The 57671-nt window shown below is 62.6% G+C and carries 53 protein-coding genes (1 of these 53 running past the window's edge); 19 read left to right on the forward strand and 34 right to left on the reverse strand.

From position 1 onward, the window contains the following. Both ACTHNR_RS16210 and ACTHNR_RS16215 read right to left on the reverse strand, forming a co-directional pair. The coding region (locus tag ACTHNR_RS16210) for a Tar ligand binding domain-containing protein (protein WP_440548675.1) at nt 1–419 on the reverse strand (419 nt) is incomplete at its 3' end. Between the two features lie 192 nt (nt 420–611). After that, nucleotides 612–1211: a cytochrome b gene (locus tag ACTHNR_RS16215; protein ID WP_440548676.1), complete on the reverse strand. Its 600-nt coding sequence runs from the start codon at nt 1209–1211 to the stop codon at nt 612–614. Nucleotides 1212–1324: 113 nt separating this feature from the next. Here ACTHNR_RS16215 and ACTHNR_RS16220 point away from each other — a divergent pair, with 113 nt between their 5' ends. After that, nucleotides 1325–1882: a MarR family winged helix-turn-helix transcriptional regulator gene (locus ACTHNR_RS16220; RefSeq protein ID WP_440548677.1), complete on the forward strand. Its 558-nt coding sequence runs from the start codon at nt 1325–1327 to the stop codon at nt 1880–1882. 26 nt (nt 1883–1908) lie between these two features. On the opposite strand, the gene ACTHNR_RS16225 is transcribed toward ACTHNR_RS16220, so the two are convergent. The 4 genes from ACTHNR_RS16225 to ACTHNR_RS16240 form a co-directional block, all read right to left on the reverse strand. Beyond that, complete coding sequence (locus tag ACTHNR_RS16225) at nt 1909–3390, reverse strand: aldehyde dehydrogenase family protein (RefSeq protein WP_440548678.1); 1482 nt, start codon at nt 3388–3390, stop codon at nt 1909–1911. Nucleotides 3391–3530: 140 nt separating this feature from the next. After that, nucleotides 3531–4424 carry an intradiol ring-cleavage dioxygenase gene (locus tag ACTHNR_RS16230; RefSeq protein ID WP_440548679.1) on the reverse strand — a complete coding sequence of 298 codons (894 nt, stop codon included), beginning with the start codon at nt 4422–4424 and terminating at the stop codon, nt 3531–3533. After that, a complete protein-coding gene (locus ACTHNR_RS16235; protein WP_440548680.1) occupies nt 4421–5551 on the reverse strand; it encodes a maleylacetate reductase in 1131 nt (376 codons plus the stop codon). The genes ACTHNR_RS16230 and ACTHNR_RS16235 overlap by 4 nt, the downstream gene beginning before the upstream one ends. Nucleotides 5552–5590: 39 nt before the next feature. Further along, nucleotides 5591–6580 carry an amidohydrolase family protein gene (locus tag ACTHNR_RS16240; RefSeq protein WP_440548681.1) on the reverse strand — a complete coding sequence of 330 codons (990 nt, stop codon included), beginning with the start codon at nt 6578–6580 and terminating at the stop codon, nt 5591–5593. A 604-nt stretch (nt 6581–7184) separates the two neighbouring features. On the opposite strand from ACTHNR_RS16240, the gene ACTHNR_RS16245 reads away from it, so the two are divergent. Beyond that, nucleotides 7185–7490, forward strand: coding sequence for a YciI family protein (locus tag ACTHNR_RS16245; protein ID WP_440548682.1), 306 nt, complete (start codon nt 7185–7187; stop codon nt 7488–7490). Nucleotides 7491–7546: 56 nt separating this feature from the next. On the opposite strand, the gene ACTHNR_RS16250 is transcribed toward ACTHNR_RS16245, so the two are convergent. Continuing rightward, nucleotides 7547–8539 carry an AraC family transcriptional regulator gene (locus tag ACTHNR_RS16250; RefSeq protein WP_440548683.1) on the reverse strand — a complete coding sequence of 331 codons (993 nt, stop codon included), beginning with the start codon at nt 8537–8539 and terminating at the stop codon, nt 7547–7549. 107 nt (nt 8540–8646) lie between these two features. Here ACTHNR_RS16250 and ACTHNR_RS16255 point away from each other — a divergent pair, with 107 nt between their 5' ends. Together ACTHNR_RS16255 and ACTHNR_RS16260 are read left to right on the forward strand one after the other, a co-directional pair. Then, nucleotides 8647–9696 carry an SDR family oxidoreductase gene (locus ACTHNR_RS16255; RefSeq protein WP_440548684.1) on the forward strand — a complete coding sequence of 350 codons (1050 nt, stop codon included), beginning with the start codon at nt 8647–8649 and terminating at the stop codon, nt 9694–9696. Between the two features lie 63 nt (nt 9697–9759). Next, on the forward strand, nt 9760–10233 hold the full coding sequence (locus tag ACTHNR_RS16260) for a RidA family protein (protein WP_440548685.1): 474 nt from the start codon (nt 9760–9762) through the stop codon (nt 10231–10233). Here the strand turns inward: ACTHNR_RS16260 and ACTHNR_RS16265 are convergent. From ACTHNR_RS16265 to ACTHNR_RS16320, 12 genes are all read right to left on the reverse strand, one after another. After that, nucleotides 10228–11046 (reverse strand): HpcH/HpaI aldolase/citrate lyase family protein, encoded by an 819-nt coding sequence (locus tag ACTHNR_RS16265; protein WP_440548686.1) that lies wholly within the window; start codon nt 11044–11046, stop codon nt 10228–10230. The genes ACTHNR_RS16260 and ACTHNR_RS16265 overlap by 6 nt on opposite strands. Beyond that, complete coding sequence (locus tag ACTHNR_RS16270; RefSeq protein ID WP_440548687.1) at nt 11039–12028, reverse strand: 2-dehydropantoate 2-reductase; 990 nt, start codon at nt 12026–12028, stop codon at nt 11039–11041. Before ACTHNR_RS16270 ends, ACTHNR_RS16265 begins: the two co-directional genes overlap by 8 nt. Then, nucleotides 12025–13410 (reverse strand): MFS transporter, encoded by a 1386-nt coding sequence (locus ACTHNR_RS16275; protein ID WP_440548688.1) that lies wholly within the window; start codon nt 13408–13410, stop codon nt 12025–12027. The genes ACTHNR_RS16270 and ACTHNR_RS16275 overlap by 4 nt, the downstream gene beginning before the upstream one ends. A 59-nt stretch (nt 13411–13469) precedes the next feature. Further along, nucleotides 13470–14321 (reverse strand): FAS1-like dehydratase domain-containing protein, encoded by an 852-nt coding sequence (locus ACTHNR_RS16280; protein ID WP_440548689.1) that lies wholly within the window; start codon nt 14319–14321, stop codon nt 13470–13472. Continuing rightward, nucleotides 14318–15487 (reverse strand): CaiB/BaiF CoA transferase family protein, encoded by a 1170-nt coding sequence (locus ACTHNR_RS16285; protein ID WP_440548690.1) that lies wholly within the window; start codon nt 15485–15487, stop codon nt 14318–14320. Before ACTHNR_RS16285 ends, ACTHNR_RS16280 begins: the two co-directional genes overlap by 4 nt. Nucleotides 15488–15515: 28 nt before the next feature. Then, a complete protein-coding gene (locus ACTHNR_RS16290) occupies nt 15516–16955 on the reverse strand; it encodes an MmgE/PrpD family protein (protein WP_440548691.1) in 1440 nt (479 codons plus the stop codon). 36 nt (nt 16956–16991) lie between these two features. Beyond that, the gene (locus ACTHNR_RS16295; RefSeq protein ID WP_440548692.1) at nt 16992–18203 is read right to left on the reverse strand and encodes a porin; all 1212 of its coding nucleotides are present in this window, start codon (nt 18201–18203) and stop codon (nt 16992–16994) included. Between the two features lie 88 nt (nt 18204–18291). Next, a complete protein-coding gene (locus tag ACTHNR_RS16300; RefSeq protein ID WP_440548693.1) occupies nt 18292–19617 on the reverse strand; it encodes an MFS transporter in 1326 nt (441 codons plus the stop codon). 61 nt (nt 19618–19678) lie between these two features. Further along, a complete protein-coding gene (locus ACTHNR_RS16305; protein WP_440548694.1) occupies nt 19679–20557 on the reverse strand; it encodes an alpha/beta fold hydrolase in 879 nt (292 codons plus the stop codon). Between the two features lie 4 nt (nt 20558–20561). Beyond that, nucleotides 20562–21680 (reverse strand): flavin reductase, encoded by a 1119-nt coding sequence (locus ACTHNR_RS16310; protein ID WP_440548695.1) that lies wholly within the window; start codon nt 21678–21680, stop codon nt 20562–20564. A 2-nt stretch (nt 21681–21682) separates the two neighbouring features. Next, on the reverse strand, nt 21683–22741 hold the full coding sequence (locus ACTHNR_RS16315; RefSeq protein ID WP_440548696.1) for an LLM class flavin-dependent oxidoreductase: 1059 nt from the start codon (nt 22739–22741) through the stop codon (nt 21683–21685). 29 nt (nt 22742–22770) lie between these two features. After that, entirely contained in the window at nt 22771–23130 is a 360-nt protein-coding gene (locus ACTHNR_RS16320) for a VOC family protein (RefSeq protein ID WP_440548697.1), read from the reverse strand. A 306-nt stretch (nt 23131–23436) separates the two neighbouring features. Between ACTHNR_RS16320 and ACTHNR_RS16325 the strand changes: the two genes are divergently transcribed. From ACTHNR_RS16325 to ACTHNR_RS16345, 5 genes are all read left to right on the forward strand, one after another. After that, complete coding sequence (locus ACTHNR_RS16325) at nt 23437–24255, forward strand: IclR family transcriptional regulator (RefSeq protein ID WP_440548698.1); 819 nt, start codon at nt 23437–23439, stop codon at nt 24253–24255. Nucleotides 24256–24617: 362 nt separating this feature from the next. Beyond that, a complete protein-coding gene (locus ACTHNR_RS16330; RefSeq protein WP_440548699.1) occupies nt 24618–25805 on the forward strand; it encodes an NAD(P)/FAD-dependent oxidoreductase in 1188 nt (395 codons plus the stop codon). Nucleotides 25806–25812: 7 nt separating this feature from the next. Next, nucleotides 25813–26409 carry a HutD/Ves family protein gene (locus ACTHNR_RS16335; protein WP_440548700.1) on the forward strand — a complete coding sequence of 199 codons (597 nt, stop codon included), beginning with the start codon at nt 25813–25815 and terminating at the stop codon, nt 26407–26409. A gap of 10 nt (nt 26410–26419) precedes the next feature. Next, entirely contained in the window at nt 26420–27169 is a 750-nt protein-coding gene (locus tag ACTHNR_RS16340; RefSeq protein WP_440548701.1) for an electron transfer flavoprotein subunit beta/FixA family protein, read from the forward strand. Then, complete coding sequence (locus ACTHNR_RS16345; protein ID WP_440548702.1) at nt 27169–28098, forward strand: electron transfer flavoprotein subunit alpha/FixB family protein; 930 nt, start codon at nt 27169–27171, stop codon at nt 28096–28098. Before ACTHNR_RS16340 ends, ACTHNR_RS16345 begins: the two co-directional genes overlap by 1 nt. Before the next feature lie 89 nt (nt 28099–28187). Here ACTHNR_RS16345 and hutG read toward each other — a convergent pair whose 3' ends face one another. Together hutG and ACTHNR_RS16355 are read right to left on the reverse strand one after the other, a co-directional pair. Further along, on the reverse strand, nt 28188–29003 hold the full coding sequence (gene hutG, locus ACTHNR_RS16350; RefSeq protein ID WP_440548740.1) for an N-formylglutamate deformylase: 816 nt from the start codon (nt 29001–29003) through the stop codon (nt 28188–28190). Nucleotides 29004–29155: 152 nt separating this feature from the next. Beyond that, the gene (locus tag ACTHNR_RS16355; protein ID WP_440548703.1) at nt 29156–30154 is read right to left on the reverse strand and encodes a LysR family transcriptional regulator; all 999 of its coding nucleotides are present in this window, start codon (nt 30152–30154) and stop codon (nt 29156–29158) included. A 333-nt stretch (nt 30155–30487) separates the two neighbouring features. Here ACTHNR_RS16355 and ACTHNR_RS16360 point away from each other — a divergent pair, with 333 nt between their 5' ends. Beyond that, complete coding sequence (locus tag ACTHNR_RS16360; protein ID WP_440548704.1) at nt 30488–31474, forward strand: porin; 987 nt, start codon at nt 30488–30490, stop codon at nt 31472–31474. 128 nt (nt 31475–31602) lie between these two features. Here the strand turns inward: ACTHNR_RS16360 and ACTHNR_RS16365 are convergent, their stop codons facing one another. The 5 genes from ACTHNR_RS16365 to ACTHNR_RS16385 form a co-directional block, all read right to left on the reverse strand. Next, nucleotides 31603–32604: a dipeptidase gene (locus tag ACTHNR_RS16365; protein ID WP_440548705.1), complete on the reverse strand. Its 1002-nt coding sequence runs from the start codon at nt 32602–32604 to the stop codon at nt 31603–31605. Between the two features lie 82 nt (nt 32605–32686). Next, nucleotides 32687–33433, reverse strand: coding sequence for an ABC transporter ATP-binding protein (locus ACTHNR_RS16370; protein ID WP_440548706.1), 747 nt, complete (start codon nt 33431–33433; stop codon nt 32687–32689). Next, nucleotides 33430–34260, reverse strand: coding sequence for an ABC transporter ATP-binding protein (locus tag ACTHNR_RS16375; protein WP_440548707.1), 831 nt, complete (start codon nt 34258–34260; stop codon nt 33430–33432). The genes ACTHNR_RS16370 and ACTHNR_RS16375 overlap by 4 nt, the downstream gene beginning before the upstream one ends. Nucleotides 34261–34264: 4 nt before the next feature. Beyond that, nucleotides 34265–35200, reverse strand: a complete 936-nt coding sequence (locus ACTHNR_RS16380) for an ABC transporter permease (RefSeq protein ID WP_440548708.1) — start codon at nt 35198–35200, stop codon at nt 34265–34267. Then, the gene (locus ACTHNR_RS16385; RefSeq protein ID WP_440548709.1) at nt 35197–36252 is read right to left on the reverse strand and encodes an ABC transporter permease; all 1056 of its coding nucleotides are present in this window, start codon (nt 36250–36252) and stop codon (nt 35197–35199) included. The genes ACTHNR_RS16380 and ACTHNR_RS16385 overlap by 4 nt, the downstream gene beginning before the upstream one ends. Nucleotides 36253–36655: 403 nt before the next feature. On the opposite strand from ACTHNR_RS16385, the gene ACTHNR_RS16390 reads away from it, so the two are divergent. Further along, on the forward strand, nt 36656–38257 hold the full coding sequence (locus ACTHNR_RS16390) for an ABC transporter substrate-binding protein (protein WP_440548710.1): 1602 nt from the start codon (nt 36656–36658) through the stop codon (nt 38255–38257). Here ACTHNR_RS16390 and ACTHNR_RS16395 read toward each other — a convergent pair. The 6 genes from ACTHNR_RS16395 to ACTHNR_RS16420 all read right to left on the reverse strand — a co-directional run bounded on the left by ACTHNR_RS16395 (nt 38244) and on the right by ACTHNR_RS16420 (nt 47577). Beyond that, on the reverse strand, nt 38244–39065 hold the full coding sequence (locus tag ACTHNR_RS16395; protein ID WP_440548711.1) for an ABC transporter ATP-binding protein: 822 nt from the start codon (nt 39063–39065) through the stop codon (nt 38244–38246). The two genes, ACTHNR_RS16390 and ACTHNR_RS16395, sit on opposite strands and share 14 nt — an antisense overlap. Beyond that, nucleotides 39049–40089 (reverse strand): ABC transporter ATP-binding protein, encoded by a 1041-nt coding sequence (locus tag ACTHNR_RS16400; RefSeq protein ID WP_440548712.1) that lies wholly within the window; start codon nt 40087–40089, stop codon nt 39049–39051. The genes ACTHNR_RS16395 and ACTHNR_RS16400 overlap by 17 nt, the downstream gene beginning before the upstream one ends. A gap of 13 nt (nt 40090–40102) precedes the next feature. Then, nucleotides 40103–41005, reverse strand: coding sequence for an ABC transporter permease (locus tag ACTHNR_RS16405; protein ID WP_440548713.1), 903 nt, complete (start codon nt 41003–41005; stop codon nt 40103–40105). After that, nucleotides 41002–42009 (reverse strand): ABC transporter permease, encoded by a 1008-nt coding sequence (locus ACTHNR_RS16410; RefSeq protein ID WP_440548714.1) that lies wholly within the window; start codon nt 42007–42009, stop codon nt 41002–41004. Before ACTHNR_RS16410 ends, ACTHNR_RS16405 begins: the two co-directional genes overlap by 4 nt. Nucleotides 42010–42074: 65 nt before the next feature. Beyond that, nucleotides 42075–43634: an ABC transporter substrate-binding protein gene (locus ACTHNR_RS16415; RefSeq protein WP_440548715.1), complete on the reverse strand. Its 1560-nt coding sequence runs from the start codon at nt 43632–43634 to the stop codon at nt 42075–42077. A gap of 40 nt (nt 43635–43674) precedes the next feature. Beyond that, nucleotides 43675–47577 carry a hydantoinase B/oxoprolinase family protein gene (locus ACTHNR_RS16420; RefSeq protein ID WP_440548716.1) on the reverse strand — a complete coding sequence of 1301 codons (3903 nt, stop codon included), beginning with the start codon at nt 47575–47577 and terminating at the stop codon, nt 43675–43677. Nucleotides 47578–47792: 215 nt separating this feature from the next. Here ACTHNR_RS16420 and ACTHNR_RS16425 point away from each other — a divergent pair, with 215 nt between their 5' ends. Further along, nucleotides 47793–48755 carry a LysR family transcriptional regulator gene (locus tag ACTHNR_RS16425; protein ID WP_440548717.1) on the forward strand — a complete coding sequence of 321 codons (963 nt, stop codon included), beginning with the start codon at nt 47793–47795 and terminating at the stop codon, nt 48753–48755. Nucleotides 48756–48851: 96 nt separating this feature from the next. Here ACTHNR_RS16425 and ACTHNR_RS16430 read toward each other — a convergent pair whose 3' ends face one another. Both ACTHNR_RS16430 and ACTHNR_RS16435 read right to left on the reverse strand, forming a co-directional pair. Further along, the gene (locus ACTHNR_RS16430; RefSeq protein WP_440548718.1) at nt 48852–49427 is read right to left on the reverse strand and encodes a helix-turn-helix domain-containing protein; all 576 of its coding nucleotides are present in this window, start codon (nt 49425–49427) and stop codon (nt 48852–48854) included. 257 nt (nt 49428–49684) lie between these two features. Further along, nucleotides 49685–50581 (reverse strand): LysR family transcriptional regulator ArgP, encoded by an 897-nt coding sequence (locus ACTHNR_RS16435; RefSeq protein ID WP_440548719.1) that lies wholly within the window; start codon nt 50579–50581, stop codon nt 49685–49687. Between the two features lie 99 nt (nt 50582–50680). Here ACTHNR_RS16435 and ACTHNR_RS16440 point away from each other — a divergent pair, with 99 nt between their 5' ends. The 7 genes from ACTHNR_RS16440 to ACTHNR_RS16470 form a co-directional block, all read left to right on the forward strand. Further along, complete coding sequence (locus tag ACTHNR_RS16440; RefSeq protein WP_440548720.1) at nt 50681–51310, forward strand: LysE/ArgO family amino acid transporter; 630 nt, start codon at nt 50681–50683, stop codon at nt 51308–51310. A 151-nt stretch (nt 51311–51461) separates the two neighbouring features. Then, nucleotides 51462–51662 (forward strand): hypothetical protein, encoded by a 201-nt coding sequence (locus ACTHNR_RS16445; RefSeq protein ID WP_440548721.1) that lies wholly within the window; start codon nt 51462–51464, stop codon nt 51660–51662. A 631-nt stretch (nt 51663–52293) separates the two neighbouring features. Further along, on the forward strand, nt 52294–53889 hold the full coding sequence (locus ACTHNR_RS16450; protein WP_440548722.1) for a DUF2957 domain-containing protein: 1596 nt from the start codon (nt 52294–52296) through the stop codon (nt 53887–53889). Between the two features lie 83 nt (nt 53890–53972). Then, the gene (locus ACTHNR_RS16455; RefSeq protein ID WP_440548723.1) at nt 53973–54461 is read left to right on the forward strand and encodes a hypothetical protein; all 489 of its coding nucleotides are present in this window, start codon (nt 53973–53975) and stop codon (nt 54459–54461) included. A gap of 187 nt (nt 54462–54648) precedes the next feature. Then, entirely contained in the window at nt 54649–55899 is a 1251-nt protein-coding gene (locus ACTHNR_RS16460) for a DUF2957 domain-containing protein (protein ID WP_440548724.1), read from the forward strand. 42 nt (nt 55900–55941) lie between these two features. Next, nucleotides 55942–56775, forward strand: a complete 834-nt coding sequence (locus tag ACTHNR_RS16465) for an OmpW/AlkL family protein (protein ID WP_440548725.1) — start codon at nt 55942–55944, stop codon at nt 56773–56775. 186 nt (nt 56776–56961) lie between these two features. Beyond that, nucleotides 56962–57671, forward strand: partial view of a permease gene (locus ACTHNR_RS16470; protein ID WP_440548726.1) — the 5' portion only. 349 nt of this gene lie beyond the right edge of the window; the window shows 710 of its 1059 coding nt (coding positions 1–710); its start codon is at nt 56962–56964; its stop codon lies off the right edge, out of view.

Raw genomic sequence — 57671 nt, forward strand, 5'->3', positions numbered from 1 at the left:
GCGGGCGGGTCGTTGGCGATCAAGGCGGCGAGCAGCGGTTCGAGCCCATTCTTTTTCAGATCGTCCCGCGCATCGCTGACGGTTGCCGCGATGCGCCTCTCCGGCTCGTCAGCGGAAAAGTTCGAGTAGGTAGCCCAGGCTTGATCCGAGTTCGAGAGATTGGATTTGATCGACTCGATATCCGCGTTCGTGACGCCTTGGCCGCCCGCATTCGCGATCTGATCCAGCCTCATACGCGCGCGTGCAATGAGCTTCAGTTGATGGTCCAGCGCCCGAAGGGCGGGCACCTCTTGAGATGCGCTCTGTAACACGGCGTCGGTCAGCTTGATGCCGTAGACGCCCGAAATACCGACGGCAACGAGCAGCGCCGCGAGCAAGCTGAAGGAGCACGCCAGAAGCATCCGAATTGTGAGTTGCACGGCCGTTCTCGCCCCGTAAGTTCGTCCAGCCGCATGGTTACGCATCAGCGGCTTAAATTCAACTATATTGCATGCATACATTAATGTTGTATTATCCGGTATGCGGAGCGAGCGTCAACGCGGTGAAATCGTGGATTTCCGAAACGTCGGCCTTGTGTTATCGGCCGACGTCTAACAGCACAATAGGCAGCCCTAAGGCGCGCTGACGTCGCGCGTCGCTCGCGGCGTGGCAGCCGGCGCTGCTCTGCGTCTCGATGGCAGCATGCGCAACAAGATGTCGTCCCGATCGACGAAATGATGCTTGAGCGCCGCGAGCACATGCAGTGCGATGATTGCGCCGGCACTCCAGGCGAACGCGCGATGGGTCCACATCCAGAAGTCGTAGCTCGTTTTGTCGACGGGCGCGAGCGGCGGCAAGTTGACAATGCCCAGCAGCGGCGCCGGATGCCCGGCGACTGAACTCCACATCCAGCCCGACAGCGGCGTCGCAATCATGGCGCCGGCATAAAGCAGCACATGCGCGCCCTTGGCGGCCGTTCGCATCGGCGCCGAAATCGTATCGGGCAGCGGCGGATAAGCGCGACGCCGCCACCAGCGGTAGGACAGGCGCGCCACGACGAGAACCAGCACCGTTGTGGCGATCGCCTTATGAACGTACAGGGCAGTGCCGCCGCGAGCTGCATCGCCGCGCAGGTGCGCGGAGCCGAAGCCGATGCACCAGACGGTCACAATGATCGCGGCCATCAGCCAATGAAACAGCCTTGCCCCGCGGGGGTATCGCAGTTGAGTCATGATTTCGTCTCCTATATAATTTCGCGCGCAATAATTGAAACCGCAAGCAGATGGGCGCTTGCCGTGCCGTCGCCCATGTCCGCATCCGTTTAGTCTCGCCGCGGCGGGCCGCGATGGTTTTCCTTCAGTTCGCCAACTCCGCCGACATGCCCGATCTCGATCATTACCGCTTCACCAGAGCGTTCCCGTACCTGCTCGCGAAGGTGGGGGTGCGCATGGAACAACTGTTCTCCGCCGAGTTGCGCAGCGACGACCTCACGCTGCCGATGTACCGCGTGATGGCCGCACTGCGGGAGCAGGAAGACCAGCGGCTCATCGATCTTGCCGAGATGGTGTCCAGCGAACTTTCGACACTGTCGCGGCTCGTCGGCAAGATGATCGCCAAGCGCTACGTCACACGCAAACGGCTGACCGACGACGGCAGAACCGTCTGCATTTCGCTCACACCGTCGGGGCGCGCGCTCGTCGAACGCTGGATACCACGCGCGATCTACTATGAGCAGCTCGCCACCGCCGGCCTCGACGCAGCGCAACTGAAGCAACTCAGGCTGCTGATGGATCACATCTTCGCCAACTTGCACCGTGTGGAGATCGGCGGACCCATGCCCGAACTGAATCCCGAACCCGCCGCGCGCCCGAAAGCACCCGCTGCCCGCAAGCCGAAACGCTGAACCGCCGCGCGCCGGCTCGCGCCCGCTCAGTTCTGCATGCCGAACGTCTGCGTGATTTGCTTGCGCTCGATGAAATCCTCGAGCGACGCAACCCCGCCCAAACGGCCCAGCCCGCTCGATTTGTAGCCGCCTTCCTCGAACTCGACGGCGATGTTCGCCCAGCCGTTGATCGAGATGAATCCCGCCTCGAGGCGACGCGACACACGGATCGGCCGGTCCACGTCGCGGCTCCATACGCAGGCGCTGAGCCCATATTCGCTGTCGTTGGCGAGCGCGACCGCCTCGTCTTCCGTGTCGAATATCTGCAAGGTCTGCACCGGCCCGAACACTTCCTGCTGCGCGATCGCAAGCGACGGATCCGTAATTTCCAGCAGCGCCGGCCGATAGAAATTTCCATCGGCCAGCGGCGGCTCGGTCACGATTCCGCCGCGCACGATCGCCCGCGCGCCGGCAGCCAGCGCCGCTTCGATCATCGTGTCGATCCGGTCGAGCGACGCCCGATCGATCAGCGGCCCCATGTCGCTCGACGGATCGGCGGCTGGCCCCGGCTTCACGGCGAGCAGCCGTGCCGCCAACGCGTCGCGCACACGCTCCGCCACGCCGCGCTGCGCCAAGATCCGGCTGCCGCACATGCAGAACTGTCCCGCGAAGACGGTCGAAGACTTCTCCAACACCGGCAGCACTGCGTCGAGATCGGCGTCGTCGAAGATCAGATGCGGCGTCTTTCCGCCCAGCTCTAGCCCGACCCGCTTCAAGTTCGCGGCCGCCGCGAGCGCGATCGCACGGCCGGTTCGCGTGCTGCCCGTGAAGCTCACGGTCTTGACGTACGGCGATTCGACGAGATGCTTCGCGCCGTCGGCGCCCGACTCGATGAAGATATTGACCGCGCCCTTCGGCAATTCCGCCACCGACGCCACGATCTCGCTCATCAACGCGGCGGTCTGCGCGGCCTGCATCGGCATCTTGAGGACGGCCGTGCAGCCGGCGGCCAAGGCCGGCGCGAGCGCACGCACGGACAAGTAAGCCGGCGAATTCCATGGGATGATCAGCCCCGCCACACCGATGGGCTGCACGATGCTCATGCCCTGAAAACCGGGGCGCGGATCCATCACGCGGCCGAAGTTCTGCAGCGCCAAACCGGCCGCGAAGCGCAGACCGCGCAATATCAGTCCGGCCTCGAAGCCGGCTTCATGACGCAGCTTGCCGTTCTCGCGACACAACGTTGCAACGACGTCGTCTCGACGAGCTTCGTATGCGTCGGCCAGCCGCATCAGCGCCACCGCGCGGCGCTGCGGATCGTCAGTCCAGCTCGTATCGCCGAATGCACGCGCGGCCGCCGCCACGGCAAGCCGCGCCTCTTGCTCGCCGCCGTCGTGATACGTGCCGATGACGCGGCCCGTTGCCGGGTCGACGCTTTTGCCTGTACGCGCGGAACTCGCCCACTGCCCGTCTATCCAGTGCCGCGCCTCGACTTGCGCCGGCACACCCTGCTCGGATTCAAGCTGCATATTCCTACACTCCTTTGCTTCGGTCATCGCTTCCAAGTATCTTATGATTCAAATGCAATATTTGCAATTGCAAATATATGGCCGGTATCCCCGCGCGCGCGATACGCGTGCGATTGCGTAATTCGCGGTGCGGGCCGGGATCAGTTTTCGCTTCGCTCGAGTACGAACGAACGAGCGGTCTTCCAGAACGGCCCTTCGTATCCGTAGATCTTGCCTTCCCGCGCGTCGTCCACCTTCTCGAATTCGCCGATCAGGCTTTCTTTCACGCCGAACACGGTGTCCTCGGCGAGATACGGGCAGTCGGGAGAGAAGATGTGCGTGATGACCGTCTCGTAGCCGGGCGCCCGAATCATGAAATGGATATGCGCGGCACGGTTCGGATGGCGCCCCAGCGTGGCAAGTAGCTTGCCGACCGGGCCGTCGTCGGGAATCGGGTAATCGCGCGGGCGCACGGTGCGGAACCAGAATTCGCCCTGAGCGCCGCTCTCGAATTTTCCGCGCAGGTTGCCCTCGGGCTGCACGCCCTTTTGCTGCACGTCGTAATAACCGTCGTCGTTGGTTTGCCAAACGTCGATCGTGGCGCCGGCCACCGGTCGGCCTTCGGTGTCGCTCACGGTCCCGCTCACGACCAGCGGCTCGCCCTTGCCGTCCAGGCAAATGTTGGCGCCCGCGGGCAGAGTCGGCACGCCATCGACGAAGAACGGGCCGAGGATGGTGTTCTCGGTCGCGTTCCCCGGACGCCGGTGATTGATCGCATCGACCAGCATCGACACGCCCAGCACGTCCGACAGCAGAATGAATTCCTGGCGCCAGTCGGTGCACTTCTGGCCGGTCTCGGTTAGAAAGCGGATCGCGGCCAGCCACTCCTCGTGCGTCGGCTCGATTTCCTTTACCGCCGCGTGCAGGTGGCGAACGACCGCCGCGGCCACCTGCGCCGTGCGCGGCGCAACGTTCGGACCGATACGGGCATTCACAGCCTCGGCCGAGTTCTGTTCGGAGAACAGCGGATAGGATCGCGTTGTCGAGTCGGTCATGATGCTTGTCCATCGTGGGGCGCTTCCGACGTCACGGCCGCGGGTTCCGCGCCGTCGCAGGCGCGCCGCAACAATGCGCGCAGGCCGTCGCGCTCAAGGGGCCGGGGGTTCCGGTACGGATTGGCAAGCGCGAGTTCGACCGCTCGCTCGATGCCGGCCTCGGGCATGCCGATGGCGCGCAGGCCGCGCGGGGCGCCGATCGCCGCGTTGAGTTGGTGGAGCGCCAAGCAGACGTCATCGACGTCGAGCGCCGCCGATAGGCGCCGCATGACATCGGGCACCGCGGGGGCGTTATAAGCGAGCGCATGCGGCAATACGAGTGCGTGCGTTTCGGCGTGCGGCAAATTGAATGCGCCGCCCAGGACATGGCAAAGCTTATGATGCAGCGCCATGTCCACGGAGCCGAGACATACGCCGGCAAGCCAGGCGCCATAGAGTGCGTCGGCGCGCGCGGCGCGATTAGCCGGATCGGCCTTGATCGCGGGCAATGCCTTGACGAGCGCGCGAATACTTTCGAGCGCAAGCGCGTTGATCACCGGATTGGCATCGCGTGCATACAACGCCTCGATCGCATGCGCGATCGCGTTCATGCCGCTCACGCCCGATATCGCAACGGGCAAGCGCATCGTCAAGTCCACGTCGTAGATCACGCTTTCGGGCAGGATCTTCGGGCTGCGTTGCGTGGTTTTGATGCCGTTCTCGGTCTGACCGAGAATCGGCGTCATCTCCGAGCCCGCATAGGTGGTCGGCAGGATGATTTGCGGCAAATCCGTTCGAAGCGCGATCGCCTTGGCAAGACCGGTCGTCGAGCCGCCGCCGATCGCAACGACGCCGTCGATGCCATGGGCCGCAACCATCGTCATGACCTCATCGGTCACCTCGACAGGGGTGTGCATCCGCGCGCCGTCGAAACTCGCGGCATGGCGTGGTCCAAGCCGGCCCGCCAATTCGTCGGCGACCTCGGCATGGGGTGGTCCATACAACAGGAGCGCGCGCGAAATCCCAAGCCGCTCGGCTTCCTCGCCAACTTGCGAGCGTGTGCCGTGACCGAATCTCACACGGCTTGGCAGCGCTTCGTACACGAATGGGATACAGCCGTTCACGGCGGAATAGAGCGTCTGATTCATGGCATCGATCCGGTAGAGCAGGGGTTAATGCTCCCCATGTTACGCGCTCAGTTTCAGCAATTGCTCGGCATTCGTGCGACCGATCTTGATCCGGTCGTTCTCGCTGATCGACGCGTGATCGAACCACTCGGCTGCATGATCCATGTTCTCGAACGGCCAGTCCGCCGAAAACAAGATTCGATCGGCGCCGATCTCGAGCATCGCATCGACGAGCGTCTGCGTGCGAAAGTTGCCCGACGTCGTGAGCCAAAAGTTGGTCCGAAAGTACTCGGCGATCGGACGGCGAGCCAAGTAGTTCGGCTTCGCGGATACCCACGCGTTGCGGTTGTCGATACGCCACATGCTGTACGGCAGTCCCTCGCCCATATGCCCGAGAATGATCTTCAGCGCCGGGTGCTCGTCGAACAGGCCCGAGCCCATCAGCCTCAACGCGTGAACGGCCGTTTCCTGGCCAAATGCCCAGGTCGGCCCCATCATCCATGGGTGGCCGTCGTAGATCGGCGCGCGCCCCGGCAACGGATTGCGCGGATGCAGATAGAACGGCACGTCGAGCGCTTCCAGCGCAGCCCAGAACGGCCGAAAGCGCGGCATGTCGTAGTAGAGCTCGCCACCGTGCTCGTCTTCGCTGAAACCGTTGACGAGCACGCCCACGAAGCCGAGCTCGCGCATGCAGCGCTGCGCCTCGCGAATCGCCAACTCGGGCGATTGCATCGGCAACGCCGCGAACGCGCGAAAGCGGTCGGGCCGCTTCGCAACCTGCTCGGCCAAAAAGTCGTTCGCGCGACGCGATAGTTCGTATGCCCGCTTCGGGTCACGAATCGCCTGCACGGCAGGCGCGTTCAGAGAAAGCGCCACGAGCTCGATTCCGCTGCGGTCCATCTCGGCGATACGACGTTCGTGGATATCGAGCAATCGGCTCTTGAGTTCGATCCAGTCGTCCGCGGGGACGAAGCCGGCCGAATCCTCGATCGTCTCGGCGATCGCGAAGTGCTCCTCGAGCGCGATTTTTTTCACGGTTTTAAAAGACATGCCATTCTCCAGTTCGGCAAAGAGGTGCGAATCCCGCGTGACGCGTGGATCCGAAATTTGTTTGATTCCTTAGTAATACTAAATATCCTTTGCGCGCGTCGTTTCGCGCAGTGGCTTCGCGAATACGCCCATCATTGTGCCGGACGCGAGCGCGACCAGAGCCGACGCAGGAGCCCGGGCTCGCCCAACACCGCTACCGCGACAGCCGCCGCAACGAAACCCGGCAGCAACACTCGCCGATATCCGACGCGGTCGATCACCCGCCAGTAGAAAAATGCCGACCTGAAACAGTCCCGCGGGTCGGGTATCGATCAGCGTCGGAATGTCGATGACGGGAGACGGGGTCTCGTCGTCGGGGGCGGTGATCATGATGGCATGCCGAAAGAAAGCGAGTCTCACTCTTGCCTCGATGCCGCCGGAACCGCGGCGTCGATCGCTGTTTATTTGCAAACGCAAATATTTCGGGCAGTATATATTTGCGTTTGCAAGAAAAAATAGGGGTAAACGTGAGTTAGTATCCGAATGCGGCGCAGGGAAGGACTGCGCGCGATGTGGCTCCGATGCGCTCTAACTTCGCACCTTCAACCTTATCGAGGTACGTTCGATGTTGTATGCCATTCATCTTCTGGACAACCACGGCACTGCCGACATTCGCGCGCAAGTGCGCCCGGCCCACAAGGCCTATCTCGCGACGGTCGCCGATCGCGTGGCGTTCGCCGGTCCGTTGCTTGCCGACGACGGCAAAACGGCGGTCGGCAGCCTGCTCGTCATCGATTTCCCGTCGCGCGAAGCGGTGCTTGCTTGGCTCGACGCAGAGCCGTTTACGCGCGCGGGACTGTACGCGGTAAGCTCGGTTCACAGGTTCGAGAATCTATGGCCGCAAAAGGTTGGATTTCCGCCGAACGCGTAATTCGGCGGCCGAAGATCAGGTATTCGACGGCGCTGCGCCGATCTGCGCTTCCTTCCTCAAACGCTGCTTGGCGCGCTTTCCGCGGCAGGGGAAGTGTCGGCGCATGCGGCATCGCGATATGCCTTCGGCGAGCGGCCTGTGACGCGCTTGAATGCGTTGCTGAATGCACTCTCCGAGGAATAGCCGAGCGACTGGGCAACGACGGCGACCGCGGCGTTCTCGTCGCGCAGCCGGCGCTCGGCAAGACGCATACGCCACTGCCCGAGATAGGTCAGCGGCGCGACGCCGGCGCTCGCCCGGAAGTGAGACGCGAACGTGGTCCGCGACATCGCGCAGGCGGCGGCCAATTCGTCCAGATGCCATGCGCGTGCGGGATCGCCGTGCATGAGGCGCAGCGCGGGGGCAATGCGCGGGTTGCCCAACGCGCGCAACCACCCCTCCATAGGGGCAGACGATCTCAGGTGAGCGCGCAGTATCTGAATGAAAAGTAGCTGCGACAGTTGAGCCGATACGAGCGGCGCGCCAGGCAGATCGCTCGCGCGCTCTTCCACCAATTGCTGTAGAAGCCACCGGAATTTGTCTGCCTGCGGCGACGCAGCCGGAACGTGGATCCACGGCGGCAGAACGTCCGAGAGCAGACCGCCGCTCGTGCGATCGAGCAGAACATGTCCCCCGATCTGGACGAAGTCGTCGCCGCTGCCCACCCTGACCGCCGTGCGTCCAGCGCCCGAGAACAACGCCATTGCGTCGACCGGCGCAACCCGTGGATCGCTTGCGAGGACGAACGATCGCTTCGCCGTGAGCAGACCGACGTCTCCGCATCGGAAGCAAATCGGCTCTACGTGCCCATCGATAGCAACCCAGCAACTGCCCTTCAGTACGGCAAAGAACTTGATCTTGTCCGGCGCCGGAAAACGAATGGCCCAAGTGCCGCCGGCCGAGAAGCCGCCCGTCGTCAACGACTCGGCTTTCGTCAATTTAAGGATGTCGGAGAAGGGATCGGCCATCATGATCGTACTGTCGCGCAAGTAAATCGCACTATAGAGCATTAACAATTCCGAGGCTGGATCGTAATCTCCCGTTTCTTCGTCCGGGGCAACGACAGGTCGCGACCATCGCGCATCTGCCCTCCCGATCTGCCTTTCTGGAACTCGACATGCACTCCACCAGCAACGACGTATCGGTTCTCGTCACCGGAGGAACCGGCTTCATCGCGCAGCACTGCATCTTGGCGCTGCTGAGCCACGGCTATCGTGTGCGAACCACGGTTCGTTCCCCGACGCGAGAAGGCGAGGTACGCGAAAACCTAAGAACGGGTGGGCTCGAGCCCGGCGATCGTCTTTCGTTCGTCACGGCCGATCTCAATGCGGATGATGCCTGGCCGGAAGCCGTTGCCGGCTGCGCCTATGTGATGCACGGGGCTTCGCCGACGCCGACGGGCAATCAGACGAGCGAAGACGACTGGATCAGGCCCGCGGTCGATGGCAATCTGCGCGTACTACGTGCCGCGCGCGACGCCGGCGTGCGGCGCGTGGTGCTGACTTCGGCTTTCGGCGCGATATGCGCCGGGCATGGCCCGATGAAGCGGCCATTCGACGAAACCGACTGGAGCGAGCTCACGAGCAAGAACGTCTGGCCGTATCAGAAGTCGAAGACGCTATCGGAGCGCGCTGCATGGGACTTCGTCGCCCGTGAAGGAAGGGGTTTGGAATTGTCCGCCGTCAATCCGGTCACCGTGGTGGGCCCCGTTCTTGGCGCCGACTATTCTCACTCCATCCGGCTGATCAAGAACATGTTGGACGGTCAGCCCGGCAACCCCAAGATCAACTCGGGATTCGTCGATGTGCGGGATGTGGCCGATCTGCACGTGCGCGCCATGACGCATGCAGCGGCCAACGGCGAGCGTTTTCTCGCCGTTGCCGGCGAAAGCATGTGGCTGGCGGAAGTTGCACGAGTTTTGAAAGCGCGTATGGGGCGGGCCGGGCGCCACGTCTCCACGAGAGTGTTGCCGAACTGGCTGATACGCCTCGGCGCGCTGCGAGATCCCGCGCTCAGAGGATCGCTGCCGCTCCTGGGCTTGAATTTGAACGCTTCCGGCGAGAAGGCCAAGCGCCTGCTCGATTGGTCGCCCCGTTCGCGCGAAGACGCCATTGTCGCGACTGGCGAGAGCCTCCTGCGTCTGGGGCTGCTACGCGATAAACCATAGCGGTTCCCTGGGAACAACGCGGGACACCACGAACACCACTCTTCTCTACTCTCAGGAGATTGCATGCCAGAAACGACTACGGCCCGTCTCGCGACGCTCGGATTGACCCTCCCCTCTCCCATTGCGCCGCTCGGTTCTTATCGAACGGTCTCGATCATAGGAAATCAGGCGCACGTCTCCGGCCTCGGGCCGTTCGAAAACGGCGCCCCTGTTTCAGGCGTCGTCGGCGAAGACATGACGATCGAACGCGCACAATACTGTGCACGACTGACGATGCTGATGATCTTGGCTTGTCTTAACGAACAGTGTGGTCTCGATCACGTCAAGCGTTGCACACGCCTCACCGTCTACGTGCGTGCATCGGCATCCTTCACGCAGCATCCGGCAGTGGCGAACGGCGCCAGCGACGTGCTGCTGGATCTCTTCGGCCCGAACCTGCTGCCGGCCCGAAGCGCGATCGGCGTGCACACGCTGCCCATGGGAATTCCGGTCGAGATCGACAGCGTGTTCGAACTCGACGGCAACAGCGGTTCATAGCCTCGTTTTTTGTTCGTCGGGAGCAAGGCTCATAATCTGCTGGGCCCGCAGTACGACGGGCCTATCCACCATGCTCCCGTCGATCATTGCCGCGCCGCCGTCGGCCTCCTTTCCCGCCTGAAGAATACGTCGCGCCCAGGCGATGTCCTGCTCCGAGGGCGCATAGCACTGATTCACCTTGGAAACTTGCTTCGGGTGAATGCAAAGTTTCCCGAAAAATCCGAATCGCTTTCCATTGATCGTATCGCGCGCAAGTTGCAACTCATCGTGAACCGACGTCGTGACACCATCGATCGGTGCGTCGATACCGGCGGCACGCGATACCTTCGTCAGCTCGCCCCGGAAGCCGTTCAGTTCCTCGTTCTCGACTTCCAGCTGCATATCCAGCATGAAGTCCAAGGTGCCGAACATCAGCTGGCGGACGCACCGCCCCCCTGCAATATCGAGTGCGTTGCACATCCCTTTTGCACTCTCGATCAGCGGGAAGACGACCGTCTCTCGTTTCGCCGCGGCCAAGAGCGCAGCCACGTCATCGGCGCATTCCGCTTTCGGCAAGACAAGCCCCGCGATGCCCGGCAGACTGCACAATCGCGCGTCTTCCTCGAACCAAGGCGTGGCCCGTCCGTTCACGCGGATGTACACCTCGCGGTCCGCCCTCGCCCAGGCCGCCACGAAACCGCGAGCCGACACCTTATCGGCCGGTGCGACTGCATCTTCGAGGTCGATGATGACAGCGTCGGCGCCGCTATCGAGTGCGCGATCGAATCTGTCCGGCCTGCTGCCGGGTACGAAAAGATACGAACGGCTACGCATGCTCGACGCCCCCGTGCTTCTGCGCCCGCAGACGCAACAGCGCCAGCACGTAATCGATCGTAGGCGTGCCGAGTCCCGCTATTTCTCGCATTGCCTCGATCGAATCCGTGATTGCTTGATATTCCAGCGGGCGTCCTCGCTCTAAATCCTGCAACATCGACATCTTGTGATGCGGCGCCGAACGCGGCGCCGCCAGGCGTTCTTCCACCGAAATAGGAGGAGCGCCGCCCAGTGCGGCTGCAACGGCATCGGCTTCCTCCATCATCGTGCGCACGAGCTCGACGACGCCAGGGCTGTCGACGAGCTCCCCCCACGTCGCAAACGTCAACACCGCAACGGGATTCCAGCACAAGCTGCTGATCATCTTGAGCCACAGCCAACCGCGGACGTTATCGACGACGGGCGATTCGAAGCCCGCGGCGCACATCGCCTCCGATAGACGCCGCACACGCGGCGAATCCGAACCGTCGGGCTCGCCCAGCGGCAGCTTGGCGTAGCTGCCGTCTTGACGGACGACGCCGGGAGCAACGACTTGTGCCGCGACGCGAAACACGCAGCCGAGCACGCGCTCCGGCGCGATCGCGCGCCATAGGGCGCCCCCTGGATCGAGCCGCTCGATTTGACGATTCTCGTGAACGCCCGCTTGCCCATAAAAATACCAATACGGAATACCCGTCGTCGGCGGAATCACCGACGTGTCCTCGCCAATCAGCGGCTGAATCGACTCCGTGACGTGCGCCAATTGGTGCTGCTTCAGCGCGATGAATACGTAGTCTTGCGCACCGAGCGAGGCGGGATCGTCGGTGGCATGCACGCCAGCCTCGAACTCCCCCTCATCGTCGACCACACGTACGCCTCGCTCGCGAATCGCCGCTAACGATTCGCCACGCGCGATCATGCTCACTTCCACATTGGGAACACGGGCGAGACGTCCGGCGATGAGACTACCGATCGCGCCCGCCCCATAAATACAGACCTTCATCGCGCAACTTCTCCGGGCATCCGCTTGATCTCGCCACGCTGACTATCGGTCTCGTGCGTGTCCGCGCGGCCTTCCGCAATCGCTAATAGATCCACGTCGCGCGTCTCGGGACCGGCCCACGCACTAAGCAGAAACAGCAGCCCGCCGACGCATTCGAGCACCAACGGCGTGTATTCGTACGGCATGAACTTCTGCAGGCCAAGCAGCCAAAAGCTGTACAGCCCTGGCACGATCACGCTCAAGTAGTAAGCAAGCGAATAGCCCGTCGAGCGCATGCGCGTCGGAAAGCATTCGTTCAGATAGGTGATGACCACGCCCAGCGACCCGCTCGCGACGATCATCAAAGCCGATATCGCTATGCCCATGCCCACTGCGTTTGGCGCGCCTTTTCCGTATCCGACGATCGTGTGATAAATGAACGGCGAAAGCGTGATCGCCACACCGAATATCATCAACATCCGCCGCCGCCCGATCTTTTGGCTCAATACGCCGAACGCGACAACCGCGATCATCACCGCGACGTTGGCCACGATCGCCCATTTCGTGAAGATCGAAGCCGGCACGTGCAGATAGCCCATCATCAAGGACGGCAGCAGCGACAAGGCCATCTGATTGCTGAACCAGTAGCCCGTCATCATGAGAAAGAGAATGGCTGCCTTGCGCACATGCTGGCGATTGCCCAACAGCTCGCCCAGCGGCTGCTTTTTCGCATGCGTGCCCCGCAGCGCCTTGAATTCCAGCTCGGGCACCCCGGCGTAGTAGAACAGATAGACGACCCCGAGCAGGACGCCCACGAGGAAGGGCAAGCGCCACCCCCAGGCCGTGTACTCGTCTCTCGAGATGAACAGCAGCAGCACGTACTGAATGATGTTGATCGCGATCACCGAGAATACCGCCGAGGCCGCCATCACGCCGCCCACGAGCCCGCGCATGCGAATGGGCGATCGTTCGAGAGCGAGTGGGAGCGCCGAGGCGTAGCCGCCGCCGAGAAAAATGCCGTCGAGAAAGCGCAGCAGAATGAAAAGCACGACCGAGACATAGCCCCACTGCGCATAGCCCGGCATGATCGACAGCACGAAAGTCACGGCAGTAAATCCCGCCGACGCCAGCATCGCGACCTTCTTGCGCCCGTATTTATCGCTTAGCGGCCCAAAGATCAGCCCGCCTAGCGGGCGGCCGAGCAGCGTTGAAGTGAAGATCAGCGTGCTGACGGTCACTTGAATCGATGCGGGCAACGACTTCGGTATGAAATAGCCGATGATTGCCGGCAGGATGAACGCCGGCAAATAAATGTCGAACGTATCGATGAACATCATGAACGCTCCGCCGAACATGGAGCGTCTGGCCGCCGGCGATAGACTCGCGGCTGTCGGCTGATTCATGGCAATGTCTCCTCGATTGAATTTCCGGGCGGAGCGCCTCGAGACGCCCGCCGCATGGGTCACGCGAATGTCGCTTCCGCTTGCATCGATACGCTGCCGTCGGGCAACGCGGTCCACACCGTCGCTTCGGCGCCGTTCACCGATGCGTTGATCGTCAGCGCTGCGCCGAGCAAGCTCGGCTGCATGCCGCGATAGCGGAACGTCCTCAGCGGTTTGCCGACGATCTCTTCGGCGTACATGGCAAGCAGCGTCGCGTGCAGCGGACCATGAATCACCAAATTGCCGTACCCCTCCACCTCGCGGCAATAATCGACGTCGTAATGAATGCGGTGCCCGTTGAACGTCAGCGCCGAATAACGGAACAACGTCGTCGAGTTCGGATCGAAACGCCGGCTGTGCTGCACCTCCGGCATGGCGGACTCGACTCGCGCCGCAGACCGGGACCCCGGCGGCGCCGGCTCCTTATAGACGATGTCGTGATACTCGGTGATCGCGGTGCGTCCTTCATGAAGCACGTCATGGCGCACCGTGACGAACACGAGTTCACCGCTGCGTCCTTGCTTGTGCTCGACCGACTCGATCCTCGATCGCTTTTCCACGGCCGCACCCAACGGCAGCGGCGCCGCGAACTCGAGCCGGCCTCCGGCCCACATGCGGTTCGGCAGCGGCACCGGCGGTAGGAACCCGCCGCGAGCGGGATGGCCATCGCGGCCCAGCTCGGAAGGGGGCAAGCCGGTCAAAAAATAGATCCAGTGCCACAGCGGCGGCAACGGCGCGCCCTCGGATAGCGCAGCGGGGTCGATGCCCAGCGTGGCCGCCATCAAACGCGCGTGACGAACCGATAGCGTGTCGGCATCCGACGTTTCAGTCCCCACCCATTGTTTCAAATGTGCAATATCGATCCGACTCATGAGGGTTCTCCGACGGCCGCGCACGCAAACTCCTCGCGCAACGCGGCCCCTTGTTGATTGAGGCCAGGGGCGGGCATGAAACGCTGCGCATCCCACGGCGCGCGCACGGCGGGCGCGATTAGTTGAAGCTCTCGATCTCCGACCCGCATCGGCCAGGTGCGCAGCGCCGGATGCTCGGCCATGTCGGCCACCGAACGAACCTGCCCGAACGCCGTGTTCGATTCCGAGAGCCGAGCTAGCGCCTCGCCGGTATCGACTTGGGCGAACGCCGCCGAAATCATTGCATCGAGCGCCGCGCGGTTTTGCACGCGCGCATTGTTGCTCGCGAAACGTTCGTCGCGCGCGATGTCGGGCTCGCGCAGAAAGATGGCGCAAAAGCTTTGCCATTCACGCTCGTTTTGAATGCTGATCACGATGTCCCGGCCGTCGCGCGTCGTGTAGGCGCCATAGGGCGCAATGGAAGGATGCCTCACGCCCTGCCGAGTCGGCGCACCCTTTCCGTATGCTTCGTGAACATAAGGGATCGTCATCCAATCGGCGGCGCCGTCGAATAGCGAAACCGACACGCCCGTGCCCGTGCCCGTTCGCTCGCGCAGCGCCAATGCCGAAAGCACCGCGATCGTCGCATTCATCCCCGCGCCGATATCGCAAATGGACACGCCGATGCGGCCATACCCTTCCGGCGTCCCGGTAATCGACACGAGGCCGCTCTCGCATTGAACCAGCATGTCGTACGCTTTGAGCGCGCTCGCCGCGCCTTCGCCGTAGCCGGTGATGTCGCACGTGACGAGCCGCGGGTTGCTTTCGCGCAGCGAAGGGCTGTCGAGGCCGGCACGCGCGAGCGCACCGGGCGCGAGATTTTGGACGAATACATCGGCTTTCGACACGATGCGCTTGAGCAACGCCGCGTCTTCCGGCTGTTTGAAGTCGAGCACCAACGACTCCTTGCCGCGATTGGTCCAGACGAAATACGACGACTCCCCGTTCGCCGCGTCGTCGTAGCCGCGAGCGAAATCGCCCTCCGCTCGCTCGATCTTGATGACGCGAGCGCCCATTTCAGCGAGGCGGCCCGTGCACAACGGCGCCGCCAGCGCCTGTTCTATCGACACCACGAGCAGCCCTTCCAGCGGTTTCGAACTCGTTTGCTTTGCCGCGAATGCGGTCATGTCATCTCCTTGCCTTGCAATCCGTGAATCAAGCTGCATCGATGGGCCCCGCCGGCACGATCGTCTTCATCAAGCCGGACACCTCACGCAGCGTCTCGAGATTCATCAATGCGTCGACAGCGGCATCGATCTGCGTGGGCGTGAGCACGCGCTGCGCGTTATGCGCGAATTTCGCGATCAGCGCGGCGTCGTCGATTTCGAACCCCGGACGGGGCGTGCCGTAGGCGAACGTCGTTTCGTCGGTGTAGGTCTGGCCGTTCGCGCTCACTTCGATGCGGCCAAGACTCATTAGCCGGTCTTTGAGCGGGCGGCGCGTGTACTCGGGGTGCACGGCGCACGTCACCTTATCCATGAACCGGAGAATCTTCTCGTCGCGCATCGTCGCCTCGTCTTGCCACTCGGGGCCGATCGGGATGCCGTGAGCGGCGACCGCGAAGTTGTACGCCGCGCTGAACTGCGCGTCGATCGCGCTGCGGATCGTGCGGTTCTGCAAATGCGGCTTTTCGCAATACTGCGGGCCGAACACTTGGATGCGGTCGATGTCCTCCGGCTCGAGCGCATGCCGATCGATCATCCGGTAGAACAGGTCCAGGCTCGAATGCAGCACGCGACAGCACGGATAAGGCTTGTATTGCTGTTCGGAGAAAAGCCACTCGTCGCGGATGCCCGCCAGCACCTTTTCCGGCATCCACGTATCGCTCCCCGTGAAACGCCACAGCCCGCTCGCGCCGTCGAACAGCGTCTCATCGCCGAGGTACCCCATTTCGGCGAGATAGCAGGCGATGATCGCCCCCGTACCCTGCCATCCGGGCGTACCGTACTTGACCATCGACGTCGGCACGCTGTAGGACAGCTTTCCGTGCGTCGGCACTTGCGTGTAATGGCCCGACAAGCCGAGCGCGTGCACCATCCGCTGCGTCTCGAGCCCCATCAGCCGGCCCACGCCGGCGGCCGCGCCGACGTTGAATCGCGACCCGCCGTACGGCGTCGTCCATTCGTAACGTTGCGCGTCGGGCCCTTCGGCAATGACCTGAATCATCGGCGACATGCCCCGCGTGATGCGCATCGCCACCTCATGCGACAGCACCGTTGCGAGGATGAGGTCCTTGCCCGTCGAGTTGCGCTGTTCGGCAATCGCCATCACCGGCGGCACGACGTAAGGCGAGACGTGTCCCCCCGGAATCACGAGCGCGTCGTAGTCCATCGCGTTGATGAGCTCGCCGTTGGCCATCACGGCGTTGCTGGCGGACACCTTGCCCGCCACCCCGATGATCGAGGCCTCCTGCGGGCCGCCAAGCCGCTGCGACAACGCGATGCAAATCCGCCCCTTCTCCGACGATATCGACGCGAGCGCACAACCGATCGAGTCGAGCAGCACGCGCTTCGCTTCATGGACGATCGCATCGGGCAGATCGTCGAATCCTGCCTCGGCTGCAAAGTGCGACAACCCTTTCAGCACATCAGTCATTTCCTTTCCCTCAAACGTGAATCTCGTACGGGTCCTTCAAAATGCCACGACGAGTCCCGCCGAAACGCCTAGCGGATGGCTTTGCGTCGTCTTGGTTCCATAGCCGATCACCTGATTGCCCGACAGCGAGGTTCGATCGATTTCGCCGTACAGGTAGGTGGTTTTCGACAAAGAATAGGTCGCCGCGAACATCAGCAGATCCTTTTTTCCGCTCGTACCGGAGGCGGCGCCCGCCGCCGGCGCGATCGGCGTATCCACCCAGGTTCGAAACCAGCCGCCCGCCAAATCGAGGTACGGGGACACTGTCCAGTTCGCGCCGAACCACCCTACTCGCACCCGCGTATCGCCCCGCGCCGGCGTCAAGGGCAGCCCGGGGACCACGCTGTTCAGCGCCCCGGCCAGGCGCTCGTCGTTGTAACCGCCCGATACGCGCACGGGCCCGAATTTGTACGCGGCGCCGGCGGACCACGACCGATCCGAATAGGTCGGCGTATTGGCGTTGACGGCGGGCTCCCCGGCGACGGCAGGCGGCCCGGCAACCGCCGGCACACCGGTGGATACGCCGCCGGTAGTCGCGATCTTGCGCGTCGTATAAGAACCGGCGATCGCCAACGGACCCGACTTGTAAGCGAGCGATCCGGCTGTCGCCGCATTCGTGGTGACCGAGCCCGCTACATTGCCGAACGAGTGTTCCGCACGGACCGTGATCGGGCCGAATATGCCCGTGTACTGCACATCGTTGTGAAAGCGTATCCCTGCAGTCACCTGCGAGACACTGCTGCCGGGCACGATGGCGCTGACAGGATCGATCGTGGGAAAGCGATAGTTGAAGGGATCGTAGTCGTAGCTCGTGCGCCAGCCCACGCTGTAGTTCTGCCCGAGATCGATCGTGCCCCAGCGCGCGTGCGTGATGCCCACGATCGCCAGCCGCTGGAACAACGCCCGCGTGCCCGTGACCGGCGACCCGGTCGTCGATTCGAGCGCGCCGCTGCCGGAGTTCCAGCCCGTTTCCAGGTTGAAGTGCGCGCTCATGCCGCCGCCGAGATCCTCGACCCCCTTGAAGCCGAGCCTGTTCGGCGTGGACGTGCCGTTCGAGCCCATGCTCAACGAGCTTTCGCCCGCCGCGTTCGCCTCCCGAACGTAGCGTAGCCCCGCATCGTACAAACCATAAATCGTCACACTCGACTCCGCATGTGCCGCGGTTGCGAACATGGCCAGCACACCAGTCACCATAAAACGCTTTCTCATTCCTGTCTCCAAAATGTCTTTTTTTAAATGTCCCGCCGCTCGATTGCTCCGCAATCGGCAGCGGTGAGGGCGTCGCGCTTAGCCGAAGTCAACCGGCAGGCACGAGTTCGGCTTTCTCCCTGGGATCCCGGTGCAAACGTCTGGAGACACCGAGCAGGCAGATCGCGCCCACCGAACAGCAGACGACGCACGTGCTCGAGAGCGCGCCGCCAAGCGCCAATGAGCCGGCGCCGAAAACGTGGTCGGCAATGAACGCGACGAGGGTCGGGGCAACGGCCGATCCCATGACGCCAACCCAGGAAAAATGCAGCCCGCTGACCTTGCCTACTTGTGTAGAGGGGGAAAGTTGGACGACGAGCGCGGTGCCGATCGTGAATAGCCCAGAGGTGCAGAAAATGAGCGCGGCAACCAGCCACCACACGGTGGCGAGCGACGACGCGCGGGGAATCGAATACGCGGGAATCGACGCCGCCACGCAGAGCACCACGCCCAGCACAGGGACGAACGCGACGCCGAAGCGTTTGCGCACGACATCGACGAGCACACCCGCGCTGAACTGACTCGACGTGCTCAGCGCGAGAATGATCAGACCGAACGTGAAGCCGACCTGTCCGCCGGATGCATGCCACGTGCGGTTGATCAGCGCCGGCAGCCACGTCGTGTAGCTCGTCCACAGCATGATGGTCGCCGCATTTCCCAGAAACAGCGGCAAGAACACAGGCCAGCGGCTACGCAACGTCGCGAGCCCCGACGCATGCCCGTCGCGCGTACCGCTGGCGCGTGAGGCGCGCGTGGGTTCCGGAAACGTCCATACGAGCAGCGCAACCGGCAGCGACGCCGCGCCGCATGCGATGAGCACCACTTGCCAGCTCTGCGTCGAACCTATGATCGGCAGTACGATCGATGCGGCGTCCCCGATCAAATACAAAATCGCGCCGCCTGCAATCAGCGCGCTACCGGCGCCGAGGCTGGCTCCCATCGACCAGATCGCTATCGCGCGTCCCCGGTAGCGCGGCGCGAACGTATCGCGGATTAACGACATGCTGGAAGGCCCGCAGGCCGACTCGCCGACGCCCACGCCGCAGCGCCCCAGAAAGAGCGAGGCGAACGTCGACGCCGTCCCGCAAAATATCGTCGCGAGTCCCCAGAAGCCGATGCCCGCTGAAAGCGCGGCGCGGCGGGACACACGGTCGACGATCGCGCCGATCACGATGCCGCCAAGCGTGTAGGTCGCAATGAACGCGGCCCCGATCAGCAGACTGATTTGCGTGTCGCTGATGCCCAGGGACCGCTTCATCGGCTGGATCAGCAACGGCAGCGCCGTGCGGTCGATGAACGCCACAGCATTGACGAAGCAGAGCGTCGCCGCCATCCACCAGTGCGCGCGTGTAGGCGCAATCGAATCCGTTTGCACATTCGTCTCCATTTACGTTGTCTCGCAATCTGTCTCGGCGTGCGGCGGCATGAAGCCGTTATCAGTCAGCCGCTGGGGCCGCTGCGCATACGATCGCGTTGAAGCGCGTCGGCGCCTCGAGCTTGAGCATGTGAGCGCATTCCTCGAATACGTGAAGACGGATCCAAGGCGCCGCTTCGCGCAGCGGCAGCGCGTGCTGATCGATCGGCGCAAGCGTGTCGCGCGCGCCTGCCAACATGTCGATTGGGCTGGGAATCTCGCTGACGAGAGACGGCGTATGGACGGAGAACAGCATCCGTACCGCTTGAGCCCAACCGACGGGCGTGACCGCATCGCGCAGCCGTGCCACCCGCTCGCGCACCGCCGGCGGCGCGTCGGCCGGCAGCAAGCGCGCGACGACCGCCTCGCGCGACGCGTCGTCCGGCGTGTTGCCCGCCTCGAGCATGTGAGCCAGCGCCGCGTCTCGGTCAGCGCCCCGCAATCGGCCGCGCCCTGTATTCGGGGCAGACAGCACCAGCCGCTCGAGCCGCTCTGGGTGGCGCGCGGCAAAGGCCATCGCGATCACGCTGCCCCACGAACTGCCGACCAGTGCGGCCATGCGCTCGCACCGCAACGCATCGAGCAGGCTCAGCAGCACGTCGGCATAGTCTTGCGCGCGCGGGTCGAACGCCGCTAGCGGGGTACTCGCGCCGAAGCCGGGGGCATTCCACGCGATCACGCGAAACCGCTGGGCCAATCCCGCGAGCTGTGCCCGGTAACCGGCCGAGCTCGAACCGATGCCGTGCAAACAAACGATCGTCGGCGCCTCAAGGGGCCCGCTTGCGCGCAGTTCGATATATCCCTGGCCCGTCACATAGCATTGGGATTCGACTTCGATACGCAATGACGGCGGCAGGTCTGCGCCAAGCAAGGCAAGATCGGCGGAAGTTAGATGGCTCATCGCATCAACCTTCCCCGGCATGCGCAAGGCTGGCCGACTGCGTGTCCGCAACGAAGCCGAGCCGCCGCGAGAGATCCACCGCGGTCGATCGCAGCGCGTTCGCGAAATCGCTATCGAGTTCGGCCTTAAAGCGCGTGGCGTCGCCCACTGCCGTGATGGCGAGGACCGCCGCGCCGCTCGCGTCGAGTACCGGCGCGCTCAGCGCGTGAATGATCGTGTGAGCGCCGTAGAATTCCCCGGGGGTGCGCCTAGCGAGCCCGCGCGAGCGAACCCTTGCCAGCTCGTCCGCCCATGCCTGCGGCGTGGCGGGCCAGTCGACCTCCCCCGCACCGGCCGCGATCAACTCGGCGCCGACGAAGCGGTTCGTCGCTTCGGGCGGCAGATGCGCCGCGAGCGCGGCGCCCGTCGCCGTCGATATCACCGGCAGCGTGAGCCCCACGGGCAACTGCGGGTTGACCGGCTGCGACGACGGCTCCCACGCGACGATCGTCGGCCCATGATTGCCCCATACCGCGAGCGCGAGCGTCTGATCGAACTCTTTCGCGAGACGGGCCATCGCGCGCGTCCCCAATCGCATTGCGTGCAACTGCGACTGCACGGTCGTCGAGATGCCGGGCGGCGGCTTGCCGAAATCGTGCGGGTCGGCGACGAGATACTGGCCTCCGCCGAACACCAACGGCTTGCGGACCGTGCGACGAAAAGCTTCGATCTCCCCGACGAAAATCACATGATCGCCGCCAGGCAGCCGCGACACGACTTTGCACTCGAGCCACGCGCAGCAGCCGCGCAGCAATGCAACGCCACCCGCGCCGCTGTCGGTGTCGACATTCGCAAACTTGTCGATCCCCGACGACGCAAAGCGATTCGACAGTTCGATCTGATCCTCGGCGAGGATGTTGATCGCGAAGCGCGGCGCTTCCAGAAAAACAGGATGGCTCGGCGATTTCGTCGCCTGGCTCCACAGCACCAGCGGGGGATCGAGCGACACCGAGCTGAACGAGTTCGCCGTCACGCCATAGCGCCTGCCCTCGGCATCGACGGTCGTGACCACCGTGACGCCGGTGACGAAGGAACCCAGCACTTGGCGCAGTTCCTTCGCATCGAACCGACTGGTCTCGCTCATCGTCACACCCGCTGCGTTTCGTCGACGACAGGGCGCCAGGCTGATTGACCGAGCCCCTTCAATTGCGGCATCACGTGCTCGGAAAACAGCTTCACGGATTTGACGACGTCCTCGTGCGGCATATCTCCGAACACATAGCTGCCGATCAGATAGTTGAGCCCGCCGTCGAGGATTTGGTCCGTGAGTGTCTTCGCGACCGTTTCGGGCGAGCCCACCACCGCGTGACGGCTGGCGATCAATGCGTCGAAATCGGGCGGCAGCTTCGCATTGACCGGCTCCGTACCGTGCTTTCGCCACAACCGGATGAAGTTGCTGAAGAACGTCGGCCACGCCTTGCGACCTATCTCGAGCGCCGCTTCGTCGGTGTCGGCAACGATGATGTAGCGGTTCACGCCGATCAGCGGCAATTCGTGCTCGGCGTCGTGCGTCTTGCGCCACTCCTCGCGATAGCGGTCGGTGACGGCGCGGATCCGTTCCACCGGGCCGCCACATACGATGTTGATGCCGCGTTGCGCGGGCCACACGGTCGAATCCGGCGACGCCAGCGCGTACCAGACGGGCGGATGCGGACGTTGCAGCGGCTCGATCTCGACGGGCACGTCGTCGAATTGCCAGAATTCGCCGGAGAAATTCAGCCTGTCGGAAGCAAAGAATCGCTCCATGACGTCGAACGATTCCGCATACATCTTTGCCGCATTCGACGGATCGACGCCCATTGCGGCGAGTTCGTGCGGCGAGGCGCCTCGCCCGATGCCGAACTCGAAGCGGCCTTGGCTCAAATGATCGAGCATGCAGATTTCCTCGGCCAGCCGCACCGGGTGATGAATCGGCAGCAGATACACGAGCGGACACAGTCGCAAGTTCCGCGTGCGTTGAGCGATGGCCGACATCAACACGTTCTGCGACGGCGTCGTGCTGAGCGGCGTCGCGTGATGCTCGCTCGTGTGATAACAGTGAAAGCCGCTTGCGTCGAACAGCTCCGCGAGCTCGAGCCGCTCTTCGTACTGCTGGGCGAGCGGGCGGCCGCTCCTGTCGTTCTGATCGAAAATGCCGAATTTCATGAGGAGTCCTTAATGTTGTACTGACGCCGTCAAGCGCCGGCCTGACGCGAAAAAACCTGGAAGATCTGGTTTTCGGCATCGCGCAGAACCAGCACCTTTCCGTGCGCGCCCATGTCGCGCTCCGAAACGAACTGGCCACCGGCCGCTTCGACGCGCTCGCGAATGCCCTCGAGGCTGTCCGCTTCGAAGACGACGACGCTGCCCGTCGCCCCCGGCGCGGCTTCCTCCGCGGCGCTCAATGCGAAGTTCGAGCCGCCTACGCCGAACTGCGCCCACTTCGACTGATCCCGAAATTTCAGCGTCAGTCCCAAAGCGCGCTCGTAGAACGCCTGCGCCTTGTCCATGTCGCGCACGACCGTGTAGACGCTTTGAATCTTTTGGATTGCCATGCCTGCTTCTCCTAGCTGGAAAACGAAACGCCGCGCGGTCGCACCGCGTCGCGCACCGCTTTGCTTTGCGTTTCCGTTCGTGTTATATTGTTGAACGTATGTTGCATAGTTGTATTATGGCCGCTGTGGCGGCGCTGTCAATGAGCAAGCGGTACGGCCCCAACACGTGCAAAATGCGGAGAATCCGCCGTGCAGCGTTGCGGGAGTAGGCGTTGCACGTGGCGGCGAACGGCTCGCCGCTCGCCTTCGGATCGGGTAAATCCCTATGCGGGCGTATTGCTTTCACCCTGTCGGACTTGAATAGAAATGGACCAACGAGACACTTCGGAATCCGCCGAGAAGAACGAGCGGCGCGGTATTCAGTCCGTCGAGATCGCCTTCAGGCTCTTGATGGCGTTGCAGAACACGCAACAGCCGCTACCGCTCAAAGAGATCGCGGCGCGTGCGGAGATGACCGCCAGTGCGGCAAACAACTATCTCGTGAGCCTCGTGCGCACGGGTCTCGCCGCGGCGGACGAGAAGCCGGGTTTCTATAGACTCGGGCCGGCCGCATTGATGCTCGGGATCAGCGCGACGAAGCAGATCGACGGGTTCGACGTCGTGCGAAACGAATTGGGAAAACTGCGCGACGCCACGCAATGCAGCGGGGCGATCACGATATGGACCACCGATGGCGTGCTGAGCCTGTTCAAGCTCGAGGGGCAACAGCGCGGCGCCTTCGAGCTACGTACGGGTTTGATGTCGTTGCTGTCGACCGCGGCCGGCAAGGTTTTCGCCGCGAGTCTGCCGCTCGCGGTCACGCGGCCGTTTCTCGAGCAGGAATTGGCTTCCCGCAAACCGAGCGGCGATGCAATCGAAAAATTCCACGCCGACGTCATGCGTGAATTGCGCGAACATGGCTACGCGACGATGCGGCGCTCCGATATCGCCGGCTACGCTTCCATCGCCGCGCCGGTCGTCGACTGGACGGGCGACGTGAAGTTCGTCATGAGCCTCGTCGGCTCCGACACGGTCTTGGATCTGGAGCCTGGTTCCGGGCACGTGGTCGCGTTGCTCGAGTCCGCAGACAGGGCGACCGCCTTGCTCGGCGGTCGAGTTCGCTCGGCAAGGAACGCGATGAAGTGATGCCGGCGATGGGTCGTTACCGGAGCGCCGAGCGAAACACAATTGGGCGAACCGCTTTTTTTCCTCGGCATTTGGCAGCGCCGTATCTGCTCGACCATCGGCTTATGTGCGTGCTCGAAGGCCTGGGTCCGGCTGGCACCACGATGTATGTGTATCGGCCGCAGCGGACGCCGGTGTCGGCGCGCGTTCGGCTAGTGTTCGATGCATTGTGTGAATTGCTCGACACCGCCTGAACTCACCCGTGAAGCGCCCCACTTGCTCCAAGCCCACTACAACAAAGAATCGTTTTTTCTAATGTTACGTCGCCGAGGCTGATCGCACATCACACTTCACCGACATCATCTGCACAAGGATGCATTTCAGTGAAAAGCCATGACGTTATCGTGATCGGCGCCGGCGTGATCGGCACTTCGGTCGCGTATCAGTTGTCCCGGCTCGGCGCCAGAAACGTTCTGGTTCTCGACCGAGGCAGTATCGGTGCCGGCACCACCTCGCAATCCTCAGGGATTCTGCGTACGCACTATTCGGTAAAGGAGAACGTCGAACTCGCGCGCAGGTCCTGGGACGTCTTCAACAATTTTTCCGCCTATGTCGAAGACGAAGAGGCCTCCTGCGGTCTGGTCAAGAGCGGCTACATGATCGTGGCGGCCGACGACGACAAGCTCGAGCCGTTGCGCGCGTCTCTCGGGCAGCAGCGAAGCCAGGGCATCCCGCTCGAGTTGCTGGACGCCAAGCAGGCGGCAGAACTCATGCCGATCGCCCAATTCGATGACGCCGCACTGATCGGCTATGAACCGGAAGCGGGCTTTGCCGATGCCTACCTCGTCGCGACCAGTTTCGCCCGCGCCGCGCGCCGAGCAGGCGTGACCATTCGCGAAAACGTGAATGTGAATCGGCTGCTGATCGAACGCGGGAAGGTGAGCGGCGTGTCGACCGACGAAGGCGACTTCGCCGCCGCAACCGTCGTCAGTACCCAGAACATTTGGACGCCCGAACTCGCGGGCTGGACCGGCCGGTCATTGCCGGTCGTTCCCGAGCGCCACGCGGTGCTGGCGCTGGAATGCCCAGGCGCCCATTACACGTTCTCGATGCCGGTCTTCAAGGACCTCGCTTCGCCGGGCATGCTCTACTACCGCTGTTATGGCGGCAATCAAATGCTGGTGAGCGAGGGCGTGGTAGGCGAAAAGCTGGGCACGGCTGAAACCGAGCAAGGCGACATTCCGATGGACTACGTCATCGACGTCGGTGCACAAGTTGCCGACCGCTTTCCGGCGTACGAGTCCGCCGCACTCGCCGCGTCCTGGACCGGCGTCTACGATGTGACGCCGGACTGGAACCCCGTTCTCGGCCGACTACCCGGCATCGAAGGACTGGTGGTCGGTTACGGCTTCTCGGGCCATGGGTTCAAGCTGTCGCCGACGGTCGGCCGCGTGCTTGCCCAAGAAGCGCTCGGTCTGCCGACCGACGTTTCCTTGAGGCCTTACTCGGTTGAACGTTTCGAAACGGGCGCCCTGCTGACGGGTCGTTACGGCCTGGGCGCGGTGTCCTGAGCCCGATATGCAGCCCGATATTGCACGACCGCTCTGGTCCGCGCCGGTCGAGCCTTGGCGCAACGGCGGCGGAATCACGCGGCCTCTCGCGGCGAGAAATGGAGAGTGGCGCGTCAGTCTCGCAAGCATCGAACAGGCCGGCCCGTATTCCCGATTCAAAGACATGCAACGCATATCGGTCGTGGTGAGCGGAGAAGGGATCACGCTGCGTCACGAGGACACGACGGTCGAACTTTCGCCTTTCATACCCGCAGCCTACGATGGCGACCGCGAATGGAGTGCGTGCTTGCGTAAAGGGGGAGCACAAGCCGTGAACGTGATGGCGCGCAAGGACCGCTACCAGGCGGCGATCCGCTTCGTTGCCGCGCCCATGGTCGTCCCAGCCGGAAGCACGGTCGTGATCGTCGCGATCGCGCATCCGGCCTCATATTCAGCCGCGCAAACCGCCGTCGCTGGCGTCGTGCAGCGCGGATTCTGGCTCACGCTACGGGACTTGCCTCAGCCCTTGAGAATCGCACCTGTCGAAGCCGACCCGCACGCCTGCGTCGGGAATGCCATCGTTCTCGTGAGCATTGCGCCGATCCGCAACGAACATTGCCATTAAAGGAACCCACATGAAAGTCATGGCAGCAGTCAAACGCGTCGTCGACTACAACGTCAAGGTGCGCGTGACGTCAGACCAAACCGGCGTCGATATCGGCAATGTCAAGATGTCGATGAATCCTTTCGACGAGATCGCCGTCGAAGCCGGAACGCGTCTCAAGGAAATAGGGATCGCCCGGGAAATCGTAGCGGTGTCCTGCGGCACCCAGGCAAGCCAGGAAACGCTACGCACCGCGATGGCGATCGGCGCCGATCGCGGCATCCTGATCGAGACCGACGCCGAACTGCAGCCACTTGCCGTGGCCAAGCTGCTGAAGGCCGTGGTGGATCGCGAAAAGCCGCAACTCGTCATCCTCGGCAAACAGGCGATCGACGACGATGCCGCGCAGACTGGGCCGCTGCTTGCGGCGCTGCTCGATTGGCCGCAGGCCACCTTCGCGAGCCGGATCGATATCGAAGGCGACACGGCGACTGTCACGCGGGAGGTTGACGGCGGGCCGGAGGTCATATCGATGCGTTTGCCTGCCGTGGTGACGACGGATCTGCGTCTGAATGAACCCCGCTATGTGACGCTTCCCAACATCATGAAGGCCAAGAAGAAGCCGCTCGACACGATCACGGCGGCCGAGTTGGGCGTAGACCCCGCTCCACGGCTAAAGACACTGAGGGTCGTCGAACCGGCGGCCCGGAAACCGGGCGAGATCGTAGCGAACGTCGCCACGCTGATCGACAAATTGAAAAACGAAGCAAAGGTGATCTGATGACGGTCCTGGTTATTGCCGAACACGATAACAGCGTGCTTCACGGCGCAACCCCGCACGTAGTGGAAGCCGCACGCCGTCTGTCGGGAGGTTTGCATCTTCTGATCGCGGGACGCGATGCGCGCGCGCCGGCGGTTGCCGCCGCGCAAATTGCCGGTGTCGATAAAGTGCTGCTGGCGGATGCACCTCATCTGGCCGAGGGCCTCGCAGAGAACATCGCGGCGCAGGTGCTCACCATCGCCGCAACCTACACGCACATTCTGTTTCCCGCCACGGCGTTCGGAAAGAGCATTGCCCCTCGCGTAGCCGCCCGGCTCGACGTGGCACAGATTTCGGACGTGATCGCCATCGATTCCGACGATACGTTCCAACGCCCCATCTTCGCCGGCAATGCCGTCGCGACGGTGCAGTCCTCCGATGCGATCAAGGTCGCCACCATCCGAACGACCGCGTTCGGCGCCGCGCAGTGCACGGCTCAATCCGCGGAAATCGAATCGATTCCGGTCGCGAGCGACACCGGACTGTCGAGCTTCGTCCGTCGGGAGATCCTCGAGAACGATCGTCCGGAGCTGACGGCCGCACGCGCGGTGGTGTCCGGCGGCCGGGGGCTAGGCAGCGCGGACAACTTCCGGCTTCTCGAGCCATTGGCGCAAAAGCTCGGCGCCGCAATCGGCGCTTCCCGCGCCGCCGTCGATTCCGGCTTCGCACCGAACGATCTCCAAGTCGGCCAGACCGGCAAAATCGTCGCCCCGGAACTCTACGTCGCGGTGGGAATCTCCGGAGCGATCCAGCATTTGGCCGGGATGAGGGACTCGAAGGTGATCGTCGCGATCAACAAGGATGCCGAAGCGCCGATTTTCGGCGTCGCCGATTACGGCCTTGTCTGCGATCTCTTCGACGCAGTGCCGGAATTGACGACATCGCTTTAGGACGCCACGGGCGCACCGCGCCCGCGCGGGATTGTCCACGGCCGCGCTTCGAGCCGCCGACGTTGCTTGAGCGTCGGCGGCTTCTTTCTTTAGAGTTTCGCCGATAAGGACAATCTCGACACCGCATCGGTCGCCGCCATGACCATCCGCTCGACGACCGGAGACACTTTGCTGGCGAGGTCCGGCCGATAGCGGAACGGCGATGCTTCGTCCATGTACGTCGACTGGCGCATCTCGAGCTGTATTGCATGCACCCGCTCTTCCGGCAGCCCGAATGCCCGGGTGATATAGCCGCCCTTGAAGCGCCCGTTCAGCACATGGGTGTACGGTTGACCGGCGAGCGTCGCGGTTGCCGCCGCGACGACCGCGGGCGCACAGCTCTTTCCACCGTTGGTGCCGAAGTTGAAATCAGGCAGTTTCCCATCGAAGAGCCGTGGCAGCACACTCGCTATCGAATGGGCCTCCCAGAGCAGCACATGTCCAAACATGCGCGTCAGTCTGTCGATCTCGGCACGCAGGCAGGCATGATAAGGCTCCCAGTAGGTATCGAGACGCCTGCCGATGGCAACCTCATTCGGTACGCAACCTTCGCGGTACACAGGCTCGCCGCGGAACGTCTCGGTCGGGCAGAGGCTTGTCGTCGTCCGCCCCGGATAAAGCGTCTCGCCGCCCGGCGGACGGTTCAGATCGATGACATAGCGGGAGAAGCGCGCCGCCAGAATCGACGCGCCAGCCCTTCGCGCGAATGCGTACAGGCGGTCGAGATGCCAGTCCGTGTCGGCCATCTCGAGGGCTGCGGGTGTCATCCGTTCGCGCAGACTCTCCGGAATTTCGGTACCAACATGCGGGATCGAAACGACAAGCGGGATATTGCCTTGGTCGAACAAAAATGTTGCGTCGGTCACGTTGAACGCCTCTCCTCTTGAAATCACGAGACATTCTGGCGCGACGACGCTCAAACCTCGCTTCCTTAAGCAAGATCGAAGCTATCCTTCGATCGGATCGATGAGCCTTGATGCTAGGGCGCTCAAGGCTCATCGTCCGCCATCGAGTCCGCTCAGGCGTGGGCGCCGAAAAGATCGGCATGACGAATGCCGAGCAAGCGCGCCGCGTCGGTCGAGATCTGTTTTGCGAACGCGTGCCGAACGATCTCGGAGACATCCGCCGGCAGTGTGCCGAGCTCGCTCTCCCTGCTCACCAGGTAAAACGTTCGCGAGATAGGGGGGTACTTGCTTCCATGCCGAGAGAATACCGACAACGGAACGACACGGACGTCCGGCGCGTACAGCCGCGACTGCCACAAGCATACGGGTGTGGTGATGGCGAAACCAAGGCCCGCCGCGACCAGCGCCAACATGGGATCCGACGCATCGAATTCGCAGGTTCGCTCGATATCGTCGGAATTCGTCAACAGATAACTATCGACCTGCTGCCCAATGACCGATCGCGAGCTGAAGCGGATCAGCGGCAGTTGACGACTGAGATCGGTCAGCGTGCTGTTGCGCGGCACTTTGAGCCCACGCGGCAGCGCGACGACGAACTGCTCGGAAAACAGCGGATCGCGGCGGATGCCCGTAGCCGCCGCGAAGCTCGTCGTCGTGACGACCATATCGAGCTGGCGAGCCTCCATGGCGCTGTCGATCGTCGGCGTAATGCCGGACCATAAACGCAGCTGATGCGATGCGCTCGACAACTCGCGAACGAGGACGGGACCGAACACCGCGGCGAACGAATCCACGCATCCGATCCTGATGACGATGCGTTTCGCGCCCGTCACGTTGCGCACGCTCTCCACCATCTGATCCGCGCTGCGCAGAATCACCGCGGCGTGTTCGAACAGACGTAGACCGGCCGATGTAGGCCGCGCGGGCCGCGTGGCGCGGTCTAGCAGCGTCGTGCCCAACTGCGTTTCCAGCGTCTTGATACGCTGAGAGACCGCCGCCTGTGAAATGTCCAATCGCACGGCGGCATCGGAGATCGATCCCGCTTCCACCACGGCCAACCAGCAGGCCAGCAGGCCCCAGTCAGGAAAACCTTCTATGCCATTTCTTTTCATTTCGCGGTTCGCTTTTCAAAGCAGGGGATCAGCCGCGCACACGTACGCTTCTGATTGATTGCATCGGGTTTGCTTATATTATCGCAGTTCACCCATTCCAACGGGGAAGTGCCGAAGCAGCGAGGCCACTCGCCTACCGCCTTTCTATCCATACCGACATGGCTATGGCCGCGTTCACAGCATCGATAAAATTATTATTCTGCATCGAAATTATTGATAGCCGTGTTATCCCTGTTGGACCGATTTTTTGATTTGCCTAAGCTCAGGAGGCGTTATCCGAGCAGACACGGAAGTGTCATTGTCAACAGCATGCCGGCGTCAGCCGCAATCGACATGAAAAAGATCACCGCCTCGCTCCTTTCGTGCTTATCTCTGACATCGGGGGTCGCGCTCGCGCAGAGCAGCGTCACCTTGTACGGCAACATCGACCTTGGCATCGAACGCACCAACAATGGGAAGGGAACGTCGTACGCCGTGAGTCAAGGCGTGCTCGTGACGAACAAATGGGGCTTGCTCGGGAGGGAAGACCTCGGAGGGGGCTATTCGGTCCTGTTCCAGTTGGAGAGCGGTTTTTTCCCGAACACCGGAACCTCCGACGTGGCGGGGTCGATGTTCAATCGCCAGAGCTGGGTCGGCGTGCAAAGCCCCTTCGGTACGATCAAGGTGGGGCGCATCAAGACGTTGCTCTACCAGTACGACTACGAATACCTGGACGCATCGGGCAATGCGATGGCCAATGCATCATTTCGGCTCTTTAATTTCTTCGGCAATCGGACGTCGAACACCATCGAGTACAGCGACGCCGCACACGGGTTCAAATGGGCCGTGCAGCACAGCCTTGGCGGCGTCGCGGGTAACTCGCGCGCAAACAGCATGTGGGCGGAGTCGCTTGCCTACAACCTCGGCAAAGCCGAATTTCTGATCGTCAACCAGAAGTCGTATAACGACACAGGATCGGACAGCACCACCGCGACCACCTTTGGCGGAAACTACGATTTCGGCGTCGTGCGCGTCTATGCAGCCGCTGCGCTCGACGGCGGTCCCGGCCCCCTGAAAACCCGGGAGTATTCCGCCGGTCTAGCGATTCCCATTGGCGCACTGGGCCGCTTTCAGACCACGTTCGTGCACAAACAGAACATCTCTCAGGATCACGCCAACGCGAACCTATACGGATTCGGCTACGTTTATGCGCTGTCGAAATCGACGAACCTCTATACGAGTTGGGGGCGCCTGACGAACGGCGCCAACGCGTCCTACAACGTCACGCGTCCGGGTGCGACCTTCAGTACGTTCAACGCCGGCATACAGCACTTCTTCTAACGGAACCAACGGAAAAAGCCGCCTGGTTGTCAGCCGGGCGGCTCGTGGAGATCGTCGCTAGAACTCGATCGGCACGGGTGGAGAATCCCGATAAGGGCGCCGCCCGCCGGTTCGCGATCGAGCAGGCGCTATTTCCAGCACGCCCGAGCGACGCGCAGGTGGTTCGCACCGAGGATCTTCTCGATGCCGTCGTCCGGATATCCGTGATCGATCATCATTCGCACGATGGCCGGCAAACGCTCGGGCTCTACCATCGGCGTCGGCTTCGTGTAGCCGAGTTCCGGGGGAAACAGATCGGGCCTCGACCGGAAGTGATGCATCAATTGGCTTTGATCGAACACGTAGTCGAGCGCCAGCCCCACATGATCGGGCCCGACCAATTGCACCATGTGGTCCAGATGACGAAATAGCGCTTCGGTGCTGTTGTCATGATCGACATCCGACGTTTTGCCGATGAACCGGCTCACGCCGTTCAAACCGATGACGCCTCCGGACGCGGCGCAGGCCTTGATCAGGTCGTCCGGAATGTTGCGGTGGTGGCCGAACACTTCGTAGGCGTTCGAGTGCGAAAAGATCACCGGCCCATCGACGTAGGCAATCACTTCTCGAGCCGTCTTCCAGCCGGTGTGCGAGCAGCACGGCACCATGCCGACGCGCCGCATTTCATCTAGCACTTGCCTTCCGAACGCAGTCAACCCCGTGTCTTCATCCTGACAGCCGCCACCGACCGAGTTCGTCTTGTTGTACGCCATCAGCATCCAGCGCACGCCGAGATCGTAGTAGAGCTCGATCATACTGATCTGGTCTCCAAGCGCAACGGTGCCCTCGAGATCGAACGAGACCCCCAGCTGTCCCGATTCCTTCGCCCGGAGCACGTCGTCGACCGTGTCGATGAGCAGGTAGTCGTCAGGGTGGCGCTTCACCCAATGACGAAAGTGGGCCAGAACTCGGATAGTCTCTTCGATCGTCTTGATGTCGTAGCCGGCGTTCAGCGATACGACGTTGTATCCGCTCGAACGATATCGCTGAAGCTGGCCCAAAAAGGTGTCGTCCGCGCGAAGCGGCATGCACCCGTGGTTGTCCCATACTAGGGCGCGCCGAATGATCGTTTGAACCCTCTCGCTGCTCATATCTGATTTCTCGTCGTGAATCTTCAGGCCCGCTTTCCGGACCTGAACTGGATGAAACGCCGTGGCCCGCCGCTCGACACGCTTACCCCGCCGGGGCCGCGTCGATCTCGACGCTGAGTTCTCTCAGGCGTCTCGTGTATTCGTGCAGTACGTGGCCCGCGCATAGATCGTCCGCACCGACAGTCTCGAGCAGCGCGCCGTTGCGCATCACCCCGATCGTGCCGCACAGGTGCGCCACCGCCGCCAAGTTATGGCCCACCATGATGTACGTGAGATTGCGTGTTTCACGAAGCTCCGAGAGCAGGTTCAGCACCTCCGCCTGAACCGACACGTCGAGCGCGCTGGTGGGCTCGTCGAGCAGCAAGACCTCGGGTTCGGCGATCAATGCGCGTGCAATCGCAACGCGTTGACGCTGACCGCCCGATAGTTGGTGAGGATAGCGAAAGCGAACGGCGTTCGGCAGTGCGACTTCGGCGAGCGCGCGTGTAATCCGCCCTTCGATGCCGACAAGACCATGGACGAGAAGCGGCTCGCTCAGCGAGCGGTCGATGGTTTGCCGGGGATGAAGCGAGCCGTATGGATCCTGAAACACCATCTGCACCTGACGATAGAAGTCCTTGGACCGCTTCGATGTCTGCGGGACACCGCCGATCCTTACCTCTCCGCTCCAAGCCGCGTTGAGCCCCGCGATCGCGCGCAGCACGGTCGACTTGCCCGATCCGCTCTCGCCTACCAGCCCGAAGGCGCAGCCCGCGGACACCCGAAAGCTCACCGCCTTCACCGCCTCGACATCGCCGAAACGGACCGTCAGATTGTCGAGTTCGATCATGCAGCGCTCCATTCGGGGTTGCGCTCGAGCGTCTGCAACCGCGCCTTACGGTTGGTGAGCGACGGTAGGCAGCCCAGCAAACCGAGCGTATAGGGATGCTTGGCCGCGGACAGTTCGGACGCCTTCAGCGCCTCCACGATCCTTCCCGCATACATGACGAGAACCCGGTCGCAGAAGCGCGACACCATGGGTAAATCGTGGCTGATGAGCATGAGCCCCATGCCCCGCTCATCCACCAGACGTTCTAGCAACCGAAGAATCTCGGCCTGGACTGAAACGTCGAGCGCGCTGGTAGGCTCGTCCGCCACGAGCAGCTCGGGGTTGGGCGCCAACATCATGGCGATCATCGCGCGCTGGCCCATGCCGCCGGACAATTCGCCGGGCATCGCGCGGGCTACGCGTTGCGGATCTCGAATCTGCATCTGCGAGAGCAGATCGATCGCAGCCTCCCGCGCTTCGGACTTGCCGCCGCCACGGTGTACGCGCCATGCTTCCGCGATTTGATCGCCGACCGCCATCACGGGATTCAGGGAGTACTTCGGGTCCTGCATGATCAGGCCCACGCGTTTGCCTCGGATCTTGCACATCGCCTTGTCGCTTGCGGCAAGGACGTCGATACCGTCGAGCGTCAAGACGTCGGCGCTAGCCCGCGCGTGCGCCGGCAAAAGCTGGAGAATCGCGCGTGCGCAAAGCGATTTGCCCGACCCCGACTCCCCGACGATACCGAGTTTCTCGGCGCCCATCTCGAACGACACCCCCCGCACCGCTTCGACGGGGCCTCGCGGCGATGGAAAGGCGACGCGCAGGTTCTTCACCGTGAGTTTCATGGTTTTATTCCGATTTCGGGTCCAGCACGTCGCGCAAACCGTCGCCGAGCAGATTGAAGGACAGGGACGCGATGAAGATGGCGATACCCGGGATCGTCGGCACCCACCATTGCTCGAGAATGAAGCTTCGCGTACTCGCGATCATGGTGCCCCACTCGGGCGTCGGAGCCTGCGCCCCCATTCCCAAAAACCCGAGACCGGCGGCCGTGAGCACGATGCCGCTCATGTCGAGCGCCACGCGCACGATCAGCGACGACAAGCACAGCGGCGCAATATGGCGAAGAAGAATCCGAGGGGCGCAAGCGCCTGTCAGCCGTACCGCTGCGATGAAATCGGATTGGCGGACCGCCAGCGTTTCCACGCGCGCGAGGCGCGCATAAGGCGGCCAAGCCGTCAGCGCGACCGCCACGACGACACTGGTCAACCCCGGACGCATCGCCGCAACCAACGCCAATGCGAGCACCAACTTGGGAAAGGCCAGGAAAAGGTCGGTAACGCGCATCAACACCCGATCGGCCCACCCGCCCGCATAGCCCGCGATCATGCCGACGACCAGGCCCAACGGCGCCACCACGATCACGACGGCGATCACCATCCCGAGCGTCACGCGGCCGCCGTACAGCAGACGACTGAACATATCGCGTCCGAGCTCGTCGGTACCCAGCCAATGCGCCGACGAAGGAAACGCAAGGCGATTGGCCAGATCCTGTTCGATCGGCGAGTGCGTCGCGATCCACGGCGCGCCAAGCGACGCTCCTACGATCACGAGGAGCGCCATCAGACCGATCACGGCGAGTCGGTTGCGACGGAACTGCAGCCAACCCCGATAGGCGCGCACCCATGCGGCGTGACGGCGCGATTCGGGTGTATCGCTCAACAGCCACGCGCGCAACGCGCTGAGCTCGGGCGTCGACGCTACTGCGCAGAGATTTTTATTCACGACTTCGCTCTCGGATCGAGAATGCGGTATGCCATATCCGCCAACTGGTTAAGGGTGATGTAGATGCCGCCGATGACAAGGGTTGCGCCCAATACCGCGTTCATATCCGCATTCATCAGCGATTGCGTCAGATAGAGACCGAGCCCCGGCCAACCGAATACGGTTTCGGTGAGGACAGCGCCCTCCAGGAGGCCCGCGTATGCCAGCACAATCACCATGACGAGACGGCCAGCCACGTTCAAGAATGCGTGCCGCCACAGAACTCGACTAGCCGACAGGCCTTTGGCACGCGCGGTAACGATGAATTCGCCATTGAGCGCGTCGAGCATGAAGGTGCGGGTCATGCGCGTGATCGTGGAAAAACTCACGTACGCAAGGACCAGGGACGGCAAGACCAAATGCGCCAATCCATCGCGGAACGCGTCCCACTGCCCGTCGAGCGCGGCATCGATGATCAGCGCCCCCGTTCGCTCAGGCACCGCGCCCTGGAATCCCATATCCTGCTGCCCGATACCGGGGGCGATGCCGAACTTTACGTAGAACACTAATAACGCCAGCAGACCGAGCACAAAGACGGGCGTCGACTGCCCGGCGAGGCTCACGATGCGCACTGCGTTATCCAGCGGCGAGCCTTGTCGGGATGCGGATATGACCCCGAGCGGCACACCGATCAGCACGGCGATGACGATCGCGGTCGTCGCCAGTTCGAGCGTGGCGGGGAAGAAATGCAGCACGTCTTCGACGACCGAGCGAGACGTCATCACCGACGTCCCAAGATCGCCGTGCGCTAGGTGCCGTAGATAAATCCAAAACTGTTCGAGCAATGGCCGATCGAGCCCGAGGTCCGCACGCACACGGGCAACTACGTCGGGTGTCGCGCGATCGCCGACGATTGCAACGACAGGATCGATCGGAATCGTCCGCCCGATCAAGAATGTCGCCAGCAGTAAGCCAAACAGCGTCGCGGCCACGCCGACGAAGGTCGACAGCCAACCGCGGATTGCTCCGCGATTCGGTTTCGCCCGACGGCGCCCGAATAGTTCCGAAATCATTTTGCATCTCCTCACATGCCCCCTCCGCTCGCGGCGCCCACGAGCGCCGTCCCGCCGAGGCTCGACGTTTGCAAATCGTTTGCACTTCATAGAGAGGGCGAACGGCCTCATCGCGGCTGAACGGATGTGCCGAAGCGTACGGCTCAGTGCCCTCGGATGGGATGAATTTAAGATTTTCTAATACATTGCATCGCTTTTTTGTGCATTGAAGGCGCCTTCGGCGAAATTCACGAAACGCGAGACGTCGATAGGTTCATCACTGCTAATTTTAAGCATCATCTTTTCTTAAGTTCTGAACCTATGCATTTCGGACGTTTACGATCAGACGCAGCAGCGGCGCCTGGTCGGGATCCGAGTCGGCCACTCGCCCGCTGCCCAAAACTCAAACGAAGGAGAAGTCCCGATGTCAGTCAGCCGTCGTTCCTTTCTCGTGCAAGCTGCAGCGCTTGCCGCAACCCCTTATATGGCCACACGCATCGCCGGCGCCGCAACGCCCAAGGCCATGGCCGTGATCGGCCAGTCGATCGACGGCATCGTCAACGGCTTCGACCCGGCCGAAGCGTACGACGCCAGCCTCGATACCATCGGGAACATGTATCGAACGCTGTTCGCCGCCGATCCCGCCAAACCCGGACAGCTTGCCGGCGACTTGGCTCACGACTGGACTGTCTCCGCAGACGGAACGCACTGGACCATCAAGCTGCGGCCGGCCCTGCAATTCGAAAGCGGCGCCCCCGTCACGGCGGACGACGTGGCATTTAGCCTGCAACGCGTGATCCGGCTCAATCGCGCTCCCAGTTTTCTGCTGGGTCAGCTAGGCTTGACCCCGGCTAACATCGAGACGGCGGTGCGCGCGAGCGCGCCGGACACCGTGGCGATCACACTTCCCGAAGCGCGCGCGAGCGGCCTCGTCATGGCGGCGCTGAGCACGACCTGCGCGAGCGTCGTGGAAAAGAAGGTCGTACTGGCTCACGAGACGAACGGCGATCTCGGCAACGCCTGGCTGCGCACGCACTCCGCCGGGGCGGGCGCATACCGGCTCGTGTCTTGGCAGGCAAGCGACCACATCGTTCTCGATACCAATGCGCATGCCGGCGTCAAACCGCTGACGCCGCGCGCCGCCATTCGCCACATGGCGGAACCGGCGACCGAACTGCTGCTTCTAAAGCGCGGCGACATCGACATCGGCCGCACGCTGGGCTCCGATCAGCTCAAGACGATTTCCGGGGATACATCGCTCGACGTCGTCTCCAAAGACGTCCTGACGCTGCTGCTCCTTCAGGTCAACATGGCAGTGCCGCAATTCCAGAAGGTTCAGGCGCGCCAAGCCATCAAACTGGCGATCGACTACGACGCCATTGCCCGGAATATCACGCCCGACCTTTGGAGCGTTTGGCAGTCTTTCCTGCCGAAGGGCACGCCGGGCGCGCTGCATGCGCGTCTTTTCCAGAAGGATCTGGCCAAGGCCAAGGCACTGATGTCCGAAGCGGGGCTCGCGGCCGGAGTCTCGGTCACGCTCGATCATCCGAACTCCTGGCCGTTCGTCGAAATCGCCCAGGCCCTGCAGGCGGATCTAGGGCAGATCGGCATCCGCGTGGAACTGCTCGCCGGCAGTTATGCGCAGGTGCTGGCGAAGCGCCGCGCGCGCACGCACCAGATGTCGCTCGCTCGGTTCAGCGCCGACCATCTCGATCCGAGTTCCTTTGCGTCGTACTACTGCTTCAATCCGGACGACAGCGCGGACAGCAAGAACAAGACGGGGGCGTGGAACGCGCATTTCGTCGATGCGAAGCTCAATGCAGCCGGAGACGCGGCGGCGCGCGAGATGAACGAGCAGAAGCGAATCGCGATGTACGCCGACATGCAGAAGCATTTCGCATCGGTGTCGCCCTTCATGTTCCTCTTGCAGAAGAGGGATGTCGCGGTTCAACGCAAAGGCGTCCAAGGCATTTCCTTGGGCGCAGTCAACGCCTATACGCGGTTCGATAGGATTACGAAGGCATAAGAAACGGCGAGCGATCGGGATCGGGCACCGGCATCGCGTCGATCAGCATTCGCGCGTACTCGCTGCGTGGACGCTCGAAGATCGCTTCCGTATCGCCCTCCTCCACGAGTTTTCCTCGATGGATCAGGGCCACGCTATCGCATACGTAACGAATCACACCGAGATCGTGCGAGATGAAGAGGTAAGTAAGCCCGAGCTTACGCTGAAGATCGATCAGAAGATTCAGCACCTGAGCCTGTACCGATACATCGAGCGCAGACGTCGGTTCATCGAGAATCAGCAATTCCGGGTTGACCGCAAGCGCGCGCGCAATGCCGATGCGCTGCCGCTGACCGCCTGAAAATTCGTGCGGGTACCGGTGGATGTGCTGCCGCCCCAACCCCACCATCTCGAGCAGTTCCTCGACGCGGGCCGTGCGCTGCCCGCGATCGAGCTTCACCTTCTTCGCATGGATGAGCAGCGGCTCGCCGACGATGTCGTGCACCGTCATGCGTGGATTCAACGAAGCGTAGGGGTCCTGAAACACGATCTGAATGCGCGAGCGCATCGAACGCATCTGTGCGCGCGAAAGCGTGGCCAGATCCACTCCGTCGTAGACGATTTTCCCCGAGGTGATCTCTTCGAGACCGAGGATGCAGCGCGTCAGAGTGGTCTTGCCTGAACCTGATTCACCGACGATGCCGAAGCTCTCGCCCCGTCTCACGTCGATGCTGACGTCGTCGAGCGCGCGAACCCCTTGGGACGCACCCGACGCCGAGCCGCCGCCTTTGCCGTAAATTTTCACGAGGTTTTCAACGCGCAGAATCATGGACGACACTCTCGTTCGGTTGTGCGAGTACACACGCAACGTGATGGTCCGGCGACAGCGACACGCGCGCTGGGGCGGCCGCCGAACAACCGGGTTGGACGCAAGGACATCGTGGCGCTAGCCGGCACCCCGAGGGCGGATGGTACAGATCCGGGACGGCGCCGGGCAGCCCGTTCAGGTCGCCCCGCCGCGCACCCGCCACGGGCAACGCTGCGAGCAACGCCCGGGTGTAGGGATGCGCCGGTCGTTTAAATACCGCGCGAGCCGTACCCGATTCGACGATGTTGCCCGCATACATCACTGCGACGTGAGTACACAGTTGCGCCACCACGCCAAGACTGTGCGTAATCAGAACAACACCCAAATCGAACTCTCGCACCAACTCGTAAATGAGCCGCAGGATCTGCGCTTGCACGGAAACATCCAGCGCCGTGGTGGGCTCGTCCGCAATCAGCAATTTGGGCCGGCCGATGAGCGCCATGGCGATCAGCACGCGCTGGCGCATGCCACCCGAGAACTGGTGCGGGTAGTCGTCGATACGCGCCTCGGCATCCGGAATACCGACCTTGTCGAGCATCGAGATGGCCAACCGTCGAGCCGCGGTCTTGCGTTGCCGGCGCGACGCGCCTTCGCCCAGACCCAGGATGGCAGGGTCGAGCGCACCCGCATGCAGCGCGACGTCGATCATCTGCGTGCTCACACGGAAAACCGGATTCAGATTCGTAGTCGGGTCCTGAAAGATCATTCCGACATGCCGGCCTCTGAGCGCGCGCATCTGCTGCTCGGACGCCTCGAGCACATTGCGCCCTTCCAGCATGATCGTGCCGCGTGGATAGGAAGCGGGGGGCCTCGGCAATAGTCCGGCCACCGATAATCCCGTCAGCGACTTTCCGCAGCCCGTCTCGCCGACTAGCGCCCAGATCTGGCCGCGCTCGACCGATAGATTGATCCCATTGAGCACGTGCGCCTCGCCATCGAAGGTGCGGATCTTCAGATGGAGATCGCGAATTTCGAGAAGTGCCATATATGTCGTGCTCCTAGCGGCGGGCCTTCGGGTCCAGCACATCGCGCAAGCCGTCACCGAGCAAACTGAAGCCGAAGACCGCGAGAAAGATGGCAAGCCCCGGGAAAACCGCCGTCCACCAATAGTCGGGCATGTTCCCGCGCGCCACGGACAGCAACGTGCCCCATTCCGGCGTAGGCGGCTTCACGCCAATTCCGATGAAGCCCAACGACGCCACCGAGAGGATCGCAAAACCGATGTCCAGCGAAACCTTGACGATCACCGGCGACATGACGTTCGGTAGGATGTGCCGCAGCAGAATGCGCGCCGACGTGGCGCCCAAGGCGCGCGCCGCTTGCACGAACGCCTCCTCCTTTTTGGCGATCACCTCGCCTCGCACCAGCCGCGCAAAGCCCGGCCACCACGAAAGGGCGATCGCGAACACCGTATGACCGAGGCTCGAACCCAGGGATGCCGCGACGGCCAGTGCGAGAATCAGGCTCGGCAGCGTCAGCATGAGATCGACGACACGCATCAGGACTTCGTCGACCCAGCCTCGAAAATATCCCGCGATTGCGCCGACCAACGTGCCGAAACTGGCCGCCAGCACGACGATCGCGGCGCCGGCGAACAGCGAGATTCGCGCTCCGGACAAAACGAGCGTGAACATGTCCTGCCCCAGTTCATTGGTGCCGAACAGATGCGCCGGCGAGGGCGACTGGAATCGCGAAGCGGTATCGACGGCCCCCAGGGCCTGCTGGGGAAACGGTACGATCCAGGGGCCGGCGATCGCCGTCACCGCGAGCAGTGCAACGACGGCCAGCCCGACGATCGAAAGGTGGCTTTGCCGGAAGCGATAAAACGCTCGAAGCCAGTTTTGCCGGCGGGACGACTGAATCGTCTTCGCGCCATCGGCCGTTGTGATTTGTCCGCTCATTGGTAGCGCACCTTGGGATTGATTACGCCGTAAAGCAAGTCGACGAACAGGCTCGTCAGAACGACCAGCACACCGATCGTCAGCGTCACACCCATGACGGGCGTGAAGTCGTGCATCACAATGGCCTTCGCCGCGTACTGTCCGATCCCAGGCCAGTCGAATACGGTTTCGACGAGCACGGTTCCGCCAAGAAGCCAGCCGAAATAAAGGCCAACGACCGTGAGCGTGGTGGAAAGCGCATTCTTCAGCACGTACTTCCACAGAATGATCCGCGGCGACACGCCCAACGCCCGCGCTGTCGTCACGTAGTCCTGCTGCAGCACCTCGATCGTTGCCGTGCGCATCATCCGTGTGATCGACGCCAGCGGCGTGAGGCATGCAGTGACCGCCGGCAGCGCCAGATGGATCAACGCAATGCCAAACGCGTGCACGTCTCCCGCGATGAGGCTATCGATGGTAAGCAGTCCCGTCACCGGGCGAGGCGGGTCAATCGTGAGCGGAAACCGGCCGCTGAGCGGCAACCAGCTTAGCGTCATGGCAAACAGCAACTGCAGCAGCAGGCCGAAGAAAAACTGCGGGGTCGAAATCGCACTCAACGCGCCCGCCCGCGCAAGGTAGTCAGGCCACTTGTTGCGGTGTACCGCGGCGGCGAGGCCGGCCGGGACGCCAATGACGATTGCAAGGAACATTGCGGCCAGCACGATTTCCAGGGTCGCGGGCAGATAGACCGCCAGATCGGACAGCACGGGCCGCCGCGTGAAGATCGATTGCCCCCAATTCCCGTGCAACAGCCCAGACAGATAGTTGACGTACTGAACGTACACCGGCTTGTCGAAGCCCAGTTCATGCGTGAGCGCGACAATCTGCGCGCGCGACGCGTTCGGGCCCGCAGCCAGCGCTACGGGATCGCCGGGAATCACGCGACCGATGATGAACACCAGTAGTGACAATCCGAACAATATGGGCACGAGCAACACGAGCCGCCTGATCGAAAACTTGAGCATCTACCCCTCCCGAATGCGAACGCCTGCGCGTTCCAGACCAATAGGTTCAATCGACTTTGCGCCGTTCATGTCACGGAAAGCGGAAGGAGATCGAGCGCGGCGGGCCTCAGCGGCGTAAACACGAAACCGCCGACATTCGTGCGCAAGGCGAGCTTCCGAGACACGGTCACCACCCACAGGTCGGGGGCCTGGCTCACCACGCGACGCTGGAACTGGGCATAAAGCGCCGCCCGCTTCGATTCGTCCGGCTCGCTGCGCGCCTCCATGATGATCCGATCGACCTCCGGATCGGAATAGGTCGGATTGGCCCAGTTGCCGTTGCGCGATGAATGGTAAAAATTGAACGCCATGTCGTCCGGGTCGTCGTAGTCCGCGCCGGTGTAGACCGCGAAAATATCCGGGCAAGTCTGCGGCGTGCGTGCCGCCGCCACGATATCCGGCCATGTCAATTGCCGGATTTCCAATTCGATGCCCAAACGCTTGAGGCTGTCCAACAGGACGAGACTCCAGCGTCGTTGCTGTTCTTGTCCGCTGATGTGCGTCATGACGAGCTTCAGTCCGCCTTTTGCATACGACGTTCGGGCAAGGTGCTCGTGCGCTTTGGCAAGATCCGTGCGATAGACCCTCAGGTCCTTGTCGAAACCGGACATGCCCTCGGGTATCGGCCCCATGGAAAGCTTCGCGTAGCCCGATTCGTCCAGCATGCCCTGATAGTCCAATGCATACGACACGGCCTTGCGCAGGTTCTCGTCGGTGAACGGACCGTGCTTCGTGTTCAGGCGCAACTGAAAGAGCAGGTATTCCGGCTCGACGATGGACATCACATGAGGGTGACGCTTCACCGAAACCATGTCGTCGCTGGAGAGATTGACCGCGATGTGCGCGTCGCCATGCTCGATCATGAGCCGTTGGATCGAAGTCTCACGCACGATTTTCCACACCGCGCGATCGAGATTCCCGCCCCCCCGATGCCAGCCCTCCCTGACTCGTTCGAGTTCGTACAGGTTGCTGGGCTCGGCACGACGCAACCGGAAGGGCCCCGAACCCGCGATCGTCGCGCGCAGGAAGCTCTGGCCATCGTCGTGCCCCTTGTTTGCCTCCACGAGCGCGGGATTGACGATAAACAGCCACGGAAGCACTCGAAGGAACGGCGCGAACGGTTTCTTCAAATCGAACCGGACCGTCCTCGCGTCGACGACCTGCACGCCGTCCGGCTCCACGATGCCGGCGATCATCCAGGCCGCGCCTTTACGCAAGCGCAGCAGCCGCTCGAAAGAGTAACGAATCGCAGCCGCATCCACAGGTGTACCGTCGTGGAACCGGGCACGTGAATCGAGTCGAAACGTATATGTCCGCTCGTCCCTGGAAACTTCCCATGAACTGGCGAGATTCGGTACGAGCTTCGGCGGATTGCCTTCGAACCGCAACAACGCATCGTACGTGTTGCGCCAGAGCATGAGGGTCGCGTCGTCGCTTCCGGCATGCGGATCGAAGTTCGAGATGTCGTTTTGGCTCACGACGACGAGAACCTTGCGGTCCTGCACGCGCGCAAACGATCTATCGATCCACGGCAATACGCTGCAAGCCGTCATGCCTTTGAGCAGCGCACGTCTTGTCTTGTCCATCGTTGTCCCTTCCGTCTCCCCGTAGCGCCGGTGCGCTGCGTTAATGAGCTTGCGCGCGCCGCGCCGATGGCCGGCCTTCGCCACCGTGCCGCTCGGCGCGCCGGCGGACGGTCGCCTCGCGATCGATCCGGCCCTGTTCATCGAACACGCAGCCGTAGTCATTCTCAGCCTGTTCGCGGCTGACGTAGTCGTTTTCGATATCCGCCTCAATCGACGAAAGGTCGCGCTCGAGCGGATTTCCGTACCCGTGGCCGCCTGCGACGAAGACCTCGATCGCAGCTCCCGCGGCTTCGAGCGTGGTCAGGCTGGCGTTCTCCAGTGCACGCGGCTCGGCATCGGCGCTTTCATACAGATTCGCGCGAATCGAGCTGCCGGGCTTTCCTCCGAGCAGGCTATTTACCCCTACGCCCTGCCCGTATTGATTCAATACGCACTGGGCGGGGTGCGCGTCGCCCAGCAGTTTGACGATTTTCACGCGTTGCCCCAAACCGCCTCGATGTCGCCCTGCGCCGCCCGAATCCGTCGTCAACTGCTTTTGTTCGACCAGCATTTCCGTGCGGATTTCGAACAGTTCGGTAGACGTATTGCTGGATCCGATCGGATACAGCAGGCCGGACTTCCCATCGTTTCTCGCCGAGCCTCCCTCGCCGCCGCCCGCGAACATGTGGGCAATGAATGCCTCGCCTTCGCTATTCGTGCCATAAAACGGCGCAGCCCACGGAAACCCGGTAAACGCGCGCACATTGCGAGGAATCGCTTGCGCCAGCGCCGAGAAAGTGTTCGGGCCGAGGAACCATCCGGTAGTCTGCCGACGGCTCACGGACGCCGGCTTGCTCGCATTGAGAATCGAGCCTTCCGGAACCTTGAGCGTAAACGGCTTGTAGTCGCCCGAGTTGCCGCGCACCGATGGCGTCAGCAAACACTTGAATGGGTAGACCGTGTGAGCGCTCGCATAGTTGAGCGTGCAGTTCACCCCGCCGCGCGGCGCCTGCTTCGGTGCGCCGGACAGATCGACTGTGATCGCGTCGCCATCGACGACGATTTCGACGGGTAGTCGCTGAATCTCGCCGCCGAGGCGGCCGCTGATTTCGCTGCTGTAGACACCGTCCGGAATCGCTCGGATGGCTTCGCGCATCGCGGCTTCCGAACGGTCTTGGAAAATTCGAGAAAGCACCGTCAGATCGCTCATTCGATATTCCGCCAGGAACTCGGCAAGACGCTGGGCGCCGATCGACGATGCCCCCACGAGCGCATGCAGATCGCCAAGGACCTGCCGCTGATCGCGTACATTTTCGCGCAGCAATGTCACGAGGTCCTCGTTCTGCACGCCGCCCCGATAGAACTTCATAGGCGGAATTTGAAAGCCTTCTTCGTAGATCTCCCGCGCCTGCTCCAAGTTGCGCGTGCCGCCGATGTCGGTTACGTGCCCCACGGCGCCGATGTGGCCGACCACGCGGCCGCCGTAAAAAACGGGCGTGACGAGCGCCACGTCGAATAGATGCCCAGCCGCAAGCCACGGATCGTTGGTGACGAGGACATCGCCCGGCTGCAACTGATCCAGAGGGAAGCGTTCGAGCACTGCCTCGATCGCTTTCGGCAAACACATGTTGAACACCGGCTGCGCACGCGGGCTGCTGACCAGAATTTGGCCCTTGCTATCGAACAGACCGAGCGAGAAATCCTGCGCGTCGGATATGATCAGCGAGAATGCGGTACGGCAAACGGCGTCCCAACACTCGTCCGTGATGTTTACGAGTCGCCCCCACATGATTTCCAGCCCGATCGGATCGCTCTCGATACGCGCCGCGACAGCGGCGGAGGGGGTATCGGCTTCGATGGCGATTTTCGACGTCCGATCCGCCTCGCCGATCATGATCCGCAGGTTCATCTGTTCGTCGATGATGAGCGTGTCGCCCGGCGGCACCACGGTCGTCGATTCGACCTCCTCGACAATGGCCGGGCCGGCGACGGTGTCGCCTTGACGCAGCGAATACCGGTCGTAAATGTTTGCTTGAACGTAGCCGTCGCCGAAATACGCGAGCCGCTTGCCCTTGAGCGCCGCATCGGCCGGCCCGGCATCGTGACGGGGCCGCAGCGCGATGTCCGGAGCCGGACCGGCGACGCGCACGCGCCAACTGAGCGCTTCGATGATCGCGCCAGGCGGAACCGCTCGGTAGAGCGCCTCGTACACCGCCTTGAACGAGGCGCGTATCGTCTCGAGCGCAGCCGCATCCATGCGACCCGCCGGCAGCGGGACGGAGATCTCGCGCAACTGTCCGCGCAGGCGCATGTCGGCGCTTCGAGTCACCGTCTCCGTGCCGGGCGCAATATTCGCCTCGCGCAGATTGTCGCGCGCGTCGCGTTCGATCTCGTCGAGCAGCGCATTGACCGCATGGAAATCGGCCGCTTCGTCAAGCGTGACGACGGCCGACCTCACCGTTTCGAATCCGGGCGGAGCAACGAGGAAGCCGACTGCGGAGGCGGCGCCCGATGCGGGAGGAATGAGCACCTCCTTCACGCCGATCACGCGCGCCACTTTAGCGGCATGCGCGGGCCCCGCGCCACCGAACGCCGCCATGGCGAACCCACGCGGATCCCGGCCTTTTTCCACGACATGCGCACGAGCGGCGGCAGCCATGTTCTCGCACACGATGGTATAGACACCCCATGCGGTCTGGGCAGCGTCGAGCCCAAGCCGCGCTCCTAGCCCCGCGAGCGCGGTTTCGGCGGCGCCCCGGTCCAGTTCGATCCGGCCACCGCAGAAAAAGCCCGGGTTCAAATAGCCGAGCGTGAGGTTGGCATCGGTAACGGTCGGCAGGGTTCCGCCCAAACCATAGCAGGCGGGCCCAGGTTTGGCCCCGGCGCTCTCCGGGCCGACCTTGATGAGACCGACTTCATCCAAACGGGCGATCGATCCGCCACCGGCCCCGATTTCGATCATTTCGACGACCGGCGAACGAACGGGAATACCGCTGCCCTTCTTGAAGCGATCGACGCGCGCGACTTCCATCATCGGAGCGACGGTAATCGCCCCGTTCTGGATCAGCGCCGCCTTCGCGGTCGTGCCGCCCATGTCGAACGCGATCAGATCGGGACGATCGAGCTTGCGTCCAACGAGCGCGGTAGCGAGCGAGCCGCCCGCCGGCCCCGACTCGAGCAGACGAATCGGAAAGCGCTTCGCGACGTCCGGCGTGGCAAGACCGCCCGAAGACAGCATCAACGAAAGGCGGCCTTTGAAACCGCGTTCGGCGAACTTGTCCTGCATCGAACGCAAATACCGGTTCATCAGCGGTTGCACGAACGCGTTGGCGGACGTCGTGCATACGCGTTCGTATTCGCGCACTTCGGCGGCGACTTCGCACGAGAGCGAGACCTCGAGCTCCGGAAATTCATCGGCCAGCAACCGCCCCGTTTCCAGCTCGTGTTCCGGGCTGTTGTACGAATGAAGGTAGCAGACCGCGACCGCCTCGATGCCGTGCGAGAGCAGCGCTTCGGCCTCGCGACGGACCATGTCCTTGTCGAGCGCCGTGATGACTCGGCCCGTTCCGGAGATCCGCTCTGTAATCTCACGTCGAAATTTCCGTGGGACCAATGGCTTCGGGTAAGTCAGGAACAGATCATAGATGTCGTACCGCTGCTCGAACCCCAGTTCCAGCACGTCGCGAAACCCGCGCGTCGTCAGGAGCGCCGTGGGGCAACCCTTGCCTTCGATCAGCGCGTTGGTCACGAGGGTCGTGCCGTGCACGACCTCGTGCACGTCGCCAAATGCAATACCCGCGCTGGCGAGTAGCGCTTCTATCCCGGTTACCGCGCCGCGCGACGGATCGTCCGGGGTGGTCAGCGTTTTATAGATCGTCAGCGCACCGGATGCTGCCTCGTGCAACGCAAAGTCGGTGAAGGTGCCCCCGATGTCGAATCCCACTCGGTACTGTTTGCCGCTCATGTTCGTTCCCTGTCCTCTGATGCAGTACGGTCAGCACGGCGGGTCTGCCTCGTAGCCGTGCGCTTGACAAAGTATCGGCAGCCAATTTGTGTTTGGGCTTTCGTTTAGAAAAGCTTAATGTTAGTATTTGTACATTGGATGCTATTCATTCGTAAAACTGATTTACATAGACTGGCGGGAAAGGGCCGCGGTGGGCCTGGCAACGTGAGGTTTCGATGAAAGAACTGACTTTTGATCTGCATGCGCTCGAGGCCTTCGTTGCGGCATGCGAGAGCGGCTCCATGATCGACGCGGCGCGCAAGCTTAACCGCACGCAGAGCGCCATCAGCCAGCAAGTGAAGAATCTGGAAACGCAGAACGGCATCCAGTTGTTCGACCGCGATTTCCGCCCATCGCGGCCGACGGCGGCTGGGCGCCTTCTGTTGGAACTCGCCAAGGACTTGCTGGAACACGCGCATTCGGTATCGGAGCGCCTGCTCGATGTATCGCAATCGGATCATGCGCAGATCCGGCTGGGGGCCGTCGACTCGTTCGCCGCCACGGTGGGCCCGGCCCTTGTCAGGGCAATTTCGGAAACCGCGGGACAGGTCGCGCTGTGGTCTGGGCTCACCCCCACGCTGAGCGAGCAGTTGCAGAAGCGCGACCTTGACCTCGCCATCTGTACGGAATCGCCCATTCCTAATCCGCGCATCGAGCAGCGCTTGCTCTTCAGCGAAATGTTCCTCGCCGTCGTGCCGGAATCGCTACAGCCGACGCCAAAGAGTCATACCGATGGATTCGGTGGGCTATCGTTGTTGAGATATTCGCGGCGCTCGGTGATCGGGCAGCAGGTCGACCGCTATCTGCGGCACATTGGCCTCGAAGCGCCGCGACGAATGGAATTCGACGCGTCCGACCCCTTGCTCGACCTGGTCGCATCGGGCGCGGGCTATGCGGTGACCACGCCCCTGTGTCTGTGGCAGTCGCGGCATTGTCTTCCCCACGTGCAAATCGTTCCCCTGCCGATCAGTCCGCTCGGGCGACGCAACTTCTATCTGCTGTTTCGCGCGGGAGAGTGGCCGCAATTGATGGATGAAGTGTGCAACGTCACGCAGCAGGTGTTGGAACAGCAGATCCTGCCGGGCATCCGCGCCGCGCTTCCAGCCGTGCCGCCCACGGCAATCGAATCCAAGCTGTGATGCGGCCGTGCGGAACAACGCAAACGATTGCGCGGCCGACCAAGAAGTGGACATCGCGCGATCATGCGCAGCCCTAAGCGCGCAGCCTGACGCTCGTTAAAAAAGCCGCGGCGTGCCGACCCATACGAGCGTCGCTTCCACGTCGCCCGTATTTGACCAGCTATGCGGCACCGTCGATTCGTAGTGCGCGCTGTCGCCCGCGTTCAGCACGAATGTCTTGCCTTCGAGCGTCAGCGACATTTGGCCGGAGATGACGTAAAGAAACTCCTCGCCCGCATGCGTCGTGACCTCCGCGGCCTTGGTCTGCCCGGCCGGCAAACGCACGAGAATACTTTCAAGCTGAGTGCCGACCGCCGAGTTGGTCAATCGGGCAAACAGGTCAGTCGAGTCGGCAAAGCTGAAAAAACGCAATTGCCCGGCGCGGCGCACCGAGCGCTCCTCGCTCGGCGTATCGACGAAGTATTGCAGCGTGACGCCGAGCGCCGTGGCGATGCCGGCCAAAGAGGTCAGCGACGGCGTGGCGAGACCGCGTTCGACTTGGGACAGAAAAGGCTTCGATATCCCGGCTGCCGTCGCCGTTTCATCGAGCGTTCTACGCAGGCGGTGCCGCAGCGCTCGTATCTTGCTGCCCAAATCCGCAGCTTGGCGGGCACTTTCGACGTTCAAGGCCATAGGTAATGCGTTGCTCGCGAGTAACAGTGGTCGGAAAAACTAGCGATTTATATGGCGCGAAGCGCCCGGCGCGTCTCCGCGCAGCCGGCCTTGCCTCAAGACGGCGATAAGGACAAAGCACTCTATGTTGCCAGAACCCGTTGGCGAAACGCAAAAAGGAGGGTTTACCGCAACTCGCCCGGACGCGCCGCCAAAGTCGAACGGCACGACGGGCGCATATATTGGGGCCTATTCAAACCACCGCCTATTTGCAGGCGTCAATCGAGAAACTCGCCCGCGCGTTGCTTCAATACCGTGCCGAACTCATCGAGCCAGCCGATCGACAAACGCCAACTCTGCCAATACAAATCGACATCGAGATGACGGCCCGGTGTAAGTTCGACGAGTTGGCCACTCTCGAGCGCCGCGCCGATCATCGTCGTCGGGCACATGCCCCAACCCAATCCCGTGATGCAGGCGCGCGTGAAGCCGCCCACGTGCGGAACCCAGTGCTGCGGCGGATCGAGCTCCGCGCGCGTCACCTTGCGCATGAAGCGCGTTTGCAATGCATCCTTCGGATTGAACACGACGCAAGGCGCGCGCCGCAGCGATTCGCGGTTGACGCCATCCTTGAAGTAGCGGGCAAAGAACGCGGGCGAACAGACGGCCAAATAGCGCATTCGACCCAAGCGCACCGAACGGCACCCTTGCACGGGCTCGGCTTGTGTCGTCACCGCCCCTTGGACGCTGCCGTCGCGAATACGCTGCGCCGTGTAATCTTGATCGTCGATGACGAGGTCGAGCAGCATTCGCCGCTGCGCGCAAAAACCCGCGACGGCATCGATGAACCACGTCCCCACGCTATCGTCGTTGACGGCGACACGCAGCGTCGGCCATAGCTCGCCGAGCAGGCTGCCCGTCATCGACGGCATATCGTCGGATAGCTGCGCCTCGAGCAAACGAACGCGCTCGGTATGGCGGCAGAGCAACGCGCCCGACGCCGTGGCCACGCAAGGCTGGCCGCGCTTGACGAGCACACTGCCTACCCGCTCCTCGAGCAACTTGATGCGTTGCGAAACCGCGGACGGCGTGACGTTCAATTCGCTCGCCGCGCGATCGAACGAACCGAGACGAACCACTGCGGCGAGCGCATCGAGCAAAGCGTAGTCGAGCATTAGCGTTCCTTAACCAGCTTTAGGGAAATTAGCTGTCCTTATATGCATCCGGCATGCAGACTAACGCCATCGCTCGGCATCGTCTACCCCCGAACCATCATGAACTGGACCGCTTATTCACACGGCGCGGCGCTTTGCGCCTCGCTCATCGTCACCATCGGCGCACAGAACGCGTTCGTCTTGCGCCAAGGGATCATGCGCTCGCACGTCGGCAAGGTCGTGGCGCTTTGCACGTTGTCGGACTTTCTGTTGATCGGCGCGGGTGTCGGCGGCGCCTCGGCGCTGGCGATGCGCTATCCGCGTCTCGTCGAAGTGGTGTTGTACGGCGGGCTCGCCTACCTCGCCTGGTTCGGTATTTCCACACTGCGCAGGGCTTGGCGTCCGGGCCACGCCATCATGGAAGTGAGCGGCGAATCGGCAGCCGCACCCGCTGCCGGCTCGCAAAGTGCGTGGTCGGTGATCCTCATGACCCTTGCGTTCACTTGGCTCAATCCGCATGTGTACGTGGATGTCCTGTTGCTCATCGGCACCGCGGGGGCACGAGAACCGGAAGGGTCGCGTATGGCGTTCGCGCTCGGCGCAATGACTGTCAGCCCTTTGTGGTTCGCCTCGCTCGGCTACGCCTCGCGGCTCTTGGCCCCACTGTTCCGCAAGGCGACCGCCTGGCGCATCCTCGACGGGGCGGTCGGCAGCATGGTGCTGCTCGTGGCAGCCGCGCAACTGCGCTGATGCGGTGGACCGACGTAAAGTGGGCGCCGGCCCAATAGATCGGACACCTAAGGATTCCAGCGTCACGAATTGTCATCTATCCGTGTTATAACAACGGCGGGCAATCGTTTGCGTGTCCTTGCGGCACGCGGTGACAGCTGGAGGGCATGAATTGAAGATCGTCGGCTACTGCACGCTATGGGCCATTGCAGCGTCGCTGCTCGTCGCCATGTGCGTCATCATCAAGCAAGGTCACGTTCAATCCGATAGCGGCAAAGACAGCGACATCGTCGCCGGCAAGGCCGTCGGCCGCACGCCGGCGGAGCCGTCCGCGCCCAAACCCGTCTCGCACGCATCGCTATCATCCGTTTGAACGGCGGGCAGAGTCGGCCGCCCCTTACGGCCGACCTTCGCATCTGCATAGATTTCGGCGCAAACGCCTTGCCCTGAATATCGCGAAGCCTTCGCGCACATTGCTCGATTGCGGAAAAACTGAAATCTCGGTTTCACCAAAACATCACATCGCCGCCGCCCCATCATAACCCTCAACGGGAAAATCGCATGAATTCAATCATGCAACTTATCAAAGTTATCCCTATATAATTCTTATCGTATCCACCTATGATTATTGGGAGTTTACTTCTTCGCCAATTCCGCCCCCCTGGCCAAGCCAACCCCCATGCAGGAAGCATAAACTCGACGTCTCCTCCACTCTCTTAAAAACTCATCTCAAAACCATTCACTCGATGCGCATGAGATTCCGATCAAACATCAATTGATCCATTGTTTCAAACGATCACTTAAGTCCGCGTAAACACAGAACAAAAAATAAAAGGTCGTTTGGACCGAGATCTCTATTTACATAAATCGCGCGCCGCCTTTAAGGTAACGCCCGCAGCCACTGATATGCGATTTAAGAGACGAATATCAGCTATCGACAATTACGCGCCTTGCGTGCAGCCGGGAAAGCGCCACAGCGCGAAACCGGCCGTCAGGAGACAACCATGCCGCCGTTAGCGCGAATTCAATCAGCTATTTCAGTATCCGCCGCGGCGTTCGCCGTCGCCGTACTCTGCGCCAGTTGCGGCGGCGGCTCGGACGATCCGGCGCCGATCGCCGCCGCACCCTGCGCCAGCAACACGTGTTCAGGTTCGGGCGCCGCCATCCAACCGTCCGATCCGAAAGCGCTCTGCCCCGCGTCGCTCGACTACGGCACCGTCTATACGGGCGGCTCGGGCAGCGGCGAGTACATCAAGGTCAAATTCGACACGTCGAAAAAGCAATACCAAATGACCTTCGTCGAATCGGCGGTGCCCACCTCGGCCGGGCAGGTCAACACGACACGCGCCGGCTTGACGATCACGGGGAACTTCGAAAATCCGAATCTCTACACGGTCGCAAACGGACAAGGCGTCGCGACGACCCCGCTCAAGCTGCCCACGGCCGAGCAGAACCGTTGCGCAATCGTGCTGAAAAGCGGCAGGACGGCGGACGGGTCGTATAGCGTCGCCATCGATCCCAACGACCCGCCGATGCTGTTCGTCGGCAACGGCATCGTCGGCGGCGGCATTCCGGGCTCGACGGTGCAGTTCGACGGCATTTCGATCGCGCCGGGCGTGCAGGCCGCGATCGTGCCCAGCAAGACCTTCGACTACTACCCATTCCTCGCCTTTAGCCACACCGTCACCGATTTCTCGAGAGTCGCGGGCCGCTACAACGCGCTCGGCATTCGCTTCACGCCGTCGGGCGGCAACTTTCAAACGAACGCCGTCGCCCCCCTAGGCACGCCGCTCGGGTGGCAAGTCGACGGCGTGCAGATAGCCGAAACGCTGAACGGCGACGGATCGTGCGTGCCCGACACCGGGCAGCCATACGCATCTTGCCTAACGACGGGCGCCGATTGGGCACGCAGAACCAACACCGATGGATCCCAAGACAACGTGTTCACGAGCGCCGCGAACCTCGACTGGGGGCTCGGCCCCGTCTACCCGGTGGCCGGCCAAGGACAGCTGCAGTCCGCTTTCGGCGGCAACCGAGCCCACGGCATCTTGATCGCCGGCGAACTGGACGGCCAGATCATTCCGGTCGTCATTCGAGTCGGCTACGCGCACTCGGGCACGGGCCTGCTCGATTCGACGGTCGACGATCAGCTCGGCATTTCCCTGCTTTCCCCCGTGCAACCGGTCGACGCGTCATCGCTGGCGGGTGCATTCATCGGAGCGAACAGCGTCACGGCGTGCGGCCTCGTCAGCGCGTACGGGCCCACCGCGCCGCAGGTGTATGAAGGCGCCTGTCTCGACGACACGACGACGAAGTATGCCGGCGTCAACTACACGTCGACGATCTTTCAAGGCACGAGCGCCGCCTTCCTCAATCCTTTCACGTCAACCGCGGCCACGAACTTCACGCTCGATTTCACGCAAGCCCAGCCAGGGCTCGTCAAGGTCACAGCGCAAAACAACTTCACGTCGGGCGCCGCCACCGTCTTCAAGACAAGCGACACCGGCTACCTGATCAAGGTCGGCTCCGTATTCGCTTTGCTCATGAACGGTACCGGCTTACCGAATCCGTTCTTCACGATTGGCGCGTTCGTACAGTAGCGGCGGTACAGCTTCACGGGGCGGCCTGGGGCGCCAGCCGGCCGCCATCCCACTTGCCTTCATCCTGATGAGAGGTTCTCGACATGAAGCGTTTCAAGCTCATCCCCGTAGGTGCGGCATTGGCGTTGTTCGTTGCGGCTTCTGCTCCCGCGTTTGCCGTAACGGTATCCCCGGCAGGCTCGATCAGCTTGACGGGTTCGACCACGCTCGGAAAATCGGGCCTTCCTCTCGGCTGCACGGCCACGATGGCCGGGACCATCGGCAGCACCGGCGAGATCTCGATCACGTCGGCCAAGTTCTCCGGCAACAGTTTGTGCTCGCTCGTCGCGCCGACGAATCTCCCGTGGACCGGACAGGTAGCGAATGCGACGAGCCTCTCGCTGAATAACGTCGCGGTCGACGTGAAGGTCGCCGGGCTCGGCGGTCAATGCGGCCCCACAGCGCTCTCGGCCAGCATCACGGAAAACACGGCGCAAAAGGAAACGATCATCGGCTTCGCCCATCAAGTCCTCTCGAATGGCTGCACCGTATCGGGCTCGCTGACGACGACGCCGTTCCTGACGGTCCATTGATCCGCTGCAACGGCCGCGACGAGTAGTTTCACCCCGCTTCGAGCGCGCCCGCCTCAGGAGACGCGGGCGCGCCGATCGCAACAAGCATGAACGCACAGGCGGCCAGACACCGCCGCGGCGCGTGCGTATTACGCCCAGGCCCCACGATATTCAGTTTTCGCTCGAATTCCATTATTTAGGACTCCATATGGTCTACCGTAGCCTGCTCTCGACAACGCTAGCCGCTTTTGTTCTCTGCGCATGCGGGGGCGGCGGCGATCCACCCGCCCCGGTCGTCATGCGGCTATGTCCGCAGGCGCTCGACTATGCGACCGTTTTCACGGGGGGCGCCGGCTCGGGCGAGCTCGTGCAAGTACAGCTCGACACCACGGCGATGACCTACAAGATCACGTATTTGGCCTCGCCAGTGCCCGTCGCGAAGGGCACGGTCTTGCCGACGCGCTCCAGTGCACCGAACAACGTCGTCACGGGCACGATGACGCAAGAAACGTTACTGCCCACGACGAAGCTCAATCAATGCGCATTCCGCTTGGATAACACGAGCCTCGATGCGACGCGCCCCGCTCGCGTGTTTCTGGGCGAAGGCGTCTTGGGCGGCACGATTCCAGGCGCGGAAATTTCTTTCGCCGGCGTGGCGGGTGTGGGCGTCGTGCCCGATACGACGTTTCCGTACTATCCCTTCATCGCGTTCGCGCAAACATCGACGAGCTTGGCTGAAATCGCCGGCAAGTATTCGATGCTCGGCTATCACAAAGTGCCGTCGCAAAATTTCGCGCCCGTCGCCGTCGACGGCTCGGTCACGATCAACGCCGACGGCAGCTTCACCGAATGCGACAACACCGGCCTATACGCAGGTCAATGCCGACAGGCGGGGACGAACTTCGTGGCCCGGATCGACTCTCCGACGTTCGAAACCGACCGCTTCACGGGGCAAGTTGCGCCGACCCAAGCCGTGAACGGTGCGCAAGCGCAGGGCGTCTTGATTGTCGGGAAGTTGCGCGGCCAGTTGGTGCCGATCCTCATTCGCGTCGGTGCGGCCGATCCGTCGATCGTGTCGCCGCCCGGCTCGCCCCCGAAGACGCCCCTGGCCGACGACGAATCGGGCATCGCGATGCTCGCGCCGCAGGCCAATGTCGCCGCCGGCTCGCAAAACGGCGAGTACGTCGGCGTCGACAGCAACTTCGCCTATCGCACGACCGCGTTGATGAGCGCGCAAGCCGCGATGCTCGACCCGTTCAACGCATCGCTGGCTTCGCTCGCCACATCGATCGATCTCGATTACACGCAGGCGTTGCCGGGTCTAGTCAAGGCGAAGGCGACAAGCGCGGCTAGCGGGGCGGAGGTCGGCAAGATGATTTTTTCGGGCGGCACGATCGGATACCTCGATACGTCCGACCCGAGCGCTCCGTATTTCGCCGTCAGCGCATTCGTTCAGTGAACACACGACAAACAAGGCCGAGGAAGCAGGGATATGGGGATCATGAAGGTAGTTGCGCCGCTCGTCGCGGCATCCGTTTCGACGTGCATGTCGGCTGGCGCACAGGCTCAGCAGGCAGGCGAGAACGTCGTTTCGCTCGGTTGGTATCACATCGCGCCGCAGTATTCGAGCGATCCGTTGACGACCCACGTGGCGCCGATGCCGATCAACGCGTCGCTCGGCCTGCCATCGGCATTTACATCGGCCGGAACGGGATTGACCGTCAGCCATGCCAATACGATTGGGCTGACGTTTACGCATTTCATCACCGATCACATTGCGTTGACGGCGCTCGGCGGCGTACCGCCGGAGTTTCACATCACCGGATTCGGCGTGATCCAGCCGCCCGGCCCGGCAGGCGCGCTCGGGCATGAAAACTTGAACGACCCGTCGAACAACCCGATCGTCGGGAAGGTGCGGCAGTGGACGGCCGGCGCGATGCTGCAGTATTTCTTCGGCAAGGCGGAAACACGATTTCGCCCGTTCGTCGGCGTGGGCATGACGTACACGTGGTTCAACGCGTTCGAGCTGAATCCGAACTTTTCGCAATCGCTCAATGAGAACCTGGGCAGCGTGCTCGCGGCGGGAGCGGGCAAGCCGGGGCCGACCAGCATTTCGGCGAAGTCGTCCTCGTCATGGACGCCTGTCTTCAACATCGGCGCGGCGTACGCATTGAATAAGCATTGGCAGATCAATGCTTCGGTGTCCTACACGCCGCTCAAAACTTATGCGGAGACCGACATCAAAGCCGCGGACGGGACGCTGCTCGCGGTCAGTAAGGCGAAGCTGAACGCCGATCCGATCATCACGTTCCTGGCGCTTTCATATCGGTTCTGAGGTAGTCCAACGAGCGCGAGCGTATCGCATGTGTTCGCTAACAAACGACAGCGACACCCAACTTCGACCGGATTACCGCGCCGGCGGTATGATCGCGGTTGAATCCGCATGGAATTGAATCGCGCGCCCTCGCCCCACGCGCGCGCCATCGCCCCCGTCGAATCACGATCTCACTCAACGATGTCGATGAACACGACCGCCGCCCGAAATCACCGCCATTTGATCGGCCCCGCCATCCTGCTTCTGATCGCGGTGGGCGGGCTGTTCTACGTCAAATGGTTCCCCTACTACAACCGCGCATTCGTCGCGGCCAGCCGGCACTCCATCGGCGGTTCGATCCTGATGGGCGGCGCCGCCGCCGCGCCCGCGCCCTCGTGGGATGCCGCGCTCGGCTACGCGATCGCCTACGGCAAGGCCATCTGGCAGGCGATGGTGCTGGGCCTTCTGCTCGGCTCGGCCGTGCAAGCCTTGATCCCCTCGCGCTGGATCTTGCGCGCGCTCGGCAAACGCGGTTTCGGCAGCGTGATGACCGGCGCTGTCATGTCGCTGCCCGGCATGATGTGCACATGCTGCGCCGCACCCGTGGTCGCGGGCCTTCGCGCGTGCCGCGCCGCACCGGGCGCGGCTATCGCGTTCTGGCTGGGCAATACGCTGCTGAATCCAGCCACGCTCGTCTTCATCGGTTTCGTGCTCGGCTGGCAATGGATGGGGCTGCGGCTCGCGTTCGGCCTCGCCCTAGTGCTCGGCATCGGCTATCTCGTCGATACGTTGGCGACTAAAGAGGAAGCCGACGCCGCGCAGACCGCCTTCGAGGAGATGACGGCGCAAGAAGATACAGGCGCGATGTTTTCGCGCTGGCTGAAGATTCTCGCGCGCATGACGCTACGCCTCGTGCC

Origin of the sequence: Trinickia sp. (assembly GCF_051954495.1) — a bacterium.
GTDB lineage: Bacteria > Pseudomonadota > Gammaproteobacteria > Burkholderiales > Burkholderiaceae > Trinickia.

Coding starts and splice junctions, on each gene's coding strand:
- ACTHNR_RS16215 (WP_440548676.1), bottom strand. CDS start 1,211: ATGACTCAACTGCGATACCCCCGCGGGGCAAGGCTGTTTCATTGGCTG.
- ACTHNR_RS16220 (WP_440548677.1), top strand. CDS start 1,325: ATGGTTTTCCTTCAGTTCGCCAACTCCGCCGACATGCCCGATCTCGAT.
- ACTHNR_RS16225 (WP_440548678.1), bottom strand. CDS start 3,390: ATGCAGCTTGAATCCGAGCAGGGTGTGCCGGCGCAAGTCGAGGCGCGG.
- ACTHNR_RS16230 (WP_440548679.1), bottom strand. CDS start 4,424: ATGACCGACTCGACAACGCGATCCTATCCGCTGTTCTCCGAACAGAAC.
- ACTHNR_RS16235 (WP_440548680.1), bottom strand. CDS start 5,551: ATGAATCAGACGCTCTATTCCGCCGTGAACGGCTGTATCCCATTCGTG.
- ACTHNR_RS16240 (WP_440548681.1), bottom strand. CDS start 6,580: ATGTCTTTTAAAACCGTGAAAAAAATCGCGCTCGAGGAGCACTTCGCG.
- ACTHNR_RS16245 (WP_440548682.1), top strand. CDS start 7,185: ATGTTGTATGCCATTCATCTTCTGGACAACCACGGCACTGCCGACATT.
- ACTHNR_RS16250 (WP_440548683.1), bottom strand. CDS start 8,539: ATGCTCTATAGTGCGATTTACTTGCGCGACAGTACGATCATGATGGCC.
- ACTHNR_RS16255 (WP_440548684.1), top strand. CDS start 8,647: ATGCACTCCACCAGCAACGACGTATCGGTTCTCGTCACCGGAGGAACC.
- ACTHNR_RS16260 (WP_440548685.1), top strand. CDS start 9,760: ATGCCAGAAACGACTACGGCCCGTCTCGCGACGCTCGGATTGACCCTC.
- ACTHNR_RS16265 (WP_440548686.1), bottom strand. CDS start 11,046: ATGCGTAGCCGTTCGTATCTTTTCGTACCCGGCAGCAGGCCGGACAGA.
- ACTHNR_RS16270 (WP_440548687.1), bottom strand. CDS start 12,028: ATGAAGGTCTGTATTTATGGGGCGGGCGCGATCGGTAGTCTCATCGCC.
- ACTHNR_RS16275 (WP_440548688.1), bottom strand. CDS start 13,410: ATGAATCAGCCGACAGCCGCGAGTCTATCGCCGGCGGCCAGACGCTCC.
- ACTHNR_RS16280 (WP_440548689.1), bottom strand. CDS start 14,321: ATGAGTCGGATCGATATTGCACATTTGAAACAATGGGTGGGGACTGAA.
- ACTHNR_RS16285 (WP_440548690.1), bottom strand. CDS start 15,487: ATGACCGCATTCGCGGCAAAGCAAACGAGTTCGAAACCGCTGGAAGGG.
- ACTHNR_RS16290 (WP_440548691.1), bottom strand. CDS start 16,955: ATGACTGATGTGCTGAAAGGGTTGTCGCACTTTGCAGCCGAGGCAGGA.
- ACTHNR_RS16295 (WP_440548692.1), bottom strand. CDS start 18,203: ATGAGAAAGCGTTTTATGGTGACTGGTGTGCTGGCCATGTTCGCAACC.
- ACTHNR_RS16305 (WP_440548694.1), bottom strand. CDS start 20,557: ATGAGCCATCTAACTTCCGCCGATCTTGCCTTGCTTGGCGCAGACCTG.
- ACTHNR_RS16310 (WP_440548695.1), bottom strand. CDS start 21,680: ATGAGCGAGACCAGTCGGTTCGATGCGAAGGAACTGCGCCAAGTGCTG.
- ACTHNR_RS16315 (WP_440548696.1), bottom strand. CDS start 22,741: ATGAAATTCGGCATTTTCGATCAGAACGACAGGAGCGGCCGCCCGCTC.
- ACTHNR_RS16320 (WP_440548697.1), bottom strand. CDS start 23,130: ATGGCAATCCAAAAGATTCAAAGCGTCTACACGGTCGTGCGCGACATG.
- ACTHNR_RS16325 (WP_440548698.1), top strand. CDS start 23,437: ATGGACCAACGAGACACTTCGGAATCCGCCGAGAAGAACGAGCGGCGC.
- ACTHNR_RS16335 (WP_440548700.1), top strand. CDS start 25,813: ATGCAGCCCGATATTGCACGACCGCTCTGGTCCGCGCCGGTCGAGCCT.
- ACTHNR_RS16340 (WP_440548701.1), top strand. CDS start 26,420: ATGAAAGTCATGGCAGCAGTCAAACGCGTCGTCGACTACAACGTCAAG.
- ACTHNR_RS16345 (WP_440548702.1), top strand. CDS start 27,169: ATGACGGTCCTGGTTATTGCCGAACACGATAACAGCGTGCTTCACGGC.
- ACTHNR_RS16355 (WP_440548703.1), bottom strand. CDS start 30,154: ATGAAAAGAAATGGCATAGAAGGTTTTCCTGACTGGGGCCTGCTGGCC.
- ACTHNR_RS16360 (WP_440548704.1), top strand. CDS start 30,488: ATGAAAAAGATCACCGCCTCGCTCCTTTCGTGCTTATCTCTGACATCG.
- ACTHNR_RS16365 (WP_440548705.1), bottom strand. CDS start 32,604: ATGAGCAGCGAGAGGGTTCAAACGATCATTCGGCGCGCCCTAGTATGG.
- ACTHNR_RS16370 (WP_440548706.1), bottom strand. CDS start 33,433: ATGATCGAACTCGACAATCTGACGGTCCGTTTCGGCGATGTCGAGGCG.
- ACTHNR_RS16375 (WP_440548707.1), bottom strand. CDS start 34,260: ATGAAACTCACGGTGAAGAACCTGCGCGTCGCCTTTCCATCGCCGCGA.
- ACTHNR_RS16385 (WP_440548709.1), bottom strand. CDS start 36,252: ATGATTTCGGAACTATTCGGGCGCCGTCGGGCGAAACCGAATCGCGGA.
- ACTHNR_RS16390 (WP_440548710.1), top strand. CDS start 36,656: ATGTCAGTCAGCCGTCGTTCCTTTCTCGTGCAAGCTGCAGCGCTTGCC.
- ACTHNR_RS16395 (WP_440548711.1), bottom strand. CDS start 39,065: ATGATTCTGCGCGTTGAAAACCTCGTGAAAATTTACGGCAAAGGCGGC.
- ACTHNR_RS16400 (WP_440548712.1), bottom strand. CDS start 40,089: ATGGCACTTCTCGAAATTCGCGATCTCCATCTGAAGATCCGCACCTTC.
- ACTHNR_RS16405 (WP_440548713.1), bottom strand. CDS start 41,005: ATGAGCGGACAAATCACAACGGCCGATGGCGCGAAGACGATTCAGTCG.
- ACTHNR_RS16410 (WP_440548714.1), bottom strand. CDS start 42,009: ATGCTCAAGTTTTCGATCAGGCGGCTCGTGTTGCTCGTGCCCATATTG.
- ACTHNR_RS16415 (WP_440548715.1), bottom strand. CDS start 43,634: ATGGACAAGACAAGACGTGCGCTGCTCAAAGGCATGACGGCTTGCAGC.
- ACTHNR_RS16420 (WP_440548716.1), bottom strand. CDS start 47,577: ATGAGCGGCAAACAGTACCGAGTGGGATTCGACATCGGGGGCACCTTC.
- ACTHNR_RS16425 (WP_440548717.1), top strand. CDS start 47,793: ATGAAAGAACTGACTTTTGATCTGCATGCGCTCGAGGCCTTCGTTGCG.
- ACTHNR_RS16430 (WP_440548718.1), bottom strand. CDS start 49,427: ATGGCCTTGAACGTCGAAAGTGCCCGCCAAGCTGCGGATTTGGGCAGC.
- ACTHNR_RS16435 (WP_440548719.1), bottom strand. CDS start 50,581: ATGCTCGACTACGCTTTGCTCGATGCGCTCGCCGCAGTGGTTCGTCTC.
- ACTHNR_RS16440 (WP_440548720.1), top strand. CDS start 50,681: ATGAACTGGACCGCTTATTCACACGGCGCGGCGCTTTGCGCCTCGCTC.
- ACTHNR_RS16450 (WP_440548722.1), top strand. CDS start 52,294: ATGCCGCCGTTAGCGCGAATTCAATCAGCTATTTCAGTATCCGCCGCG.
- ACTHNR_RS16455 (WP_440548723.1), top strand. CDS start 53,973: ATGAAGCGTTTCAAGCTCATCCCCGTAGGTGCGGCATTGGCGTTGTTC.
- ACTHNR_RS16460 (WP_440548724.1), top strand. CDS start 54,649: ATGGTCTACCGTAGCCTGCTCTCGACAACGCTAGCCGCTTTTGTTCTC.
- ACTHNR_RS16465 (WP_440548725.1), top strand. CDS start 55,942: ATGAAGGTAGTTGCGCCGCTCGTCGCGGCATCCGTTTCGACGTGCATG.